Below are 57,485 nucleotides of genomic sequence, written 5' to 3' on the forward strand. Positions count from 1 at the left end.
CTGGTAGAGTAGTACACTTGTGTTAGGCTCATACTGATTCAGGAGATTGTCATGGACCGATTCCCACGATCCGATTCTATTGTGCAGGCGCATTCCGGTCTGCAAACCTATATGGCGCAGGTCTATGGCTGGATGACTTGCGGGCTGTTGCTGACGGCGTTTATCGCCTGGTATGCGGCAAATACGCCTGCGGTGATGATGTTTGTTTTCTCCAGCAAAATCACCTTCTTTGGCCTGATCATCGCCCAACTGGCGCTGGTGTTTGTCCTGTCTGGCATGGTGCAAAAGCTTAGCGCGGGTGTGGCGACCACGCTATTTATGCTCTACTCGGCGTTAACCGGTCTGACGCTATCAAGCATTTTCATTGTCTATACCTATTCGTCTATCGCCAGTACCTTTGTGGTCACCGGCGGGATGTTCGGTATCATGAGTTTGTACGGCTACACCACCAAGCGCGATCTGAGCGGCTTCGGCAATATGCTGTTTATGGCGCTGATTGGTATTGTGCTGGCCTCGCTGGTTAACTTCTGGCTGAAGAGTGAAGCGTTGATGTGGGCGGTGACGTACATAGGGGTGATTGTGTTTGTCGGCCTGACCGCCTATGACACGCAGAAGCTGAAAAATATCGGTGAGCAGATCGATCTGCGCGACAGTTCCAACTTGCGTAAATACGCTATTCTTGGGGCGTTAACGCTGTATCTGGACTTCATTAACCTGTTCCTGATGCTGCTGCGTATCTTCGGCAATCGTCGTTAATTTTCCGCTACCGGATGGCGTAAGCCGCCATCCGGTGAATTATTTCGCCATCGCCTTCTCGTTTTTTACCCGCAACTTTTTTGCCCGACTCTCCAGCAGCAAATAACACACCAGTGCCAGAAGTAGCGGAATAAAATAGTACAACACGCGATATGCCAGCAGAGCGGCAATAATCGTTCCCTGAGACGTTTTTTCTCCTGCCAGCAGCGCCATAAAGACCGCTTCCAGCACGCCGATCCCCGCCGGAATATGCACGATTACGCCGGCAATACTGCTCACCAGCAGCACGCCCAGCACGAAGAAATAATCGATATTCTGACCGAGCAACAACCAGATAATCGCCCCCATTACCATCCAGTTAGCACTGGATATCGCCATTTGCGCGAGGGCAAATTTCCAGGAGGGTAGCACCAGCTTTTGGCCCTTGATGGTGATGTGTCGATGCTTAGCGAAGGCGCAAAACCACAGATAAACGACAATAATCAGCAGCAGCGCTACGCCTAAAATACGCAGCGTACCTTCATCGATATACCAGTGTGCGGGCAGTTCAACGATGCCGAAGGTAAAAATAAAACCGCCCAGCAGAATATAGCCCAACCAGTTGGTGGTAATGCTCAGCGAAAAAATGCGGGTGATTGTGCTCCCCGGTAATCCGAGGCGAGAGTAGAGCCGATAGCGCATCACAATACCGCCTACCCAGGTGCTTAACGTCAGGTTGAAGGCGTAACAGATAAACGACACCAGCATGACCTGACGTTTTGCCAGCTTATGGCCGCAATAATAGCGTCCGAGCAGGTCATAACAGCCGTAAAGCAAATAACTGACAATCACCAGCCCCACGGCGCTGAGCAGGGCAATCCGGTTGTAATCGCGGATGACCGTCCACACCTCCTGCCAGTTGACTTTGCTGGCATAAACCACCAGCAATACGATGACCGCAATAAAAAACAGCCATGTAAGGATCTTTTTCGCTAATCGCCAGCGTCGGTGGCTTTTTGCCATCAGGATTTTCCTCCTGCATCCTCAGTTGGAATACGATCCTGCGTTTCCAGCGTGGGCTGTGCGGGCGGCTCTACCTCAGCCAGATGCGGGGTATGCGCCGGTAGCCAGCCGACCAGAGCCGGGAAGTGGCGTAAAAAGTGGAACGCCAGTACGCTTTTGGTCAGGTTCCACCAGGTGCGCTTGGGCAGCATGGATTCATCAACACGCTTGCAGTCCTGCGCAATGATAGGGTTCAGGTTGTCACGTAAAGTCTGGTTAAACGTGCGGTCATGAATAATCAGATTTGCCTCCAGATTGAGCGACAGGCTCAGGGGGTCGAGATTGCTGGAACCGACCGTTGCCCAGTGGTCATCCATCAGTGCCACTTTGCCGTGCAGAGGCCTACGCCGGTATTCATAAACATGGACGCCGCCTTTAACCAGATAGTTGTACAGCAGGCGGGCGCCAACTTTTACAATCGGCATATCCGGTTCACCCTGGACGATGAGTTTTACCCGCACGCCGCGTCTCGCTGCTTTACGCAGGGCATGCAGCAGGCGATAGCCCGGAAAGAAATAGGCATTGGCAATAATCACTTCCCGCCTTGCCTGGGTTAGCATTTTCAGATAGTGGCGTTCAATATCATCACGATGTTCTTCATTATCACGCCAGACAAACAGTGCCTGTGCTTCGCCGGGATGATGATTATCGACGGCCCGATGATGACGTCGCCACCAGCGTCGTACTGCGCTTTGCCCCGGTAAGTTCTCCAGCACGAATGTCAGGATATCAGCCACAACAGGGCCTTCAACGCGAACGGCGTAATCCTGCTTGGCCTCCGGGCCGTAATCAGACATATGTTCAGCGGAATAATTGATGCCGCCGACAAAAGCAACACGATCGTCAATGACCACTATTTTGCGATGCATTCGGCGAAAGAGATTGGTGCGCATACCGAACAGGCGCGGACGTGGATCGTAGTAGCGGAAGACAACGCCGGCTGTGGTCAGCTCTTCAACAAAACGGTCGCTAAGATCCGGCGAGCCGTAGCCATCCAGCAGCACCTCTGCTTTGATTCCTCGCCGGGCGGCTTCGAGCAACGCGGCATGCAGCTGTTTTCCTACCGCATCTTCAAACCAGATAAAGGTCTCAAGGATAATTTTTTGTTGCGCCTGTTTAATGGCGTCAAAAACGGCGGGGTAGAATTGATCGCCGTTTTCCAGCAGTTGAATTTGATTGCCTTCACGCCAGCCATATTTCATAAATGAATCTCCGCACTCAGAGGGGCATGATCGGACAAATGTCGCCAGTGACGCAGCGCTAGCGTCGTTGGGGTACTGGCATTCGCGTTTTTCACATAGATCCTGTCCAGACGCAGCAGGGGAAACTGCACCGGAAATGTGCGTGCTGGGCGACCGTGGGCGCGGGTAAAAATCTCGTCAAGTCCGGCTCTGGTTTTCAACGGGTGATTGGCCGTTTGCCGCCAGTCGTTGAAATCTCCAGCGATCACCACCGGTTCCGCGTCGGGCAGGGCATTGACCCAATCAGCCAGCATCGCAAGCTGGGCCTGGCGATGAGCTTCGCGTAAACCGAGATGCACACACATGACATGAATGGGGTGGGAGAGCATTGGTGGCGCGATACGGCAGTAAAGCACCCCGCGCTTTTCACTCGCGCCGACCGACACATCACGATTTTCATCATGTTCAATGGGATAACGCGATAGCACCGCATTACCGTGATGCCCCTGCGGGTACACAGCATTACGCCCATAGGCGAAGTCGCTCCACATTGTGTCCGCCAGAAATTCGTAGTGGGTGGTATCCGGCCAGTTCTCAATGCGCAATGAGTGAGCTTCGTGCGCACCCATCACTTCCTGCAGGCATACAATGTCCGCACCAACCGTTCTGACGGCTTCCCTTAGCTCAGGCAAAATAAAACGCCGATTGAAGGCGGTGAACCCTTTGTGAGTATTAATGGTGAGCACATTGAATGAAAATTGAACTCCCGATCCGCTCATGAGCCTCCCGTTGGCGTCACTTCCTAAATAAAATAGTGTAGTCATCGTCACAAAAAGATGCAGTGTTGCGGAATTTTCCGTAAAGTCCGGTACTCTGAACAATTAGTTGAAAATCCTTCAGGAGAAAAGCCATGAGGTGGCAACAACGTGTTCGTGTCGCAACGGGTCTAAGTTGCTGGCAGATTGTGTTGCATTTACTGGTAGTGGCGTTGCTGGTAATGGGCTGGATGAGCGGCACGCTGGTGCGCGTCGGCCTGGGATTATGCGTCGTTTACGGCGTAACAGTTTTATTAATGCTGGCCTTGCAACGTCACCATGAACAGCGCTGGCGCGACGTAGCGGATGTGCTGGAAGAACTCACCACCACGTGGTATTTCGGTGCTGCGATGATCGTGCTGTGGTTACTGTCACGCGTGCTGCAAAACAACGTTTTGCTGTCACTGGCGGGGCTGGTGATCCTGGCCGGACCCGCCGTGGTCTCGCTGCTGGCGAAAGACAAAAAGCTACATCACCTTGCGTCGAAACATCGCATACGCCGCTGAGCCGGTTGTGGCCGCTATCACCAACAGCGGCCACAAACTTCCCCAGACAATCTGCAGACTCGCATCCTTCAGGTAAATCTGTTTCGTAATGTCCGTAAAATGGCGGATTGGGTTAATCCACGTCAGATTCTGTAACCACACCGGCATATTTTCGACCGGCGAGACGTAACCTGAGAGCAAAATCGCCGGCATCATAAACACAAACACGCCGATAAACGCCTGCTGCTGTGTCGCGCACAGCGATGAAATCAGCAAACCAAAGCCGACCAACGACAGCCCGTAAATCACCATCGTGAAATAGAACAGCCCCAGTGAACCGGCAAACGGAATGTCATAAGCCCAAATGCCGATTGCCAGCACAATGGTGGCCTGAAAGGTTGCCACAATTAGCGCGGGAACCGCTTTGCCGATGAAAATCTGCCAGGTGGTAAGCGGAGAGACCAGCAGCTGATCCAGCGTGCCTTGTTCGCGCTCACGGGCAACCGACAGCGAGGTGACGATCATTACGCCGATAGTGGTGATCATCGCGATCAGCGACGGTACTACGAACCATTTGTAATCCAGATTCGGGTTATACCAGTTACGCACGACCAGCTCGCTATTGTTTGGTTTCGGCTTGCCGTCCATCAGCTCCTGCTGATACGTCTTAACGATCTGCTGCAGGTAGTTGGCGGCAATTTGCGCGCTGTTGGAGTTACGCCCATCGAGGATAATTTGCATGGGTGCCTGCTGGAAGGTGTCCAGATTGCGCGAAAAGTTGGCCGGGAAGCGCACCAGCAGCAGGGCTTTTTGCGTGTCGATAGTCGGCTTAATTTCCTGGGGACTTTTAAGCAGCAGAACATGGGTAAAGGCGCTGGCGCGGGCGAAGCGTTGGGTTAACTCCACCGAATGTTTACCGTTGTCTTCGTTATAGATAGCGATCGTGGCGTTGGTCACTTCCAGCGTCGCCGCAAACGGGAACAGGATCACCTGAATCAGTACCGGTAAAATCAGAATGGCTCGCGTCTGCGGTTCGCGTAACAGCGATTGCAGCTCTTTGCGAATTAACGTCCATAAGCGATGAAACATGCCCGTCCCCTTAATCCAGCCGACGTTTGGTTTTAAGCCACGTCAGGCCAATAAACATTACCGCCGAAGCGATTAAAAACAGCACGTTGATAATTAGCACCACAGGAATATTTCCCGCCAGAAACAGGCTTTGCAGGGTGCTGACGAAATAACGCGCCGGAATAATGTAGGTTACCGCCCGGATAATCGCGGGCATGCTGTCTATCTGGAAGATAAAACCTGACAGCATAATCGAGGGCAGGAAAGCGGCGTTCAGCGCCACCTGAGCGGCGTTAAACTGGTTGCGGGTAATAGTCGAAATCAACAGGCCCATGCCGAGCGTACTCAGCAGAAACAGGCTGGTAATGAAAAACAGGATTAGCAGCGAGCCGCGATAGGGCACGCCGAGAATAAATACCGACACCAGCATACACAGCAGCATCGCCAGCATGCCGAGAAAATAATAGGGGATCAGTTTACACAGCAGCAGCTCTACGCGGGTGACTTCGGTAGAAAGCAGCGCCTCCATGGTTCCGCGTTCCCATTCGCGCGCCACTACTAATGAGGTGAGGATCGCGCCAATGACCGTCATTATAATTGTTACCGCTCCGGGAATAATAAAATGCTGGCTGATGGCTGCCGGGTTAAACCAGTAGCGGGTCTGCACGTCGATCAAGGGCTTGAATGATTCTCCACGATCTTCCGCCCGCTGTTGTTGCCAGATCTGCCAAATACCTTCGACATAACCCTGCACAAAGTTGGCAGTATTGGGTTCGCTGCCGTCGGTGATCACCTGGATCGGCGCCACGTCGTTTGGTCGCGCCATCTGCTGGGCGAAATCCACTGGGATCACCACCAGCCCGCGAATGCGCCCGGCCTGCATTTTCTCAATCAATTCCTGACGGTTATCGCTGATAGTGGCGTCAATATACGGCGAGCCGGTCATGGTATGGGTAAAATCCAGCGCCTCTTCGCTTTGCTGTTCGAGCAAAATCCCTACCCGTAGCTTGCTGGAGTCGAGGTTGATCCCGTAGCCGAAAATAAACAGCAGCAGCAACGGGATCACCACCGCAATCAGCCAACTGCTGGGATCGCGGACGATCTGGCGGGTTTCTTTCACGCACAGTGCGCGTACGCGACGCCAGGAGAGAGCGGAATTACTCATGCGCGTGCTCCTTATCCCAGTCATTGATTAGCGTGATAAACGCCTGTTCCATCGTCGGATCCGGCGTGTCGTTGTCGGCAGCCTGAGCTTTCAGGTCGTCCGGCGTACCGCTGGCAATCAGTTTGCCGCGATACACCAGCCCGATGCGATCGCAGTACTCCGCCTCGTCCATAAAGTGGGTAGTCACCATTACCGTGACGCCTTTTTCCACCATGCTGTTGATATGCAGCCAGAACTCGCGGCGAGTGAGAGGATCGACCCCCGAAGTGGGTTCATCGAGGAACAAAATATCGGGTTCATGCATCAGCGAGCAGGCCAGCGCCAGGCGCTGCTTAAAGCCCAGCGGCAGTTCGTCGGTGGCGTGAGACGCGATGCTTTTCAGACCGAATGCCTCGCTCATACGATCGATTTTCTCCTTCTGTGCCCGACCGCGCAGGCCGTAGACGCCGGAGAAAAAGCGCAGGTTCTGCTCAACGGTCAGGTTGCCGTACAGCGAGAATTTTTGCGCCATATAACCCAGATGCTGGCGCGCTTTGCCGGAGCTGACCTTCAGGTCCATGTCCAGCACCAGCGCTTTGCCATACGTGGGAACCAGCAGGCCGCACATCATTTTAAAGGTCGTGGATTTGCCTGCGCCGTTGGGCCCTAGCAGGCCAAAAATCTCGCCGCGCTGCACGGCAAAGTCTACGTGGTCGGTCGCGGCAAAATCGCCAAATTTCTTGGTCAGCGCTTTGGCTTCGATCACCGTTTCGCCAGGCGTGCCTTCTACGGTATGCAGGATAGCGCCCAGTGGGGACTCCGATGTCCCGGCTCCGCCGAGTAAATCGATAAAAGCATCCTCGAAACGGGGGGCGGTTTCGTTGATGGTTACTTCCGGCATGCCGTCAGCGTGTTGAATCTGCTGAACTGTCACGTCCTTTTTCAGGATTAAACGGACGGATTTCCCCTGAATCATCCCGTCGCTGACCAGCGGCAGTTTTAACGCGCGTTGCAGCAGTCGGCGGTTATTTTCCTGCGGACTGCTCATCAGGAAGCTTCGACCCGCCATGGTTTGCGTCAGCTGAGTGGGATCGCCCTGGTACAACAGCTCACCTTCGTTCATCAGCAGTACATCGCGACATTGCTCTGCTTCATCCAGGTACGACGTACTCCAGAGGATCAGCATACCGTCCCCGGCCAGCTCATGAACCATTTGCCACAATTCGCGACGGGAAATTGGGTCGACACCCACACCTGGCTCATCCAGCAGCAGCACTTTGGGTTCGCCGACCAGCGTACAGGCCAGCCCGAGCTTTTGTTTCATGCCGCCGGAAAGTTTGCCGGCCAGTCGTCCGGTAAATGGCCCCAGCGAGGTAAATTCCAGTAACCGGGCAAAGGTTTTTTCTCGCGTTTCACCGGTGACGCTGCGCAAATCGGCATAGAGATTGAGGTTCTCCATGACGGTCAAATCTTCATACAGACCAAATTTCTGCGGCATATAGCCCAGCACCGCATGCAGCGCGCTGTCGTCCTTGATGGGATCAAAACCAATCACCGCAGCACTTCCGGCATCGGGTTTTAACAATCCCGCCAGCATGCGCATCAGCGTGGTTTTCCCCGCGCCGTCCGGTCCGACAAGTCCGGTCACGTAGCCCGCATGCACGGTACAGTCGAGCGGGGCGACGGCGGGTTTTTCCATTCCGGCAAAGTTTTTTGTCAGCCCTTTGAGCGTAATAACGGCATCATTCATGCCGTGCCTCGTCACTGAATTTGATCGTTACCGGCATTCCCTGGCGTAGCGCATCGTCCGCGTCGGTCACTACAATACGCAGGCGATAAACCAGATCGGTGCGCAGGTCAGGAGTCTCAACTGTTTTCGGCGTAAACTCGGCAGTAGGCGACACGAAGCCGATTTTACCGTGATACGGTTTGTCCGGACGGCCATCGGTGTAGAGCAGGATTTCGCGTCCCGGTTGGGCCTGGCTCAGATTCCGCTCATCTACGTAGGCGCGAACCCAAACCGGACGCGTAAGCGACAACGTCAGTACCGTGCCCCCTTCGTTCAGCATGCTACCAGGCTCCACCGCACGGGTGAGTAGTGTGCCGTCAGACGGGGAGATTAGCGTGGTGTCGTGTAAATTGAGCTCTGCCTGCGCAAGCTGGGCCTGAGCTTGTTCGAGCGTGGCTTTCGCCTGTTCAATGTCCTGTACACGATTACCGCTGCGATACTGGGTAAGTTTGTCCTGCGCAGATTTCAGCGAAGCCTGCGCCTGATCGCGTGATGAACGGGCATTTTCCAGATCGTTGGCGGAGATGGTGCGGCTTTTCCACAATCCTACCTGCCGATTATAAAAGTTCTGCGCATAATCATAGGCGGCCTGCGCCTGTTTGACAGCCGCTGCTGCCTGGGCAATCTCTTCTGTGCGATACCCGGCCAGCATCAGATCGTATTGCGCCTGGGCGGCGGCAACATTGGCTTTCGCCTGCATTAACGCGTTTTCATATGGGGCGTGATCCAGTTCACCCAGCACCTGACCGGCTGTAATAGCATCGCCTTCGTCAACCGCCAGTGAGGCCAGCCTGCCGCCAACGCGAAAACTCAGGTTGACGCTACGGATATCGACATTGCCGTACAACGTCAGGCCGTTATCTTGCCGACTTTGATACCACCACGTTCCACCGGCAATCACGGCAACGAGGGCCGCGATAACCAGCCCGAGCACGACAGGTTTTTTCATGACTCCAGACTCCTTTGCGTTAAACCTTGCAGAATAAGATCGATGTGACAGGTGATCGTTTGGTCAATCAGCGCGCTTTTATCTTCATCAAATTGTGACCAACCTGTACGCAACAGAATGGTTTCTTTCCCAAGACGAAAGGCCAGCACCTCGCCGAGGATGGCGTGGGTGTGCAGAATCATTTGGGTATCGTTGGCATCGCCGCCTGTATAAGCAGCAATCAGGCGTGTTAAGTGTGTATGCAGCGGATTGATAACCTGGTCGTGCACCAGTTGATAAGCCGCGGTGGGTGAAAGCTGTTCGCGCGAGATAAATTTGCTCAGATTTACGGTGTCTTCCTGGGTGAGCAGCGTGATCATATTTTTGCAGGCGCGCAGGATCAATTCGCGCATTGCGCCACGATCCGGCTTTGGCTGGGCAAACAAACGCTCAGCTTCTTCAGCGTGCGGGCGAAACTGTGAGCCGATAAAATCCGCAATCCACTGGGCACAGGCGAGATACAAATCCTCTTTTGAGCCAAAATAGTAGGTGATAGCCGCAATATTTTGCCCGGCTTGCGCGGCGATATCGCGCGTGGTGGCATGCAGACCATACTCGCCAAACTGTGCCAACGCGGCGGCAATAAGCTGATTTTTTGCCTGTTCACCTTTGGTTGTCATGGTGGGTGTATTCATGGCACGACTCTGATCTTAATCAATCGATTGATTAAGATTATGACTGATGTGCAACCTTGTCCAGTCCGGGGCGTTATTTTCCTCAGCAGGGATAATTTATGCGGCACATCACAAAAACTGCTACACTCCGCCCCTTCATGACATTGTGGTTTTTGTCATCTCTATTGTATGTATCTCCCTGAAAACGACACCGGTAACGGTCAGGGCGGTTCGGAGTTGTTATGTCTTTTGATTCCCTTGGTTTAAACCCTGATATTTTACGTGCCGTTGCCGAACAGGGTTACCGTGAACCTACCCCTATTCAGCAGCAGGCAATCCCTGCCGTGCTGGAAGGCCGCGATCTGATGGCCAGCGCCCAGACCGGTACTGGGAAAACGGCAGGTTTTACCCTGCCGCTGTTGCAGCACCTGATTACTCATCAGCCGCATGGTAAAAGTCGTCGTCCGGTGCGTGCGCTGATCCTCACGCCAACCCGCGAACTGGCGGCTCAGATTGGCGAAAACGTACGTGATTACAGTAAGTATCTGAACATCCGCTCGCTGGTGGTCTTTGGCGGCGTTAGTATCAACCCGCAGATGATGAAGCTGCGCGGCGGCGTGGATGTGCTGATTGCCACGCCTGGCCGTTTGCTCGATCTGGAACACCAGAATGCGGTGAAACTGGATCAGGTTGAGATCCTGGTACTCGATGAAGCTGACCGCATGCTGGATATGGGCTTCATTCACGACATTCGTCGTGTTCTGGCGAAGCTGCCGGCAAAACGCCAGAACCTGCTGTTCTCTGCAACGTTCTCTGACGATATTAAATCGCTGGCCGAAAAGCTGCTGCATAACCCGCTGGAAATTGAAGTAGCGCGTCGTAATACCGCGTCAGAGCAGGTGACTCAGCATGTGCATTTCGTGGATAAAAAACGCAAACGTGAACTGTTGTCGCAGATGATTGGTCAGGGCAACTGGCAGCAGGTGCTGGTGTTTACCCGTACCAAACACGGTGCGAACCATCTGGCGGAACAGCTGAATAAAGACGGTATTCGCAGCGCGGCGATCCACGGTAACAAATCTCAGGGGGCGCGTACACGTGCGCTGGCTGATTTCAAATCCGGTGATATTCGCGTGCTGGTGGCGACGGATATCGCCGCGCGTGGCCTGGACATTGAAGAGTTGCCGCACGTAGTGAACTACGAGCTGCCAAACGTCCCGGAAGATTATGTGCACCGTATTGGTCGTACCGGTCGTGCTGCCGCCACTGGCGAAGCGCTGTCTCTGGTGTGCGTCGATGAACACAAGCTGCTGCGTGACATTGAGAAGCTGCTGAAAAAAGAGATCCCGCGTATTGCGACGCCAGGCTACGAGCCGGACCCATCCATCAAAGCCGAGCCGATCCAGAACGGTCGTCAGCAGCGTGGCGGTGGCGGTCGCGGTCAGGGTGGAGCCAGGCGTGGCCAGCAGCCGCGTCGTCAGGATGGCGGTGCGCCAAAAGCGAAACCGCGTAGCGGCGAAGGCAAACCGGCGGGCGATAAGCCTCGTCCACCGCGCCGTCCGCGCAAACCGTCTTCCGCGCAGTAATTGCGAGCCCGGCCGAAAGGTCGGGCTTTTCTTTTTGCGACACGTACCAGAAAGTGCCACAATAGTGGCTGTTTATACAGTATTTCAGGTTTTCTCATGGCACTAACGGCCGCGTTAAAAGCGCAAATCGCCGCCTGGTACAAGGCGCTTCAGGAACAGATCCCCGACTTTATCCCCCGTGCGCCGCAACGGCAGATGATTGCTGACGTCGCGAAAACGCTGGCAGGTGAAGAAGGGCGGCATCTGGCGATTGAAGCGCCGACCGGAGTGGGGAAAACCCTGTCGTACCTGCTCCCCGGTATTGCCATCGCGCGTGAAGAACAAAAAACGCTGGTGGTCAGTACCGCCAATGTTGCTTTGCAGGATCAGATCTACAGCAAAGATTTACCGCTGTTGCGCAAAATTATCCCTGACCTACGTTTTACCGCCGCGTTTGGTCGCGGACGCTATGTTTGCCCGCGTAATTTAGCGGCGCTGGCCAGTACCGAACCCAATCAGCAGGATCTGCTGGCCTTTCTCGACGATGACCTGACGCCCAATAACCAGGAAGAACAAAAGCGCTGCGCCAGGCTAAAAGGCGATCTCGACAGTTACAAGTGGGACGGGCTGCGCGATCACACGGATATCGCCATCGATGACGGACTCTGGCAACGCCTGAGCACCGATAAAGCCAGCTGTCTGAATCGTAACTGTCACTACTATCGTGAGTGCCCCTTTTTTGTCGCCCGCCGCGAGATTCAGGAGGCTGAGGTGGTGGTGGCCAACCACGCGCTGGTGATGGCGGCTATGGAAAGCGAAGCTGTGTTGCCGGAGCCGAAAAATCTGCTGCTGGTCCTTGATGAAGGCCACCACCTGCCGGACGTCGCGCGTGATGCGCTGGAGATGAGCGCAGAAATCAGCGCCCCCTGGTATCGGCTCCAGCTGGATCTGTTCTGCAAATTAGTGGCGACCTGCCTGGAACAGTTTCGCCCGAAAACTACGCCGCCGCTGGCGAACGCCGAGCGTCTGAACGCTCACTGTGAAGAGTTGTATGAACTGATTTCATCGCTTAATAGCATTCTTAATCTGTATATGCCCGCTACTCAGGAGGCGGAACATCGCTTTGCGATGGGCGAACTGCCTGCAGAAGTGATGGAGATTTGTCAGCGTCTGGCGAAGCTAACGGAAATGCTGCGCGGTCTGGCGGAATTGTTTCTCAACGATCTCAGCGAAAAAACTGGCACGAACGATGTTGTGCGTCTGCATCGGGTTATTTTGCAGATGAACCGGGCGCTGGGCATGTTTGAGTCGCAAAGCAAACTGTGGCGGCTGGCATCGCTCGCGCAGTCGTCAGGCGCGCCGGTGAGTAAATGGGCGACGCGCGAGGTGCGTGACGGGCAAATCCACGTCTGGTTCCACTGCGTGGGGATCCGTGTGAGCGATCAGCTTGAACGCCTGCTGTGGCGTAGCGTCCCGCATATTATTGTCACTTCCGCAACGCTGCGCTCGCTCAACAGCTTCTCGCGTTTGCAGGAGATGAGTGGGCTGAAGGAAAAAGCAGGGGATCGGTTTGTCGCGCTGGATTCACCGTTTAATCACGTTGAACAGGGCAAAATCGTCATTCCGCAGATGCGCTACGAACCGTTAATTGATAACGAAGAGCAACATATCGCGGAAATGGCCGCCTATTTCCGCGAACAGCTGGAAAGCAAAAAGCATCAGGGGATGCTGGTGCTGTTTGCCAGCGGTCGGGCGATGCAGCGTTTTCTTGAGCACGTCACCGATCTGCGTCTGCTGTTGTTGGTGCAGGGCGATCAGCCGCGCTATCGACTGGTAGAGTTGCACCGCAAACGGGTGACCAACGGCGAGCGCAGCGTGCTGGTTGGGCTGCAATCTTTTGCTGAAGGTCTGGACTTGAAAGGCGACCTGCTGACCCAGGTGCATATTCACAAAATTGCATTTCCGCCGATCGACAGCCCGGTGGTGATCACCGAGGGCGAGTGGTTGAAAAGCCTGAATCGCTATCCTTTCGAGGTTCAAAGCCTGCCTGCGGCGTCATTCAATTTGATCCAGCAGGTTGGGCGACTCATTCGTAGCCACGGCTGCTGGGGAGAAGTGGTTATTTATGACAAACGTTTATTGACCAAAAATTATGGCAAGCGTTTACTGAACGCGTTACCCATATTTCCGATAGAGCAACCTGCTGTGCCAGACGTTATAGTAAAACCAAAAGAAAAAACGAAACCTACGCGTCGCCGTCGGCGTTAACGATGCGAGCAACAGGCAAGGAGTTATCGATGGATTACCGCAAAATCATAAAAGAGATTGGGCGAGGAAAAAATCACGCGCGTGACCTGGATAAGGATACTGCTCGCGGACTGTATACCCATATGTTGAACGGCGACGTACCGGAGCTTGAAATGGGCGGCGTACTGATTGCGCTACGTATTAAAGGCGAAGGCGAAGCGGAGATGCTGGGCTTTTACGAAGCAATGCAAAACCACACCCTTCGCCTGACCCCGCCGGTTGCCAAACCCATGCCGATTGTCATTCCCAGCTACAACGGCGCGCGCAAGCAGGCGAATTTGACGCCGCTGTTGGCGATTTTACTGCATAAGCTGGGCTTCCCGGTGGTGGTGCACGGCGTCAGCGAGGATCCTACCCGCGTGCTGACAGAAACCATTTTCGAGCTGATGGGGATTGCGCCGACGCGGCATGCCGGGCAGGCACAGGCAAAGCTGGATGGTCATCAGCCGGTGTTTATCCCGGTGAGCGCGCTGTGTCCTCCGCTGGAAAAACAGCTGGCGATGCGTTGGCGAATGGGGGTGCGCAACAGTGCGCACACGTTGGCCAAATTAGCCACACCGTTTGCTGAAGACGCCGCGCTGCGTCTTTCAAGCGTGTCACACCCGGAATACGTCTCGCGTGTGGCAAAATTCTTCAGCGATATCGGTGGACGTGGCCTGTTGATGCACGGTACCGAAGGCGAGGTGTACGCCAACCCGCAGCGCTGCCCGCAGATAAGCCTGATCGATTCGTCCGGTGTGCGAGTGCTACAGGACCGACAGAGCGAGATGCCTGACGAGCCGGTACCGCTGCCGGTGGCAAAAGATCCGGAAACCACTGCGCGCTGGATTGAGCGTTGTCTGGCCGGCAGTGAGCCGGTTCCGGCATCGTTGAAAATCCAGATGGCCTGCTGCCTGGTGGCAACCGGTGAATCCGCGACGCTGGCTGAAGGACTTGCTCGCGTCGAACAAAACTTCTGATTTTTTATTCCCCGACGGGCCATTTTCCAGGCCTGTCGGTTCTCTCTTTTCGCCAACGTGAAATTTCTGCACGTTTATTGACCTCCTGAGCGCCGTGGCGCAGCATAGTTTGTTGAAAAATAAGAAACACAATCAACACGCGACACAACAGGAGATAACAATGAACAGTGGACATCGCTTCCCTGCGCCAACGCTGCACGCATTTACCCAGGCCGTTTTTCAGCAGATGGGAAGCAATGAACAGGAGGCGCGACTGGTGGCCGATCATCTGATAGCCTCTAACCTCGCCGGTCATGACTCCCACGGCATCGGCATGATCCCCAGCTATATTCGCTCATTCTCGCAGGGACATCTGCAGATCAATCGTCATGCCAAAGTGGTTAAAGATGCGGGGGCGGTGATTACGCTTGATGGCGATTGTGCCTTTGGTCAGGTGGCGGCGCATGAAGCCATCACGCTGGGGATTGAAAAAGCGCGTCAGCACGGTATTGCCGCCGTGGCATTACATAATTCGCATCATATTGGACGTATTGGCTACTGGGCGGAGCAATGTGCGGCGGCAGGTTTTGTCTCAGTGCATTTTGTGAGTGTGGTCGGGATCCCGATGGTTGCACCGTTTCATGGCCGCGATAGTCGTTTTGGCACTAACCCCTTCTGCGTTGTTTTTCCGCGTAAAAATACCTTCCCGCTGTTGCTGGACTATGCAACCAGTGCCATCGCGTTTGGCAAAACCCGTGTGGCATGGCACAAGGGGGAGCCGGTGGCTCCGGGATGCCTGATTGATACAAACGGGGTGCCTACAACCGATCCTGCGGTAATGCAGGTTTCTCCGCTGGGATCGTTGCTCACGTTTGCCCAACACAAAGGTTATGCGCTGGCCGCGATGTGTGAAATTATGGGTGGTGCGCTTTCAGGAGGTAAAACCACACATGAAGAGAGCCTGCAGACCAGCCCGGACGCCATCATCAACTGTATGACCACTATTATTATGAATCCGGAACTGTTTAGCGCGCCGGACTGTGACAACCAGGTTGCGGCATTTGCCGAATGGGTGAAAGCGTCCCCGCATGCTGAAGATGCCCCGATCCTGTTGCCTGGGGAGTGGGAGGTGAATACTCGCGAGGAACGGCTGGAACACGGTATTCCGCTGGATGCCGGAAGCTGGCAAGCGATTTGTGAGGCGGCACTGCAAATAGGCATGCCAGACGCCGTGTTGCAGGAATTCCGTCAACGACTGGAACACTAAGCAAAAAAAAGCCCGTCCAGTGGCGGACGGGCAAACAAAGGGTAACAAACAGGGTCAATGAGGGTTGGAGCATTGGGTCGTACAGGTAATCTTTCGGTTATTTATAGATAACCGCGGTGCCGCTCATTTTGTCTTTACCGACAGCGGAAGTGATGCTGTAACCAGATGCACCAGCAGCAGCCGCTTTCTCAGCCAGTTTGGCTTCCAGGCCATCCAGTGTGGTGGCCCCATCAGCAGAGACTACACCAATTTTATTCATGCTTTGTGCCTGAGTGGAGGAAACCGGCTCGGCAGCGAAAACGCCAAATGACAGGGTAGACAGGGCGATAGCAGCAACAGCATATTTAATGTTTTTCATGATTAATCTCTCGCAGGTTTGTTCTGTTAGTTAGTGTTCTGTTAAGAAGACGTTGTTTCGTCGATGTGATAAGTATCACGTTTTTTTGGCGAGAGAAAATCGAATAGAATTGACGACATCAATCAAAAAAATTGAATGACAAATAACTTATTGAATATTAATAAATTCAGATGAGGGATTTACAGTTCTTGTCACTACGCTTTACAGAGAAACCAACAACGGCACATTTTGCCACACAGAGTGCAAAAAAGCGTGCTCGTAAAGGAAATCGTATGCGCTGAAACTTTTGGTAAAGATGAGTCAACGTAGCTGGCTATCTTTCGAACCTCTGCGATTATATCCTGAAAATGCTGAATTATGTGAATCTTTATCCTGTTGGCATGTGATGCACAAGCGTACGCCAGGTACTGCCTCACGCCTGGCCTGTGGGATAGGATTGCCGCATTCTTCGCATTCATACAGACTTTCCCCCGTCGGTAACTCACCACGGGCGCGGGCAACAGCATCTTCAATAGTATTGTTGATCTGTTCGTTAACTGCGTCGTCATTTGCCCATCCGGATGCCATATGTACCTCCTGCTGATGTCTACAGAATAAGTATAGCGAATGTGATGGGCGAAAAACGACCACGCATCAGCGGTATCAGATTTCAGACCATTCGCGCAGCAGGTTATGGTAGAGATTGAGTAACGACAGGATCTCGCTACTTTCCCCATGACGCGCCTTCAGGGACTGAATGTTTTTATCCAGTTCAAAAAGCATGGCGCGATTTTTGTCATCTCGGATCATCGACTGGATCCACATAAAGGATGCCACACGAACCCCACGGGTTACCGGCGTAACGCAGTGCAAGCTGCTGGAAGGGTAAAGCACCAGATCGCCCGCTGGAAGTTTTACCGCGTGCTGGCCGTAGGTATCATTGACCAGCAGTTCTCCTCCCGCATAATCGTCGGGATTACTGAGGAATAAGGTGGCGGAAAGGTCTGTGCGCATCCAGCCGTTTTCCGGATGACTACGTACCGCGCCGTCAACGTGAAAACCGTAGGTTTCATGGTCCTGGTAGCGATTAAACAGCGGTGTGGAGAGCGTTTTCGGTAATGCTGCGGCGAAGAAAAGCGGGCTGTTATTCACCGCAGTTTGTACCGCTTGTTGCAAAACGCCGTAACGCTCGCTTTGCGTATCCACCTGCTGGTTGTTTTTTACCTGCGCGCCCTGGGCGCCGGTGGTTGCTCGGCCATCAATCCAGTCGGCAGCGTCCAGTTGTTCGCGAAACCAGGCGACATCCTGCGCCGACAGAACGCCGGGAATGTGGTACATCATCAGTGTTTCTCCTGAAAGTGGGGCTTTCGCCCCACGAGATGGATCAGAAATGCATATTGGCGGTGAGCAGGAAGGTTCTTGGCTCGCCCGGATGGTAACGGTATCCGCTCTTGTTGATGGAGGATACATAATCGGTGTCGAACAGGTTATAGACGTTCAGCTGGAAATCGAGATTGCGATTCACGCGATAACCCAGCCTGGCGTCGGCGACCCAGTAACCTTCAGTATAAGATGGCGTACCCACTGCGCCGTCCGAACCGCGATGCATGCTGCCCACGTAGCGTGCGCCCGCGCCAACGGAAATATCATCGGTAGCCTGATACTGGCTCCACAGCGTGAAGGCATGTTCTGGCGTATAGGGCAGGGAAGAAGAACCATCCTGAGCAATGTTTTTGCCGCTGTGGATCGTGGCGCGTTGCTGGGTGTATCCTCCAATAACCTGCCAAGCGGGGGTGATGTTGCCAGCTACGGAGAGTTCGTAGCCTTCAACGCGTTTCTCCCCGTACTGGGAATATGTTCCGTCGTCGTTCTGCTCTACTTCATTCTCAATATCTGTGCGGAAAATCGCGGCGGTTAACAGCAGACGCTTATCCAGCACCTCCCATTTGGTGCCGATCTCGCTGGTTTTCGCTTTCTGTGGTTTGAAGTCGGTACGGTTTGCGCTGTTACCGGTTCCTCCCTGCGCAAGGGCAAAGTTGCTGCCGCCCGGCGGTTGCTGAGAAACGGCATAGTTAATGTAGACGTTGCCTTTATCGGTCAGGTGATACAGCGCGCCCGCTTTCCAGTTCACCAGATTGCCTGATTTGGCCGTATCCACGGTCGTAACCGGAGAACCTTTGGCGACGCCTGTCGGACATGCAATTGCACCACGGCCGGAAGCGCCGCAAGCGGTGGCGCTGTCATATTCAGTGCGGTAATTGTCGAGGCGAATACCGCCGTTTAGCTCAAACTCACGGGTAATTTGTAACGTATCAAAAGCGTATACGCCAAATGTGTCGGTTTGCCCGTTGGCGTTGGCACCGCTACGCGATAATCCGCCGATATTCACGTCGCTGTTGGGATGATAAATATTAACCGGCGGCGGGGTGAGCGGGGCTACACCATAGTTGGTTTGTGTTTCGCGCGCCAGTTCCACACCGGTACTGATATCGTGGCCGATGGATCCGGTGTAAAATTTTGAGGTCAGGTTAGTCTGGTTGGTCAGGATTTTGTTACTGACATCTTTGGTATTTGCCAGGCGTGACCATGTCCAGGTGTCGACGCTGCTGGTGGGTTGCGTAATGTTAGACGCACCGCCCATCACCGCCGTCATCAGATAATCCTGTTTAATACGCGACCAGCGGGTGGTGTTGCGAATCGTGGTGCTGTCGCTCAGGTCATGTTCAAAACGCATTGTCGCGGTATCGGTCGTCGAATCGTCGTAATCCGAGTTGGTACCGTAGAAGTTATGCGTATCGACTTTTCCTGAATGATTCAGTGCAGACGTTCCTGCGGAAGGCGCAGAGTAACCCGGCAGGCCGATAGTGGGGATGCCTCCATCCGGCGTGTTGTGCTGAGTCACGTGCAGATAGTTCAGATACAGTCGGTTCTCGGTGCCCAAGCCAAAAGCGAGAGAGGGGGCCACACCGTAACGTTCATTCTTTACGTTGTCGCGACCGGCATCATGTGTTTTTTCGCCCATCAGATTTAAACGTGCGGCTGTGGTGTCGCCGATAGCCTGGTTAATGTCCAGCGTACCACGGCGGAACCAGGCGCTGCCGACGCTGGCCGACGCATCGATCCCGGAGTCGGTGCGCGGCTGTTTACTGATCATATTGATGGAACCTGTCGGTGCGCTACGCCCATAGTCGGTGCCGGAAGGGCCTTTGATCACTTCGACCTGTTCGGTATTGAAGGTATCGCGCGTGACGCTGCCAATATCACGAATACCGTCGATATAAATACTGTTTGAGGTATCCGCACCACGCATATAAACCGCATCACCGGTAGTGGAATTGCCGTTTTCGCCAGCGAAAAACGCGCCAACGCCCGGTACGTTTTTCAGCGCATCGGTCAGATTTGTTGCGCCTTGATCCTTAATCACTTGTTCAGAAATCACCGTCATGGTGCGGGTGGTATCCGCTACCGGGCGGGAGAATTTAGGGTCGGCAGACTGTGTTGGGGCATACAGCGAAGGTTTGGTTGCTTCAACGACCAATGTATCTTCTTGTTTTTTATCCTGATCGCCTGCAGCGACAGCCTGGGCTACCGGAGACAGGCCAATGCACAGACCAGCAAAAAAAGTCAGTGAATGAAAACTACTGGACGGCAAGTTGCGATTTTTATCCATGTTAATAAGTGACTTATTATTTTTGAGTAGACGGTTTCACTCACGCGAAGGGACATCTCTGTGGATGTTGTACCCTGCAGGTCTCGCGAAAATGAATGTGTAATTGATAATGATTTTGATAATCATTTCTAATCAGTGAGGAGTTTTAGCATTCATTAATTCAAAAATAAATACATTTATTTACATTGGATTCAAAATTCCAACATGATGATTACGATTTGAGCTGTGTGTGGCGTGATGAGAGCGCAAAAAACTGCATTCGGGTCGAATGCAGTTGGGATGAGGTGGGGGCTACTTATAAATAGTTGCGGTACCGTACATCTGATTTTTACCGCCCGCAGAGTTAACAACAAAGCCTTTTGCGCCTTGTTCTTTCGCTTTTTCTGCCAGCTTGTCTTCGAGATCGCTCAGGTTAGTTGCACCGGTAGCAGATACTGTGCCGGAAGCGTGTAACTGACCGGTGGCTGGGCTGGTGTAGGGCTGTGCAGCAAATGACGCAAAGGTCATGCCGGCCAGTACGGTAGCGGCAAGTAATGTGAGGCATTTCTTCATGGTGATATCCTCTGAAAAACAACAGGTGTGCCTGATAAGTTTAGGTCGCCAGCAGATGACATTTACCGCAAAAAATCGATGATGAACCGTCTGTTTTTTGAACAAAGAAATCGGTATGAAGCAGGCATAAAAAAATCAAATTTCCACGAAGTGCGTGTTTACCCCGTGACGTTATGCGGGTATCTTACGCCGCTGTTAAAAGGAGAATGCTATGCCCCCCCAGAAACCGGGATTACACCCACGCAATCGCCACAATGGCCGTTATGATCTTGCGACTTTATGCCAGGTTACCCCAGAGCTGACGCAATTTCTCACCCTCACGCCAGGCGGTGAGCAGAGTGTTGATTTCGCCAATCCGCAAGCCGTCAAGGCGCTCAATAAGTCACTGTTGGCGCATTTTTATGCGGTGAAAAACTGGGATATTCCAGACGGTTTTTTGTGTCCTCCTGTTCCTGGACGCGCTGATTACATTCACCACCTGGCCGACCTGTTGGGGGAAACCAACGGAACCATTCCGGCAAATGCGAGCATCCTGGACATCGGCGTAGGGGCAAACTGTATTTATCCGTTGATCGGCGTGCACGAATACGGCTGGCGATTTACGGGCAGTGAGACCAGTAGCGAAGCGTTTAACAGCGCTCAGGCGATCGTAAACGGCAATCCGGGGTTAACCCGTGCTATTCGTCTGCGTCGCCAGAAAGATGCTACGGCAATTTTCAACGGTATCATTCACAAAAATGAGCAATATGAAGCCACATTGTGTAACCCGCCATTCCATGATTCTGCGGCCTCAGCCCGCGCAGGAAGCGAGCGTAAACGTCGTAATCTGGGGCAAGATAAAGATGATGCGCTGAACTTTGGCGGACAGCAGCAGGAGCTGTGGTGTGAAGGCGGTGAAGTGGCGTTCATTAAAAAAATGATCGCTGAAAGCCAGGCCTTTGGTCGTCAGGTGATGTGGTTCACCACGCTGGTTTCGCGCGGCGAGAATTTGCCTCCGCTGTATCACGCGTTGACGGACGCGGGCGCGGTGAAAGTGGTCAAGAAAGAGATGGCCCAGGGGCAAAAGCAGAGCCGCTTTATTGCCTGGACCTTTATGGATAACGATCAGCGTCGCCGTTTTATGGCGCGTAAACGTTAAAGCGTTGGCTCGGCTGGCGGCAGCGGTTCGCTTGCCGCAGGCGTTGGGCCATTCACCGGTGCAGGCAAGACCTGATATGTCTGTACCGGCGCGCGTATGTTCGCCAGATCGAAGTATTTCTTCACCTGGCTGTCGAGCGCAAAACGTACCGTCCACTGCTTCAGCGGCAAGGTGGTAAACGAAACCCGCAGCGTGAAGGCCGTATTGGTTAACCCTACAATCCCCGCAAACGACGGCTCGCCGATAATAAGCCCACGGATGTCTTCTTTTTCCATCACCGCAGCAACCGCGTCTTTCAACGCCTGATTCGCTTTATCCGCATCCTCATGGCGGTCTACATCGTAATTGGCGACGACCGATCCTATTCCACGCACAAAGTTGGCGAAGGTCGTTATCGATGACCAGGGAATGATATGGTACGCCCCGGTGTCCTGACGCACGCCCACAGAGCGGATAGACATCCGTTCTACCGTACCGGTGAGAGGACCGATGGTAACCAGGTCGCCGGTGTTCATGCCATTTTCGAACTGAATAAAGATCCCGGTAATAATATCTTTTACCAGCGTTTGCGAACCAAAAGAGATCGCCAACCCCAACGCCCCGGCCCCAGCCAGTAAGGGGGCGATATTGACGCCAATTTCTGACAGCACAATCATGATGGTGATCGTGCTGATGATCACCGCCAGCGCGTTGCGAAACAACGTCAACAGGGTGCGGGTACGCGCGCTGGGTAGCGGGCGGCCGTGAATATCGGAAGCCAGACGATTTTCAATCAGGCTGGCGAGAATCGTCCAACCGATGGCGGAGAAGAATAAAATCAGCGCGATACGGATCAGGATATCCACCGTTTTTTCTCCTGCGCCGTAATGCAGCCAGTTCCAGAAGTCGAACAGTCCCCAGGCATTCAGTAGCAGCATGACCGCGACGCACACCGTCAGGATCCTGGCGACGCTTAACGCCGTCGACAACCAACCATTCAGCCGCTTTTGGAGTTCCGGATAGCTGCGCTGGGTATGTGGTGAAAGAGTAATGGTTTTGGCTATCCAGCGGGAAAGCATACCGGAAACAAACGCGGCGATCCCGACGATCACCAGGCTGCGCAGCGTGGCGCCCATCATGAATTTCAGGCTGTTGCCTGGATCAAACAGCGAGAAGAAAAACAGCACAATGAAGTAGGCGCTGGCCAGCCAATGCCATACCAACGCAAAAGCGCGAATAAACAGACTGAAAAAAGCGAGGGATCTTTCCGCCAGATTCAACAAATGCTGCGTAATTTCTTTCTTGTTTCTGAAAATCAGGTACAGCGCCCATAGCGTGATACACAACATGATGATGACGTTTGCCATCGCGCCGACCTGCACGTTGACCTGATTCGAGATAATGGGTACGGCAACAATAAGCCCGTAGCCAGTCAGGCTGCTCAATGAACTCAATCGGCGATTCCAGTAGCGCGCGCCAGCATCCTGAATGTTAAACGGGCGCAGCTCGGCCACCGTAGGGCAAAATATCAGGCGCAAAATGGCCTTGAAGAACTCAATCAGGGCGAAAGCATTGAGAAACAAACTTTGCTGAAAAGCGATCGTGCGACTGCCGGCGTTCATTTTGTCGCTCAGTATCTGCCCGACAAACAATGTCAGCGCCAGCAGAAGTAAATCGATAACGAATGCGCCAACGATCATCGCCGGAAGCTGGAGCCAGTTGCTGCGCTCGCGGTTTTTGCGCCGTGCCCATTGTCCCATTTTGCGATACAGCGGCAGCGCGCACAGACGAACCAACCAGAAAAAACCGAACACCGACACCGCCAGCATTAAAAAATGCGTCAGGGCATTGGTGAACGTTTGCGAGTTAAAGGTTTTGTGCGGGGCATCGGTAATATTGCGATAAAGCTGGGCAAAGCGGCTGGAGAGGGCTTCACCGTAGTGGCGGGTGACATCCGTGACGTTTTCCAGTACCGTTTTTTCCTCCGTTAGCGTGGGCGGGACAATGGTCGGCACCGGCTGGGCAGGAGGGGCAGTGGCCACTTTGCGTAACTGGCCGATCAGCTCCTGACGCGAGGCGTCATTTTCCAGCACATCGGCCAGTGCGCCGTAAGCCGCTTTTTTCTGTTCAATATCCGGCTCTTTCGCCGGTGTGGTTTGCGCGTTGGTTGACGTTGGCGTGGTAACGCCAGGAATCGTCACCGCCTGGGTCGGAAGACTCAACAGACAAACAATGATGAACAGGATCCCGCGCATGACTCCTCCCATGAGAAAATAAATTCAAAAGGATAAGTATAGATGTCAGGGCGGGAGAGAATTGAAATGAGAGGATTCTGGTGAAAAACCTCCCTTCGGATGAAGGGAGGCAGAGCTATCAGGAAACGTGCTGCAAGAATTCCTGTAAGCGTTGGCTGGGCGGATTTTCAATCAGGGCCTGCGGATTACCGTCCTCGGCAATACGGCCCTTATCAATGAAAATCAGGCGTGAAGCCACTTTTTCGGCAAAACCGATTTCGTGGGTCACAATCACCATGGTCATCCCTTCTTCCGCGAGATCCTGCATTACTTTCAGAACTTCGTGGCGCAGTTCCGGATCCAGCGCTGAGGTTGGCTCATCAAACAACATCATTTTCGGCTTCACCGCCAGCGCACGGGCGATAGCCACACGCTGTTGTTGACCGCCGGACAGCTCAGAAGGGTAGTGGTGGGCGCGCTCGGCCAGTCCCACTTTCGCCAGCAGTTCTTTCGCCAGTTTCTCGGCCTGTTCTTTATTCGCCCCGCGTACGCGCTGCGGCCCGAACATGACGTTTTCCAGCGCCGTCAGATGCGGGAACAGATAGAACTGTTGAAACACCATCCCGGCTTCCTGGCGGATTAACCGCTCGTCTACCTTCGGATCGTTCACTTTCAGACCGTCGACGATCAGATCGCCAGAGGTTATCTCTTCCAGTTTGTTAATGCAGCGCAGCAGGGTAGATTTACCGGATCCGGAGGGTCCGATAATGACCACCACTTCACCCTGTTCAATGTTCAGATCAATATTGTGCAGCACCTGAGTTGGACCAAAGTGCTTAGAAACGTTTTTAAATTCAATCACAGGATTTTCATCCTTCTTTCCAGACGACGCAGAATGAAGCTCAGCACCAGCGTAATGATCAGATAGAACACCGCAACGGCGCTCCAGATTTCCAGTGCGCGGAAGTTACCGGCAATGATTTCCTGGCCCTGACGGGTCAGTTCGGCGACGCCAATGACAATAAACAGCGAGGTATCTTTAATGCTGATGATCCACTGGTTGCCCAGCGGCGGCAGCATACGACGCAGTGCGAGAGGTAAAATTACGTGGCGGATGGTCTCTGTGCGTGAAAGCCCAAGCGCCAACCCTGCCTCGCTGAAGCCTTTATGGATTGAGAGCACCGCGCCGCGGGTGATTTCCGCAATATAGGCCCCGGAGTTGATCATGATGGTGACAACGGCGGCGCTAAAGGGGTCAATGCGTAAATCGTTAAATGCCATTGGCAGGGCGAAGTAAATAAACATCACCTGCACAACGATTGGCGTACCGCGAATAACTTCGATAAACACCAGCGCTACGTGGTTGGCTATCCAACCGCCGAAGGTGCGCGCAAACCCTGCTGCAAGTCCGATTACCAGACCGCCAGCCAGACCGAGGACCGAGATCCACAGGGTCATTTTGGCGCCTTCAATCAAAAGCGGGATGGCGGGCCAGATGGCACTCCAGTCAAACTGCATATGTCGTTCCTGTTACCGTGGTGAGAAAAACAATGAGCCATAACATGATGACTCAAAATTGCAGACCCGGCGGCGCTGGCGCTACCGGGCGTTACAGAACGTTCTTGTTATTTAGGCTCAGTACCGAACCATTTTTTGTAGATTTCGTTGTACGTGCCGTTTTCTTTCAGCGTTTTCAGCGCGCCGTTCACTTTCTCGCGCAGTTCATCGCTACCTTTCGGGAAGGCGATACCGTACTGCTGAGCTTCAAGGGACTCACCTACGGCTTTGAACTGGCCGTTACCCGCGGTTTTAATGAAGTAAAGAATGTTTGGCGTGTCGTGCAGCACGGCGTCTGCGCGGTTGGTGCCCAGTTCCATATACGCGTTATCGATGTTCGGGAACTGACGCAGGTCTTTAGTTTTGATGTTAGCTTTCGCGTAATCAACGGAACCGGTGCCGCTCTTCACTGCGACAACTTTACCATCGAGATCTTTCACGCTTTTCACGTCGTTATTATTTGCTTTGACCATCACCAACAGACCGCTTTTATAGTAGCCGTCAGAGAAGTCGATCGCTTTTTTACGCTCATCAGTGATGGTGATACCCGCCAGTGCCAGGTCGATATTTTTGGTTTGCAGAGCCGGGATGATGCCACTGAAATCCATTGGTTTCAGTTCATAATCCAGCTTCAGTTCTTTGGCCACGGCAGCCCACAGATCCACATCAAAACCAACGTATTTGTCACCCTGCTTGAATTCAAACGGTACAAACGCAGTGTCGGTTGCGACAACCAGTTTCTTATCTGCGGCATGGGAGGACACCGCAAAAGCCAGGGTAAGTGCAGCCAGTGAAACTTTTAATACAGACTTCATAGGATTTCCTTTTATATCCACGGGGCGATCCCCTGCGAGAACATATGGCTTAATGAAATAATCGTGCCAATTTTGCAACTCATTGTTTTAACAAGAGGGTGTCTTGTTTTTCTGCACAATGAATAGGGCAAAGAAGGCGATCTGCACTGTTTTGGGGCACTCATTTGGTGCGTACCTGGCACGGTGCAAACGGTATCACTATTTAGCGTAAAAAATGTTGATAAAACAATCTTTCGTTAACGATTGTGTGAAGTGATTATTACAAATAATTTACTTTGAAGGGGTGAATGATCAATGCTGTGCACCATAGATGTGCAAAACCCCCGCCGGGGCGAGGGTTATATAGGTAATTCTTATGTCTGTTGTTATTCAATGTTGGCTTCGATAAACCACAGGAATTTGTCGAGGTCGCGTGAAGCGGCGGTGAAGATATCTGCGGTATCTTCGTCTTTTGCTTCGCCAATGGCTTTACGGACGCTGTTAGCGACGACGGCATAGCGGTCAGCCAGTTCTTTCAGGTGATCCTGTACGCTATGGATATCCAGTGGATAGCTTTTCAGAGGCGTTTTGCTGTTAATAACCTGAGTTGTACCCAATGCCACACCACCTAGCTGTACGGCTCGTTCAGCCATCGTGTCGAGGTGATCGGTCAGGGCAGTACGGAAACCATCCAGCATTTCATGTACGGCAATGAAGTTCGCGCCGCGCATATTCCAGTGGGCCTGTTTGGTGATCAACGACAGGTCGATGAATTGGATCACTTGCTGATTCAGCAGCTCAACAGTCGCTTTCTTTTCGCTGTCTGTCACATCGTTGCGGGTATAAAGGAGGGCAGATGCTTTTGTTTTTACCAATTTAGCGGTACTCATATTTTCATATCCTCTTGATGTTTATGTCCCAACTCTTCAACGAAAATAAGTATAGCGCTAAATTTGGATTTATCTTCCCGGTGTTACCTATTACTTTAATAGTGAAGAGACGATAAATATAAAATAGTTGATAAAATCAGTATCTTATGGTGGTTTTGGATGGGGTGATGTTATTTTTATGTTAATGTAAAAAATGAATCAAATATGCGAATGAGAAAAATCTATTTATTAGAATAATTATTACGCAAATTTACAATTGGATATTCTGCATGATTATGCAAACCATGCAGAATATTAAGGGGTTAATTTACGTCAACTTGTTTTATTTGTGGTTCTTTGCGAATAGTGAGCGTAGAACCCATCGATGCGACAATAATGGCGCCCAGTGCAAGCGTCTGAATTAGTGTCAGCGTTTCACCGAGGAAGATCATTCCGGAAACCGCCGCCAGCGCCGGTTCCATGCTCATCAACGTCCCAAAAGTACGCGTTGGCAGTCGCGTCAGCGCAATCATCTCCAGCGAATAGGGAAGCGCAGTAGAGAGGACCGCAACGGCCAGGCCTAATGGCAGAATGGACCAGTGCCACAGGGCATCGCCGGCCTGGAGCACACCGATAGGGACAAAAATCAACGCCGCAATTAATGACCCTACCGCAACGGTAGCTGGGCCGTGTTCCGCGCCGGCACGTTGCCCGGTAAGAATATAGATTGCCCAGCAGGCACCAGCCCCCAGCGCCAGCGCAGCACCGGTTAAATCGACGTGAGAAACGTCCTGACCTAATGGCAGCAGGAACCACAGTCCGAGTACAGCCAGTGCAACCCAAATGAAATCCACCGGACGTCGGGATGAAAATAGCGCTACCGCGAGCGGGCCGGTGAACTCCAGCGCCACGGCAATTCCCAGCGGTACGGTCTGAATTGACAGGTAGAAGAGGTAGTTCATCCCGCCCAGCGACAGGCCGTAAAACAATAGAGGAAGACGCTGCTCTTTGGCGAATCGTAAACGCCAGGGTTTAAAGAAGGCGATAAGGATGAGGGTGCCCAGTGCAAGGCGCAGTGCAGTCACCCCCGGTGCGCCAACGAGAGGGAACAGCGATTTTGCCAGAGATGCTCCACTTTGAATGGAGGACATAGCAATCAGCAAAACCAAAATAGGCAACCAGACTGGCGCTTTACGTAACGACCCCGGCATCCTTTCTCCTGTCTAAATATGTCAATAGAAGTAAAACAGCGAGTGTAATGGAAATACACTCATGTGGTTGAGTATTCGTTGAAAAAAAAATTGCTCAGTTCCGTACAATGGGATGAAATTGATGGATTAATAATCTGTGTGATTAGGAATAATCTGGATGAATGTGCCATATTGTGCGCGCAATAATGGCAGTTTACGTTAGAAAAGTGATGTTAATTGAAAGAGATAGTGGGTTTCTGAAATGTTCTGTTACATGAAAGACCCCGTTAGACATCGCTAATCGCAAAGAGTTTCCCATTAATTTTTGGTATATTTAAAACTTAAGATTTACTTGAAGCACATTTGAGGTGGTTATGAAAAAAATTGCATGTCTTTCAGCACTGGCCGCTGTTCTGGCTTTCTCCGCAGGTACTGCTGTAGCTGCTACTTCTACCGTTACCGGTGGTTACGCTCAGAGCGATGCTCAGGGCGCAGCGAACAAAATGAACGGTTTTAACCTGAAGTATCGTTACGAGCAGGACAACAACCCGCTGGGTGTTATCGGTTCCTTCACTTACACTGAAAAAGATCGTACCGATGCTTCTGGCGACTACAACAAAACCCAGTACTACGGCATCACTGCTGGCCCGGCTTACCGTCTGAACGACTGGGCGAGCATTTACGGCGTAGTGGGTGTTGGTTACGGTAAATTCCAGAACGCAGCATCCCCGGCTGACAACCACACCACCAGTGACTACGGTTTCTCCTACGGTGCTGGTCTGCAGTTCAACCCGATCGAAAACGTTGCTCTGGACTTCTCCTACGAGCAGAGCCGTATTCGTAGCGTTGACGTTGGCACCTGGATCGCTGGCGTGGGTTACCGCTTCTAATCACTTCGGTGATATAAAAAATCCGCCTCTCGGGGCGGATTTTTTTTGCCTGCAATTTGAGCTGTTAGCGAGATTTGGTCTCGAAGATGTCGGTACCAAGGTGGTTGTAATCCACCTTCTGCAGCTTAAAGTTGGTGATATACACCGGACCGGCCTTTTTCTCTGAGATAAAGCGGTAGCTGTTGGTAATTTCTTTTGCGCTGATCCCCGTCCACTGCGAGAAAAAGCTCAAGAAATCATTCGCTGAGCGACGGGCTTTAATCACCCGATGCGCTTTATCATCGCTCGACAGCACCATGAAAGGCACCTGGAAATTCTGCTGGAACTGATCGTCATGCGCCAGGTACTGCACCTCTTTTCCACGCTCTTTAAAGGCGAGGCCATGATCGGAGAAATAGACCATCGAGAAGCTATTGCCGCTGTTACGTAACTGTTCGTAAAGCTGGCGCAGCAGGTCATCCGTCTGCGTCATGGTGTACAGGTAACAGGAGGTCTCTTTTGACTGGACAAAAGTTTCGTATTTTCCTTGCGTACGGTCGCAGGCCTGCGGATGCGAGCCCATTAAATGCAGTACGATCAGCTGCGGCTGCGTGCGCTCGGTTGCCAGCACCTGGGCGGTCATCTTCAACAGCGCTTCGTCGCGGGTGTTTTTGTCTGCTTCGAAATCACCGTTTTTGAGGAACTGAACTTCATCTGCTCGCTTCGCAATACTGGCAATAGCCGTATCGTATTCACCAATCTGTCCCTGATTGGAAAACCACCACGTCTGGAATCCTGCGCGGTTGGCCAGAGTAACAAAGTTGTCCTGGAACTGGGGCTTATTATCAACTACCCGATTCAGGGTTAAGCCGAGTGATTTTTGCGTAGAACCACTGGCGGCAATGTAATCCGCGAAGATATAGCCGTTAACCGAGCTGGCAAACGGGGTGTTATCCCAGTGGCCGCCAAACGCGCCTAACGCATCGCGGCGGGCGCTTTCACCGATCACCACCACGTAGGTGTGATACTTCGGCTTCACGGCGGTTACCGTCCAGCTGTCTTTGACGCTCGACAGCTTCGCCATACGCTCCTGCTCGTCGAGCACTTCGTTGTTATTGACGATCACGTCCTTGGCAAATCGGAAAACCGGATAGCCGGTATCTTTCAGCTTGAACACGCCGCCCCAGGCCAGGTTTTGCACCGGGTTAACAAAGAACGCGACAATGCTGAATAACAAACAAACGCTGTCGAACTTATTCCAGCCGCGCTTTTGTTCATCTTTTTTACGACGTACGGCGATAACACCAAGGGCGAAAATAAACACGCCAACCAGATAGCTGTACCACGGGAAGATGGTCAGAATTTCGGTGGACTCTTCCATATTGGTAGAGTGTAGGGCCAGTAGCGTGTTGAAGTTCGGCGAACCGTATGCCTGGCCGAACGGAAAATACATTGCCGCAATCAGCGAGCAAATGCCAATCAGCGCTTTCTGCGCGCGCGGCGCACTGCGCCACATCAGCATTAATATACAGGTGAAAGCAACGCTATAGAGCAGGCTAAGCGGATAGCCCAGCGCAAGATTGATCAGCAGAGACTGTAAGAAATAGAGGCCAGTCCACGGACTAATCGCCCGGCTGCGAGCAATGATTGAATCTTTGAGGGTTAAATTCATATGCCACTGTTACAAAAACGCCATGTGCTTACCCTGGCGCTAAGGGTCATTGCCTGCCTGAGAGAGCGAGAAGAGGGATAGGGTCCGCATCCGCGAGCCGCAATATACGCAGGGCTGCGAAAAGATAGAGTGTGTGCAAGAGAAGGTCAACTACTACAAAGAAATTGTTTTGCGAGGGACGTGGCAAAACTGACAAAAAGAAGGGTTATTGGCACAAAAACGATCGCTGTATTCGGGTGACCGCAGGAAAAAGAAGCGGCGTACCGCAACGCCGCATTATTTTTCTGAAGGTTTATCCTGCTGCGGTTTGCTGTTAATCATGTCGCACAGCATAGAGATCAGCATTAACCGTACTTTAAAGGGAGAGTGGCTAAACACGCGTATACACCTCTTAAATTCATTCATATAAACCTCCTGACTTCACGATCCCATCAGTCCGTGAGGGATGTCTTTATTATATACAGATATAGCACAGGCTATATTATATAGCTATTGCTAAAACGTTAATTTTTTGTGCCCACGCAACTCTGGTTTACAATGAGCCTTCTCTAATCAGATGCCGTTAACGCGTCACAGTAACGAGGAAGCAGAATGAGTCGTCGCGCAGGTACGCCAACAACAAAAAAAGTGACGCAATTGGTGAATGTCGAAGAACACGTTGAAGGGTTTCGTCAGGTTCGGGAGGCGCATCGCCGCGAGCTGATTGATGACTACGTAGAGCTGATTTCCGATCTCATTATTGAGGTGGGGGAGGCGCGCCAGGTTGATATGGCCGCGCGGCTTGGGGTTTCCCAGCCGACGGTTGCCAAAATGCTTAAGCGCCTGGCTTCCGTCGGGTTGATTGAAATGATCCCCTGGCGGGGCGTGTTTTTAACCGCAGAAGGAGAACGGCTGGCTCAGGAGAGTCGGGAGCGTCATCAGATCGTAGAGAATTTCCTGTTGATTTTAGGCATCAGCCCGGAAATTGCCCGTCGTGACGCGGAAGGAATGGAGCATCACGTCAGTAAGGAAACGCTGGAGGCTTTTAGCCGGTTTACGCAACAGCAAGGAACAGGCTCTGAATGAGTTTCCCTTTACTACGCGCCTTGCAGCGCGATCGCTTTTTCCAGCTGTTAATCATCGTCGGGGTTGCACTGAGCCTGTTCACGCCATTTGCGCCCCGGCTGTGGCCAGGTGCCATTGACTGGCACACGATTATTACGCTTAGCGGCCTGATGTTACTGACCAAAGGGGTCGAGCTCAGCGGCTATTTTGATGTGTTAGGGCGAAAAATGACCCGCCGCTTCAACACAGAACGCCAGGTGGGAATATTTATGGTGCTGGCGGCGGCGCTGCTGTCGACGTTTCTGACCAATGATGTGGCGTTGTTTATTGTTGTTCCGCTGACGATCACCCTGAAAAAATTATGCGCTATTCCGGTGAATCGCCTGATTATCTTTGAGGCGCTGGCGGTTAACGCCGGATCGTTGCTCACGCCAATAGGTAACCCGCAAAACATTCTGATGTGGGGGCGCTCTGGCTTGTCATTTGCCGCATTTACCTGGCAAATGGCGCCGCTTGCGGGGGCCATGATGCTGACGCTGGTGGTGCTGTGCTGGTTCAGTTTCCCGAATAAAGCATTGCATTATCACACCGGTACGTCCGCGCCTGACTGGCAACCGCGTCTGGTGTGGAGCTGTCTGGCATTGTATATCGTCTTCCTGGCGGCGTTGGAGTTAAAACAAGAGCTGTGGGGGCTGGCAATCGTCGCTGCAGGGTTCATGGTGCTGGCTCGCCGCGTGATCCTCAGCGTTGACTGGACGTTGCTGTTAGTGTTTATGGCGATGTTTATTGATGTGCACTTGCTGACGCAACTCCCGGCCTTGCAGGGGATCACCCACCAGATTGGCACGCTTTCAGCGCCGGGGCTGTGGTTGACGGCCATTGGCCTGTCGCAGTTTATCAGTAATGTTCCCAGTACAATTTTGCTGCTGAACTACGTCCCGCCGACGCTATTGCTGGCCTGGGCGGTCAATGTGGGCGGCTTTGGGCTGTTGCCGGGATCGCTGGCGAATCTTATTGCTTTGCGCATGGCAAACGACCGCCGGATCTGGTGGCGTTTTCATTGGTATTCGATGCCGATGCTGATATGGGCGGCGCTGGTGGGGTATGGTTTGTTGCTGATGCTGTCATAGCGGCGCAGAGACAATAAAAAAGGCGGATGATTCATCCGCCTTTTTCGTATCAGGTATGTGCTTAGTTCAGACGAACCGGCATACCAGAACGGTTCTGTACCGCCTGCTCAACGACGGCCTGATCGACGTCAGGCTGACCGGTGATGCTGGTAATGCTCTTATTCAGCGTAATTGGTACGATTTCCCCGCCTTCGAACTGTGCTTCAGTGGTAGACAGTGGGTTGTGTACCTCAATGTAACGGCTGCCGTCTGGTTCGGTAGTGGCTTTTACCGGCTCATCGATAAACTGTACGCGGGTGCCGACCGGCACATTTTCAAACAGGAACTTGATGTCGTCGTTACGCAGACGCACGCAACCATGGCTGACGCGTAAGCCGACGCCGAAGTTAGCATTGGTGCCGTGGATAGCGTACAGGCGACCGATATACAGCGCGTACAGCCCCATCGGGTTATCCGGACCTGCCGGAACAACGGCTGGCAGCGGTTCGCCCGCTGCGCGGTATTCCGCATGCATTTTCGCCGTAGGCGTCCAGGTTGGACCCGCTTTTTTACGTTCTACTTTGGTGGTCCAGTTGATTGGCGTGTCTTTGCCCAACTGACCGATACCGATCGGCAGAACAATGACGGTGTTAGTGCCTTTCGGGTAGTAGTACAGACGCATTTCAGCGCTGTTAATCACAATACCTTCATGCACGGTATCCGGCAGGATCAACTGCTGAGGGATGTTCAGCACGGTACCGCCTTTCGGCAGGAAGGTATCCACGCCCGGGTTAGCTTCCAGCATGTTAGACAGCCCCATCTGATACTCTGCCGCAAAATATTCCAGCGGTTGGGTGTTGCCTTCAGGAATCGTGATGACCTGGTTTTGGCCAATCAAACGGCTGCCATCGGTAGGCAGCGGGTACGTGACGGCAGAGGCGGTGTTACAAAAACCAACTATTGCGAGTGCCGCCGCGAAAAGCGTTGTTAATTTCATATTCATGTTCATGTATGCGAGATTCAGTGCCAGGCAGGCTAGTGGGTTGAGATTTATGTAGTGTTGGGCACGCATTATATGTGCAATCTGAGCAACAAGGAATTCGGATGTGTACTAAATCACATTTTTTTCCTCACGCTTTCACTTTACCCCTTCAGCATCAAGGCGCGATCTTATCGCAGACTTATGGCATAATAAGCGGTTTGTCACATATTTCTTTCTCTTTCAGGATACGCCAGTGTTAGTTTCCAGCAACGTCACCATGCAGTTCGGCAGTAAGCCGCTGTTTGAAAATATTTCCGTCAAATTTGGCGGCGGCAACCGTTACGGCCTGATTGGCGCGAACGGTAGCGGTAAATCCACTTTTATGAAAATTCTCGGCGGCGACCTCGAACCGACGCTGGGCAACGTTTCCCTCGATCCGAACGAGCGCATCGGTAAGCTGCGTCAGGATCAGTTCGCCTTTGAAGAATTCACCGTGCTTGACACTGTCATCATGGGTCACGGTGAACTGTGGGAAGTGAAGCAGGAGCGCGATCGCATTTATGCGCTGGCCGAGATGAGCGAAGAAGACGGCTATAAAGTTGCTGACCTCGAAGTTCAGTATGGCGAAATGGACGGCTATTCTGCGGAAGCGCGTGCGGGTGAACTGCTGCTGGGCGTCGGTATTCCGGTAGAGCAGCATTATGGTCCGATGAGCGAAGTCGCGCCCGGCTGGAAACTGCGTGTGCTTCTGGCACAGGCGCTGTTCTCTAACCCGGACATTCTGCTGCTCGACGAACCAACGAACAACCTGGATATCGACACCATTCGCTGGCTGGAGCAGACACTCAACGAGCGTGACAGCACCATGATCATCATTTCGCACGACCGTCACTTCCTGAACATGGTCTGTACGCACATGGCGGATCTGGACTACGGCGAACTGCGTGTTTATCCGGGTAACTACGACGAATACATGACAGCGGCAACTCAGGCGCGTGAACGTCTGCTGGCCGATAACGCCAAGAAGAAAGCACAGATTGCCGATCTGCAATCCTTCGTCAGCCGCTTTAGCGCCAACGCGTCTAAATCTCGTCAGGCAACCTCTCGTGCGCGCCAGATTGATAAGATTAAGCTTGACGAAGTGAAAGCGTCCAGCCGTCAGAACCCGTTCATCCGCTTCGAACAGGATAAGAAACTGTTCCGTAACGCGCTGGAAGTGGAAGCGCTGGCGAAAGGTTTTGATGAAGGCCCGCTGTTTAAAAACTTTAACCTGCTGCTGGAAGTGGGAGAGAAGGTTGCCATCATTGGTGCCAACGGCGTGGGTAAATCCACCATGCTGAAAACGTTGGTTGGCGATTTGCAGCCAGACAACGGTACCGTGAAGTGGTCTGAGAACGCCCAGGTTGGTTACTACGCGCAGGATCATGAATACGAGTTTGAAAACGATCTGACCGTTTTCGAATGGATGAGCCAGTGGAAACAAGAAGGCGATGATGAGCAGGTTGTGCGCAGCTTCCTTGGTCGTCTGCTGTTCAGCCAGGACGATATCAAGAAACCTGCAAAAGTGCTCTCCGGTGGTGAAAAAGGACGCATGCTGTTCGGTAAGCTGATGATGCAGAAACCGAATATCCTGGTGATGGATGAACCGACCAACCACCTGGATATGGAATCTATCGAGTCGCTGAACATGGCGCTGGAAATGTATCAGGGCACGTTGATCTTCGTTTCTCACGACCGTGAGTTCGTCAGTTCCCTGGCGACCCGCGTGATTGAGATTACGCCGGAACGCGTGATCGACTTCACCGGCAACTACGAAGATTACCTGCGTAGTAAAGGTATTGACGGTTAATTTACCCGTCGTCTTTCGTGTTACAGGTGTGTTGGCTGCACCTGTTCACCCCGGTCACTTACTTATGTAAGCTCCCGGGGATTTACAGGCTGACCGCCTTCCTGTAACGCGAAATACTTAGGGAAAATTGTGTAAGCTACATATTAAATAATCCCCAGCGCGCGTTTACCGTGGATATTCAAATCCTCCAGTGTGAAGCGTCCTTCCCAGTGAGTTTCATAATCCTCTCGAGGGAAATCACCCGGCGATGCGCCTTTTTCCAGCGCGGCTTTTACTTTGTGAGCGTAGGCCAGATTCTTTTCGCACATCGGTGCGGCAGGGATGTACATCACGTTGCCCCAACCTTGTTGATTTTCTACCGGCGCGACGGAGTGAATAACATCACAATGCCACCAGACGGAATCTCCGGCTTCCAGTTGTGGAATGCTGGTTAGCGCTTCAATCAGCAGCGGATGCCATTGCGCGGAAATCGGCAGGACTCTGCTGGGCGCTACGCCGCAAAGTTCATCTTCCGGCACATCGTCAAGCAATGGGCGTAACAGCACATACGCCATCGCTTCAGGAATAGGGACCACATGCAACAATCCCTGACCGGGCAGCATATCGGATAATGCAGTCCAGCCCTGGAAGGTACGGAATACTGAACATTTGGTGGTGTTATCCACGGTGTACTCTTCTACTTCGGTGCGATGCGCAGCCTGCCACGGATCGTACTCTTCCAGTTTACCATTGAAAACATTCGCAAAAACCTGCTGATATGCCGGCAGAAGCCAACGTTCCAGCGCGCCGGAATCCGTATGCGCGCCCAACCCTTTGGACGTTGTTCCCGGTGGACGACGACGTATGCGGTCAGGGTAGATAACGCTGACATCCGGGTTAAACCATTGTTTCCCTTCGCTTGTAAACGTCCACAGGCGATTAAGGAATGACTGTGCGTTGGCCATTTCTTCGCTCTGGCGGGCCTGCATCTGTGCCTGGGACCAGTAGATGGGGTAGATCTCCGGGCGGGATGCGCTGAGGGTGCCAAAAAAGTTATCACCGGGGCCTTTGTAGACCTCATCAAAATGGTTGCGATCCAAGTAATCGAGCATCGACTGATCCCATGCCAGCGCCTGTTCGCGGGGGAAATGCCCCTTAATAACCGCGCATCCGCGACGCTTAATTTCTTCACGCTGCTCTGCACTCACGTGACCCGCTTTGATATCCGCATAGGACAACACAGGCCATACCGGGGAGCCTTGCGCTTTGAGGGCGTTGATTTCCGCCACGCGGGTGGCAATGGCATCGCTCAGCTGGTTGAAGATCAACTGAACATCCCCAAGCTGTGCCCGCAGTTGCTGTTTCATCTGACGGATTGCCGCTTTGTGATCGGCAGGCAACGTGTCGCTGGTAAAAGTAAAAGCCATAACCACCTCGCATTAACTTTCATTCGAAACTAAATTTGATTGCAAGTGATAATATAAGTTAAAAATTAGTTAATGCAAGTTTAAAAATATGCTGGTGTGCGCAAAGTGAGAATAGAGTGAAAGCCGGGGCGAGCGCCCCGGTTATGGGATCAGCTGTTAAAAGGGGAGGTGTTGTCCAGCACCGCCTGAATCACGTTCAGCGCGCCTTGATGGTTATTGTCATCGGTCTGATAGCGGGCAATCGATTTGATGCTCTCTGCCGCATTGGCCATGGCGAAAGAGTAGTGCGCCATCTTCAACATTTCCGCGTCGTTACCGCTATCGCCAATGGCGACTACGTTTTGCGGTGACAGGTTCCAGCGTTTTAACAAACGGCTGATTCCGTTAGCTTTATGTAAGCCGGGAATGATCAGGTCGATAAACCCAAAGCCGCTGGTGACAGGCTTCATGATGCCATCAAGAGCAGTATGCAGGTGATCGATAACCAACGGGATTTGTTGGTCGGGTAAATTCAGCGAGAACTTGAACAGCACATCGTTGATGTCCTGATAATCCTTTACGGGTTTCAGGCGATGGTAGTGTTTTGCCATCAACGCGACAAAGGACTCTGGGGCATTTTCGCTCACGTAGGCGCTTTGCAGTCCACAGGCCACAAAGTTGAGCTGCTTATCTTTGAGCAGTTCGCCAATGACAATGCGTGATTCGTGGCGGGTAAGCTCACCGTGAAACAGCTGTTTGCCGTGTTCAAACACCAGTGCCCCGTTCTCGGCGACAAAAGAGATCTCATCTTTGAGCTCCGGGAAGAAGGATATTAGCTGGTAATACTGGTTGCCGCTGGCCACGACAAATTCAATATCTCGTTTTTTCAGTTCCTGATACTGCGCCATAAAGCGTACGCGATCGTAATGCTTGGCGTCGTCGAGAAAAGTTCCGTCCATGTCTGTGACGATAACTTTGATGGTCATACTTGCTCCTGGCTCATAACTGCGACCTGAAACATTTTAATAACAATGTGAGCTAAAGCACAAATTTAATTTCGAATGAAAGAGGGAGAGGGGCGATTGAGTGGGCCGGATAAGCAACTGCGCCATCCGGCAGTGGTGAGGGATGAGAACCGGATGTCGGTACGAGTACCTAATCCGGCTCACTGACCTTGCTTATAACATATGTTCAGTACGGGCGATGATATCGTCCTGCGCATCCGGAGACAGCGCGGTGAAGAAGGCGGAATAACCCGCTACACGCACCACCAGATCACGGTACTGATCCGGGTGTTTTTTGGCTTCAAGCAGCGTTTCACGAGAAACGATGTTGTACTGAATATGCCAACCTTTGTGCTCTTCAAAGAAGGTACGCAGCAAAATCATCAGCTTCTGTTTATCAGACTCATTTTCCAGCGTGGCCGGGTTCAGCTTCTGATTTAACAGCACGCCACCGAGGATTGAACCAGTAGGCAGTTTACCCACCGAGCCAATTACCGCCGTTGGACCGAGATGGTCCGTACCGGATGCCGGGCTTGCGCCTTCTGCCAGCGGGGTGTGCGCTTTACGGCCATCCGGCGTTGCCATGGTTGCCGCGCCGAACGGTACGTTTGCAGAGATAGACGAGGTCCCGGCGTAGTAGTTGCCGCCAACCGGACCACGGCCGTAACGCGGGTTGTGATACAGCTTCAGTTCGTCAATGTAAGTCTGATAAGCGCGGGCCAGCAGCGCATCAACGCTATCGTCATCGTTGCCGTACTTTGGCGCACCGTTTATCAGGCGTTGGCGCAACTGCTCGTGGGTCAGACCATCAAAATCATCGGCCAGCGCGGCGGCCAGCTGTTGTTGGCCGATAGCCCCCTGCTCGAAGACCAGTTTTTTCACTGCAGCCAGGCTGTTGCCGAGGTTGGCGATACCCACCTGCAGGCCGGATACCCAGTCATACTTCGCGCCACCTTGCTTAATACTTTTCGCACGTTCAATACAGTCATCTACCAGCGCGGAGCACAGAATATCGTGTACGTTTTCTTCCAGCATGGTGTCGACGACATACTCGATTTCGATGGATTTGCGCGTGTAATAGCGGATCTGCGTATCCCAGGCGTCCATCACTTCATCGAAATTATTAAAGTTGCCAGCTGAGAGCGCTTTCTCTTGCGGCAGGAATACTTTGCCGCTGGTGGCATCGCGTCCGCCTTCCAGCGCCGCCAGCATTACGCGGGCAAAGTTTATAAAACTCATGCCGGTGCAGCGGTAGCCCCATTTGCCGCCAACGGCGGTTTCGATGCAACCAATAGCCGCGTAGTCATAGGCGTCCTGCGGTTCAATGCCCAGCTTAATGAATTCCGGAATGACGATTTCGTCGTTGTTAAAGGCTGGCATCCCGAAGCCGCAACGGATCACCTGTACGCAGGCATCCAGGAAGTCGTTACTCATCCCCGCATGATAACGCACGCTGAGATTCGGCTGAGTGGAACGCAGTCTGCCACAGGACTCCAGAATGGCGTAGGAGAGCGGGTTGACGGCATCCATCGCCTGACCGTTGACCAGGTTCTGGCCACCAATGGTCACGTTCTGATACAGCGGGCTGCCCGCCGAGGCTTTCGAGTGGGAGCCGGAGCGGATTTTGTTCACTTCCAGCAGCTTCAGCCAGCAGCTGTGCAACAGCTCAATGGCGTGCTCACGATCGAGACTCTGGTTCAGTTCTACGTCACGACGATAGAACGGATAGAGGTACTGATCCATACGACCAAATGATACCGAGTGACCGTTCGATTCAATTTGCAGGATTAGCTGGATGAAGTAGCACAACTGTAGCGCCTGCCAGAACGTTTTTGGCGGTTCATGGGCGATGACATCGCAGTTTTCCGCCATGGTCAGCAATTCATCACGGCGGCTGGTGCGCGTTTCTGTGGACGCCATTTTACGTGCCAGTGCGGCAAAGCGCTCAATGTGCAGACTGACGGCTTCCAGCACAATATCAATCGCTTTCAGGAACTGATCGCCATGGAGGTCTTGCAGACAAGTCAGATTGATGCGGGAACGACGTTCATCGACTTTATGGCGCAGGCCGTCGAGACCTTTTTCCAGCAATAGCGGGAAGTTCACCGCCAGGTGCGCGTCACCGGAGGTCATATTACCTTCAGCTTTGATAATGCCTGTTTCCAGCAGCCCTTTTTGTTCGTCAGTAAACATGCCGTAGCAGCGATCCTGTACGGTCTGACCGCGCCACCACGGACACACTTCGTGCAATACGCGCTTGTTCTCTTCACTTACCGCGAAACCTGCGCCAGGCCTGTCGGCAAGATCGTCGATCTCTTTTTCAATCCAGGAGACGGTGTATTCCGGGAAGATTGGCGCGGCGCGGACTTCGCTTGCCTGGTTACCGATGATTAGCTCGTCATGCTTGATCCAGATAGTGCGTTCCGCCAGGTGATGAGCCAGTGCCAGCGCGCGGCGAACCGGGATGGGTTTATCCAGATGCTGCTGATACATCTCGGTATAGTGCTGGGCGCGCTCGGTACAAACCGGTGGTTTCACAATGTGGATCAAGGCCGTTTTATGCGCTTTGATACGGTCGCTAAGTGTGTCCAGTTTCAGAGTGGTCATGGCGATTATCCTCGTAGGGTCGCGGTTAAACCTTTAAGGCTGGCGTACTGCTGGGCAAATTCGAGCAGCGCAGGCGCATCAAGCGGTTTATCCGGGGCATTGTAGGGTTGATTGAGTAAGTGGTATTTGTTGATGCCCAGCGTGTGGTAGGGCAAAAAATGGATCTCTCCGACGTGGAGTTCGTCGGCGGCAAAATCGGTAATGGCCTGAATAGCCGCTTCGTCAGCATTGAATCCCTGAATCAGCGGGACGCGGATAATTATTTTTTTACCGGCGGCGGCCAGTTTTTTCAGGTTTTCCAGCACGCGAGAGGCGCTGCCATCAGTCCACTGTTTAAACGGCGCATCGGCGACATGTTTTAAATCGGCCAGGAACAGATCAACGTAAGGTAACGAAGGTTCGATATACTTCCATGGAACATGCAGACAAGTCTCTACCGCAGTATGAATGCCCGCCTCGTGGCTGGCCTGGAATAATTTAGCCGCCAGCTCTGGCTGCATAAACGGTTCGCCACCGGAAAGAGTGAGCCCCCCACCGCTGCGATCGTAAAACGGTTTATCACGTAATACGGTCGCCATGATGTCATCCACGCTTTTTACCTCTCCACAGACGGTCAGCGCCTGGGTAGGGCAGCAGTGGGTCAGCGCCGTCAGAGCATTATCGGTCAGTTTTTCGCGATGAATCAGCAACCCGCTCAGCGCCCGCTCAATCACTGCCGGTGCTGCCTTAGCACAAAGATCGCAACCATCGAGGCACAGACGTGCGTCATAAAGCAGATCCTGCGTCCGGGCGCGACTTTCCGGATTCTGACACCACCGACAGCCCAGGGAACATCCCTTAAAAAACACCACGGTGCGGATACCGGGACCATCATGAGTGGAATAGCGCTGGATATTAAAAATCATAAGCGGCCTCTTTTCTTTCATATAAAGATTAAATTACTTTCGAATGAAAGTTATATTGACGTGCGTCAACTAACCGTGAGGTTTCGCCGTGCTACCTTTTATTCATGCTAATTATTCGTTTGAGGAAAGGTTATGGAACTCTATTTAGATACGTCTGACGTTGCCGCAGTTAAAACGCTGGCGCGTGTTTTTCCGCTGGCAGGGGTGACCACTAACCCAAGCATTGTGGCGGCAGGTAAGCAAACGCTGGATGTGTTACTGCCGCAACTGCAGGACGCAATGGGCGGGCAAGGACGTCTGTTTGCTCAGGTAATGGCGACCACCGCCGAAGGGATGGTCAGCGATGCGCGTAAACTGCGGGCAATCATCGCGGATATCGTCGTGAAAGTGCCGGTTACGGCAGAAGGTCTGACGGCGATTAAGTTGCTGAAAGAAGAAGGTATCCCGACGCTGGGTACTGCGGTTTACGGTGCTGCTCAGGGGCTTTTAGCTGCGCTTGCGGGGGCGGAATATGTCGCGCCATACGTTAACCGCGTGGATGCTCAGGGGGGAGATGGCATTCAAACGGTGACCGATCTGCAGGCCTTATTGAAAATGCATGCCCCACACGCCAAAGTGCTGGCCGCCAGTTTCAAAACGCCGCGTCAGGCGCTGGATTGCCTGCTGGTGGGCTGCGAGTCCATCACGCTGCCGTTGGATGTCGCTCAACAGATGATAAGCTCTCCGGCTGTTGATGCTGCCGTAGCCAAGTTCGAGCATGACTGGCAGAGCGCATTTGGCCGTACTTCTATTTAAGCCAGAGTGCCGGGACTCCTCCCGGCATTATTGCCCGCAGACCTCACACCCTGGATTACGCATCAGTTTCATTTCACGAAACTGGCAGGTCATGGCGTCGTACATGACGATTTTTCCAGATGCCGGTTTACCGTAGTTTGCCAGCAGCTTAATGGCTTCCATCGCCTGTAACGATCCGATTACCCCGATCAGGGGAGCCATTACGCCGGCCTCTACGCAGGTCAGGGCGTTTTCACCGAACAGGCGGCTCAGACAACGGTAGCAGGGCTCGCCTTCCTGATACGTAAAGACGGTAATTTGTCCTTCCATGCGGATTGCCGCACCAGAAACCAGCGGAATCTTCGCGACATAGCATCCGGCATTCAGCTGATTACGAATGCTGACGTTATCCGTACAGTCCAGCACCAAATCGTGTTCGGCGATAAGTCTGTGAATCTCACTATCGTCCAGTAGCGCATTCACTGGCGTAGTGGCGACATAGGGGTTAATCCGCGCCAGGGCGTCGCGGGCGGATAGCACTTTCGGCTGTCCAACGGTTGCATCGCTGTGCAGCGTCTGACGTTGGAGATTTGACACGGAGACCGTGTCAAAGTCGAGCAGGGTTAAATTTCCGACGCCTGCGCCCGCAAGATACTGAGTTGCCGCGCATCCCAGTCCGCCCAGACCAACGACCAGTACCCGCGCCTCCTTGAGCGCTTCCTGACCTTCGAAATCGAAGCCGCGCAGAATGATTTGCCGGTTATAGCGCATCATCTCCTGGTCGCTGAGTTCTGCCATTACAGGCCTCCAAACAGTGCGTTAAACGGCTCGACCTCAACCCATTCTCCGGCTTCGACGTTACCACGATCGCGTTCCAGCACGATAAAACAGTTGCCCATGCTAAAGGAGCTAAAAATATGTGAGCCCTGATGTCCGGTGGTGGTGACTTCCAGTTCACCTTCTGCATTGCGCTGCAATACACCGCGCTGAAAATCCAGACGGCCAGGCGTTTTCTTCAGGCGTGATGCGGTGCGCACGCGCTGGCGTGGAGGCAGTCCACAGGCGGTGTTACCGCTGAGTTTTGCCAGTAGCGGTTGGACCAGTTGATAAAAGGTGAGGGCCGCAGACACCGGGTTACCCGGCAGGCCGCAAAACCAGCTATTGCTCAGTTTGCCAAAGGCGAACGGTTTGCCCGGTTTGATGGCCAGCTTCCAGAAGGCGATTTCTCCCAGCTCTTCCAGAATAGTTTTGGTGTAATCCGCTTCGCCAACTGAAACACCACCGGAGCTGATAACGACGTCAGCCTGGCTGTCGGCTTCGATAAAAGCGGCGCGCAACGCGTTGGGATCGTCGCGAATAATTCCTAAGTTGATCACCTCGCAGCCTAACTGCTGCAGCATAAGGTGAACGGTCAGACGGTTAGTGTCATAAATCTGTCCGTCCTCCAGCGGCTGACCAGGCAATTGCAGTTCATCGCCGGTGGAAAACAGCGCCACGCGGACTTTGCGCACAACGGGGGCATCGGCAATACCGAGCGAAGCCAGCACAGGAAGCTCGGCAGTTGTCAGGCGAGTCCCGGCGGGAAACACCACCGCGCCGTTTGCAATATCTTCACCGCGCAGACGTATATTTTGCCCACTGCGGACTTTGGCGGTAAAGCGCACACCGTCGTCCGTTTGTTCCGTTTGTTCCTGCATCACTACTGCTTCGCAACCGGCAGGAACCGGGGCACCGGTCATAATGCGGATGCAGGTTCCCGCAGACCATTCGCCATGGAAAGGCTGACCAGCAAAGGCATTACCCGCTACCGCAAGAGGCTGCTCAGTGTGTAAATCGGCTAATCGCACCGCATAGCCATCCATTGCCGAGTTATCGAATCCCGGGACATCAATCGGGGAGACGATGTCGGTGGCCAGAATGCGGCCAAAGCATTCAACCAGTGGTAGCGTTTCGACGGCGGTGAGCGGGGTGATACGCGAAAGCATCTGAGAGAGAGCCGTTTCAAGCGGCATCAGTCCGGCGGTAAATTCCATGAGAAGACTCCTGCGAGGCAAAATCGAATCCGCTTATTATGTCAGAAAATGGACGCGGACAGTATGCCACCTCAGACTTAGGATCAGATATGCTCCAGGTTTTATGCCAGAAGTAGCGTGACAGAAAAAATGCAGTATAGACTCACTATTTCCGCTCTTTTTCCCCTGGGGGCTAGATGACTAATATTATCCCGAACGCAATTCGACGACAGGTGGATGCCGCCAGTACGCTCATCCGCCAGATTTTCGAAGGCAATCTTGTCGCCATTCATTTGTATGGTTCTGCTGTTGAAGGCGGCTTAAAACCCCAAAGCGATATAGATTTGTTGGTCACCTTACGTAAACCAATGGATGCCTGGCAAAGAAAAAAAGTGATGCAGGATTTGTTGAACATCTCTGCACCTCCCGGCACCTCAGAGCAATATCGCGCGCTGGAAGTCACCATCATTCTCTACTCGCAGGTTGTACCCTGGCGATTCCCACCTGCGAGGGAGATGCAGTTTGGCGAATGGTTGCGTGATGATATCTGCGCTGGCGTGTTTGAACCGGCGCAGGAAGATCCCGATCTTTCTATTCTGCTGGCCCAGGCCCGGCGCGCCAGCATACCGTTATTCGGCGAACCCGCTGAGACGTTATTCAACGTAATTCCTTTTACCGATGTCGTGCAAACATTCCGACATATTCTTGAGATGTGGCAGACACCGGACGATTTAATAGGGGACGAGCGTAATATCATCCTTGCTCTGGCACGCATCTGGTATAGCGTGGTTACGGGCAATATTGTCGCTAAAGATGAGGCTGCGTCCTGGCTCATACCGCAATTACCCGTTGAGCACGCTGGTACGCTGCAAGCTGCGCGTGCGGAATACCTGGGGTTAACCAAACAGAACTGGGCTGCGTGTATGCCGTCTGTTGAACGCTTTGTGTTTTATGCAAAAAAACAGATTACCGATCGCTTGAATTAATTTATTCAATAACGTCGAGGAATCTTCTTTCTGTTGAACACCGCTGCATGACCTGATGCGATGGGGTGTGCGGGGCGGGCCTTTACCTTTACATGACGTCTGCATCTTTCTATATTCAAAAATCGAATCAATATGCTACAGAAATTCTGATATTTATAACCCCGGAACGAGCCACCTTATGGACGAATAAAATGGGTAAAGCAGTCATTGCAATTCACGGCGGCGCAGGGGCTATCACCCGCGCGCAGCTGAGCCAGGAGCAAGAGTTGCGTTATATACAGGCGCTGTCGGATATCGTTGAAACCGGCCAGCGGATGCTTGAAGACGGTCGTAGCGCACTGGATGTGGTTACCGAAGCCGTACGTTTGCTGGAAGAGTGTCCGTTGTTTAACGCCGGAATTGGCGCGGTGTATACCCGTGATGAAACCCATGAGCTGGACGCCTGCGTGATGGACGGTAATACGCTGAACGCTGGTGCCGTCGCCGGGGTAAGCCATTTGCGAAACCCGATTCTCGCAGCGCGCCTGGTGATGGAACGCAGCCCCCACGTCATGATGATTGGTGAAGGGGCAGAAAATTTTGCCATTGCGCAGGGTATGGCGCGTGTTTCGGCGGATATTTTCTCGACGCCAGAACGCTACGCACAGCTGCTGGCAGCGCAAGCGGTGGGGGATACGGTGCTGGATCACAGCGCGACTCCGCTGGATGAAAACAACAAAATGGGTACCGTGGGTGCGGTTGCGCTGGATATGTTTGGCAATCTGGCGGCGGCAACTTCGACCGGCGGGATGACCAACAAATTACCGGGGCGGGTGGGTGATAGTCCGCTGGTCGGCGCAGGCTGTTATGCCAATAACGCAAGTGTGGCTGTCTCCTGCACCGGAACCGGTGAAGTTTTTATTCGTGCGCTGGCGGCCTATGACATTGCGGCGTTGATGGATTATGGCGGTTTGAGTTTATCAGAGGCGTGTGAGCGCGTAGTGATGGAAAAATTACCGGCACTCGGTGGTAGCGGCGGTTTAATTGCCATCGATCATGAGGGCAATGTTGCTTTGCCGTTTAACAGCGAAGGCATGTACCGCGCCTGGGGATACGCAGGCGATACGCCCACCACCGGTATTTATCGGGAAAAAGGAGATACCGTTGCCACACAGTGATGAGCTTGATGCCAGTGATGTGCTGTCCGTCAGCAACCTGAATATTGCCTTTGAACAGGAGCAGCAGCGCATTAGCGCGGTGCGCAATCTGTCGTTTCGCCTGAAGCGTGGCGAAACGCTGGCGATAGTGGGCGAGTCTGGTTCAGGAAAGTCGGTCACGGCCTTGTCGCTGATGCGTCTGATTGAACAGTCAGGCGGTGAGGTGAGCTGCGATGAAATGCTTCTTCGACGCCGTAATCGACAGGTTATTGAGCTGGGTGAACAGAGCGCATCGCAGATGCGTCACGTACGGGGCGCGGATATTGCCATGATCTTCCAGGAGCCCATGACATCGCTCAATCCGGTATTTACCGTGGGTGAGCAAATTGCCGAGTCAATCCGCTTGCATCAGGGAGCCAGCCACGAAGAGGCGATGGTGGAAGCTAAACGGATGCTCGACCAGGTGCGTATCCCTGAGGCGAAGGCGATTTTGTCGCGCTATCCGCACCAGCTTTCCGGCGGCATGCGTCAGCGGGTGATGATCGCCATGGCGCTGTCGTGCCGCCCTGCGGTTTTGATTGCCGATGAACCTACCACCGCGCTGGACGTGACGATTCAGGCGCAGATCCTGCAACTGATAAAAGTGTTGCAGCAGGATATGTCGATGGGGGTGATTTTTATTACCCATGACATGGGCGTGGTGGCGGATATTGCCGACCGTGTGCTGGTGATGTATCAGGGCGAGGCGGTAGAAACCGGCAGCGTAGAGCAGATTTTTCATGCTCCCCAACATCCTTACACCAAAGCACTGCTGGCAGCCGTGCCGCAGCTTGGGGCGATGAGCGGACAAGCCTATCCGCGCCGGTTTCCGCTCATTTCGTTACACGATCCCAGTCATATAGAGCCCCAGACTGAACAGGATACCGTGGTTGAAGGCGAGCCAATTCTACAGGTACGTAACCTGGTGACGCGATTTCCTCTGCGTAGCGGCATTTTTAATCGGGTCACTCGCGAGGTGCATGCGGTAGAAAACGTCAGCTTTGACCTGTGGCCCGGAGAAACGCTCTCGTTGGTGGGCGAGTCGGGATGTGGGAAATCCACCACCGGGCGCGCGCTGCTGCGCCTTGTCGAGTCTCAGCGCGGAGAAATCATTTTTAATGGACAGCGTATTGATACTCTGGCCGCCAGTAAATTACAGCCGTTGCGTCGGGATATTCAGTTTATTTTTCAGGACCCGTATGCTTCACTCGATCCACGTCAGACGGTGGGATATTCCATTTTAGAGCCGCTACGGGTCCATGGATTACTGCAAGGTGATGCGGCGGCAAAACGGGTTGCATGGCTGCTGGAACGCGTAGGATTGCTCCCTGAGCATGCCTGGCGCTATCCGCACGAGTTTTCCGGTGGTCAGCGTCAGCGTATCTGCATTGCCCGGGCGCTGGCGCTCAATCCCAAAGTGATTATTGCCGATGAGTCCGTCTCGGCGCTGGATGTCTCAATTCGTGGGCAAATTATCAACCTGTTGCTCGACCTGCAGCGGGAAATGGGGATCGCGTACCTGTTTATTTCCCACGACATGGCGGTGGTGGAGCGCATTAGTCATCGTGTGGCGGTGATGTATCTTGGACAAATCGTTGAGATTGGCCCCCGACGCGCGGTGTTTGAAAATCCGCAGCACCCGTACACCCGCAAACTGATGGCGGCAGTCCCGGTCGCCGATCCATCGCATCACCGACCGCAGCGTGTGCTGTTGTCGGATGATATCCCCAGCAATATTCGCAAACGCGGTGAAGATATTTCCCCCGTTTCACTCCAGTTAGTGGGCCCGGGGCATTATGTTGCGCGCGGGCAGCCAGACAATGCGCTTTCGCGTTTATAACAGGCAGGCAGGGTTTAAGGAGAATAACATGACAAAAATTGTTGCTCGGAAATGGCTGGTTGCTGTGGGAGTGGCCTCTGCGCTGGCCGCATCGCCTGGCTGGGCCGCCAAAGACGTAGTGGTGGCGGTAGGATCCAATTTCACCACGCTCGACCCCTATGACGCGAACGACACGTTGTCGCAGGCAGTAGCGAAGTCGTTTTATCAGGGACTGTTTGGCCTTGATAAAGAGATGAAGCTGAAAAATGTGCTGGCGGAGAGCTATACGGTTTCTGATGATGGCCTGACTTACACTCTTAAGCTGCGTCAGGGCGTGAAATTTCAGGATGGCACCGACTTCAACGCCGAGGCAGTTAAAGCTAACCTCGACCGGGCCAGCAATCCGGAGAATCGTCTGAAACGCTACAACCTGTATAAGAATATCGATAAAACCGAGGTTGTCGATCCGTCAACGGTGAAGATTACGCTGAAGCAGCCGTTCTCTGCATTTATCAATATCCTGGCGCACCCGGCAACGGCGATGATTTCTCCCGCCGCGTTGGAGAAATATGGCAAGGAGATTGGTTTCCACCCTGTCGGCACCGGGCCATATCAACTTGATACCTGGAATCAGACGGATTTTGTGAGGGTTAAGAAGTTCGCGGGTTACTGGCAGCAAGGGCTGCCAAAGCTGGACACGATTACCTGGCGTCCGGTGACCGACAACAACACGCGCGCGGCCATGCTACAGACCGGGGAAGCCCAGTTTGCCTTCCCGATCCCTTACGAGCAGGCGGCGTTACTGGCGAAGAACAAAAACCTGGAACTGGTGGCGAGTCCGTCTATCATGCAGCGTTATATCAGCATGAACGTCACGCAAAAACCGTTCGATAACCCGAAGGTGCGTGAGGCGCTGAATTATGCCATCAATCGTCAGGCGCTGGTGAAAGTGGCGTTTGCCGGTCACGCGACGCCGGCAACGGGCGTTCTTCCGCCATCGATAGCTTACGCGCAAAGTTATACGCCATGGCCATACGATCCGGCGAAAGCGCGCGAGCTGCTGAAAGAAGCGGGTTATCCGAACGGTTTTACTACCACGCTGTGGTCTTCGCATAACCACAGTACCGCGCAGAAAGTGCTGCAATTTACCCAGCAGCAGCTGGCGCAGGTGGGTATTAAGGCACAGGTGACGGCGATGGATGCTGGTCAGCGCGCCGCGGAAGTCGAGGGTAAAGCGCAGAAAGAGAGCGGGGTGCGGATGTTCTACACCGGCTGGTCTGCCTCTACCGGGGAAGCGGACTGGGCGCTGTCACCGCTGTTTGCATCACAAAACTGGCCGCCAACGCTGTTTAATACGGCGTTCTACAGCAATAAACAGGTGGACAGTGATTTAGCGGCGGCATTGAAAACCAACGATCCGGCGCAGAAAGCGAAGCTGTACAAGGATGCGCAGGATATCATCTGGAAAGAGTCGCCGTGGATCCCGCTGGTTGTAGAAAAACTGATTTCGGCGCACAGCACCAGACTGACCGGGTTCTGGATCATGCCGGATACCGGATTTAGCTTTGATGATGCGGATTTAAAATAAGCGATTCATTCGGCCCCGCAAACCAGGGGCCGGCAAAGGGAGCGTGATGCTTAACTATGTTTTCAAGCGCCTGCTGGGGTTGATTCCAACGCTGTTGATTGTTGCGGTGCTGGTGTTTTTATTTGTTCACCTGCTACCCGGCGATCCGGCCCGGTTGATTGCCGGACCGGAAGCCGACGCCGAGGTGATCGAACTGGTGCGTACGCAGTTGGGTCTGGACCAGCCGCTGCATATTCAGTTCTGGCATTACATGACCAACGTGTTGCAAGGTGACTTCGGGATCTCGATGGTTTCTCGTCGCCCGGTTGCAGAAGAGATAGCCAGTCGTTTTATGCCGTCGCTATGGCTGACCATTGCCAGTATGGCGTGGGCGGTGTTATTTGGCATGACGGCAGGGATTATCGCTGCGGTATGGCGCAATCGCTGGCCGGACAGATTGAGTATGACGCTGGCGGTCACCGGGATCTCTTTTCCGGCTTTTGCGCTCGGTATGCTGCTCATGCAGATATTCTCCGTTGAGCTTGGGTGGTTGCCAACCGTTGGCGCTGACACCTGGCTGCACTATATCCTTCCGTCAATTACGCTGGGTGCGGCGGTGGCCGCGGTGTTAGCCCGGTTTACTCGCGCATCGTTCGTCGATGTGCTCGGTGAAGACTATATGCGTACCGCGCGGGCCAAAGGGGTGAGTGAAACATGGGTAGTATTAAAACATGGTTTGCGTAATGCGATGATCCCAGTGGTCACCATGATGGGGCTACAGTTTGGCTTTTTGCTTGGCGGTTCTATTGTGGTTGAGAAGGTGTTCAACTGGCCTGGTCTTGGGCGACTGTTGGTGGACTCAGTCGAAATGCGTGACTACCCGGTGATTCAGGCCGAGGTGTTGTTGTTTTCTCTGGAGTTTATTCTTATTAACTTAGTGGTGGATGTGCTTTACGCCGCCATTAATCCGGCTATCAGGTACAAGTAAGGATGCGATTTTTTAACTGGCGCCGACAGGCGATTTTAAATGCAATGCCTCTTGTTAAGCCAGAGCAGATACGCACGCCGTGGCATGAGTTCTGGCGTCGTTTTCGCCGTCAGCGCATGGCGATGATTGCGGGTGTATTTGTCCTGGTCCTGATCGCGGTGGCGGTTTTTGCTCGCTGGTTGACGCCATTCGATGCCGAGAACTACTTCGATTATGACCGATTAAATGATGGCCCCTCAATGCTGCATTGGTTTGGCGTTGACTCGCTGGGGCGGGATATTTTTAGCCGCGTGCTGGTTGGCGCGCAAATCTCGCTGGCGGCGGGGGTCTTTGCCGTATTTATTGGCGCGGCGATTGGCACGGTGCTGGGTCTGCTGGCGGGATACTACGAGGGCTGGTGGGATCGGCTGATTATGCGTATCTGCGATGTGCTGTTCGCCTTTCCCGGCATTCTGCTGGCGATAGCCGTGGTCGCCGTGCTGGGCAGCGGCATTGCGAACGTGATTATTGCCGTGGCCATTTTCTCCATTCCTGCCTTCGCGCGCCTGGTGCGCGGAAATACGCTGGTGCTGAAGCAGCAGACGTTTATTGAATCTGCGCGCAGTATTGGTGCCAGCGATGCGACCATCATTTTTAACCATATCTTGCCGGGGACGGTTTCATCGATCGTGGTCTTTTTTACCATGCGAATCGGCACGTCGATTATTTCTGCCGCAAGCCTGTCATTTCTGGGATTGGGCGCACAGCCGCCGACCCCGGAGTGGGGGGCTATGCTCAATGAAGCACGGGCGGATATGGTGATCGCGCCGCACGTGGCGATTTTTCCGGCGGTGGCGATATTTCTGACGGTGCTGGCGTTTAATTTGTTGGGCGATGGCCTTCGCGACGCGCTGGACCCGAAGATAAAAGGATAAATTCAGGCCTGATAAGACGCGCTAGCGTCGTCATCAGGCGTTGCCGGATGCGGCGTAACGCCTTATCCGGCCTACGGTTGAGTTACGCTTATTAAACGCGTGAACCCCACAGATCGTATTCATCTGCGTTTTCGACTTTCACGCGAACGATATCGCCAGGCTTCACCCTTGTTTCGCCATTCAGGTATACCGCGCCGTCGATTTCCGGGGCATCAGCCATGCTGCGACCAATCGCGCCTTCTTCGTCAACTTCGTCCACGATGACCAGAATTTCGCGGCCCACTTTCTCCTGCAAACGCTCAGCAGAGATCTGCTGTTGCAACTGCATAAAGCGGTTCCAGCGTTCTTCTTTCACCTCTTCCGGGACTTGATCCGGCAGCTCATTGGCTCCTGCACCCTCTACCGGACTGTATTTAAAGCAGCCCACGCGGTCCAGACGCGCTTCCTTCAGGAAGTCGAGCAGCATCTGGAAGTCCTCTTCCGTTTCGCCCGGGAAGCCGACAATAAAGGTTGAACGCAACGTCAGCTCAGGACAGATTTCACGCCACTGTTTGATGCGCGCCAGCTGTCTGTCCACGGAGCCTGGGCGTTTCATCAGCTTGAGAATACGCGGGCTGGCATGCTGCAGCGGGATGTCCAGATACGGCAGGATTTTCCCTTGCGCCATCAGTGGGATCACATCATCAACGTGTGGGTACGGGTAAACATAATGCAGACGCGTCCAGATCCCCAGTTTTGATAACTGCTCGCAAAGATCAACCATGCTGGTTTTGACCGGCTCGCCGTTATGGAAACCGGTACGATGCTTCACATCCACACCGTAAGCGGAGGTATCCTGAGAAATCACTAAAATTTCTTTAACGCCCGCATCGACCAGACGTTTAGCTTCGCTGAGAACATCGCCAATCGGACGACTCACCAGATCGCCACGCATCGACGGAATAATGCAGAAGGTGCAGCGGTGGTTACAGCCTTCAGATATCTTCAGATAGGCATAATGGCGCGGTGTTAGCTTGACGCCCTGTTCAGGAACCAGGCTCAGGAACGGATTATGCTTTGGTTTGGGCACGTAATGGTGTACGTGCTCCAGAACCTGCTCGTAGCTATGCGGCCCGGTGATTTCCAGCACCTTCGGGTGGACTTCACGGATCTGATCGACTTTTGCGCCCAGACAGCCGGTGACGATCACCTTGCCGTTTTCGTTCAGCGCTTCGCCAATCGCTTCCAGAGACTCCTGGACTGCGCTGTCGATAAAGCCGCAGGTGTTAACGATGACCATATCCGCGTCGTCGTAGCTTGGCACGACATCATAGCCTTCGGTACGAAGTTCGGTCAGGATGCGCTCAGAATCGACAAGGTTTTTCGGGCAGCCGAGGGAGACAAAGCCGATTTTCGGCTGGTGGGTTACATTGCTCATAGCGTAAAAAGTGTTCAGTTATTGGAATATTCAGGGCAGGGATTCTACAGAGTTCTGAACAAAAATTGTATCGCAATCTCATTCCATCAGCGGCCTGCCCGGCCTGGAATTAAAGATTATTTGTAAATTATGTTAATTTTAAGTGATGGATTGATCCTGGACACGACTTTGTTCAAAAATTAACCATACTATTAAGTTGCACCATAGTTGGAAAGAGGAGGAACAAAGTATGGTTGTTGACAGACTGAGAACCGATCTTCTCAACAAATTGATAAATGCCCGTATCGAACTTGCCGCTTATCTGCTGTTGAGAAAAGCGAAAGGCTACATGTCAGTCAGCGAGAGCGATCGTCTGCGTGATAATTTTTTTGCACTGAATCGCGAATTGCACGAGCAATCACAGCTTCACGGTATGCATCTTGATCAGGAAGAGTGGAATGCCCTTCATCGTGCTGAAGGGGCGTTAGCCGCCGCTGCTGTTTGTCTGATGAGTGGACATCACGATTGTCCAACGTTTATCGCCGTTAACGCAGAGAAACTGGAAAACTGCCTGACAACGCTGACGCTGAGTATCCAGAGTTTAGAATCTTACCCAACGCTGGAACTCGTCTGAATCAGGGGGAGGGCGCTCCCCCTTTTCGTTAAGATTATGTAAATATGACGGGATAATTCCCCTTGCTGGCTACGCTTTATGCAGAGCCATTAAGGAGGTGTTATGCGTCGATTCTTGCTCTGTGCTATTCCACTTGCGCTGTTTTCCTCTTATGCCGCCGCGGTAAAAGTGGAAGTGCTGCAAACCAAACTCGATCACCCGTGGTCGCTGGCTTTTTTACCCGATAATCGCGGTATGCTCATTACGCTTAAAGGCGGTCAGCTTCGACTCTGGCAGTCTGGGAAGGGGCTTTCCGACCCGCTGACTGGTGTCCCCAAAGTCTGGGCGGAGGGGCAGGGGGGACTGCTTGATGTGGCGTTGGCCCCGGATTTTACCCAATCCCGCCGGGTGTGGCTAAGCTTCGCGGAAGCCGATAGTGAAGGTAAAGCCGGCACGGCGGTAGGTTTCGCAAGACTGAGCGACGATCTCAAACATCTGCAAGGGTTTCAGACCGTTTTTCGCCAACAGCCAAAGCTCTCTACCGGAAACCATTTTGGTGGACGTATGGTGTTTGATGGCAACGGCTATCTGTTTATTGGCCTCGGTGAGAATAACCAACGTTCAACTGCTCAGGATTTGGATAAGCTGCAGGGCAAGGTCGTACGGCTGACCGATGAGGGCAAAATTCCACCGGATAATCCGTTTGTGAATATGGCGGGAGCGCGGGCAGAGATTTGGTCGTATGGCATCCGCAACCCGCAGGGGATGGCGATGAATCCGTGGAGTGATGTGTTGTGGCTCAATGAGCATGGTCCACGCGGAGGCGATGAAATCAATATCCCGGAGAAAGGGAAAAACTACGGCTGGCCGCTCGCGACCTGGGGCGTTAACTACAGTGGGCTTAAAATTCCTGAAGCAAAAGGCCAAATTGTTGCGGGTACGGAGCAACCTATCTTTTACTGGGAAAAGTCACCTGCGGTCAGCGGAATGGCTTTTTATAATAGCGATACTTTCCCGCAATGGCGGCAGAAGTTGTTCGTCGGTGCGTTGAAAGAGAAAGCGGTGATCGTACTGAGCGTTAAAGGGAATACCGTCGCCGAAGAGGAGCGTCTGTTGCAGGAAAGGGGGCAAAGGATCCGTGATGTGCGCGTCGGACCAGACGGTTATTTGTACGTGTTAACCGACGAGTCCGACGGGGAATTACTAAAAGTGAGTCCCTGATTGAGTTAGCTGACCGGGATCATCACGATTTTTTGAAACGCCGGGCGCTCGGTCAGTTGTTGATACCAGCGTTCCAGATGCGGGCGCGGGGTCCAGCTCAGGCCAACGTTGTACAGATTATAGATGAACGGCGCAACGGCGATATCGGCAGTGCCAAATTCAGCTCCGGAGAACCATGGCTGGTCCGCCAGCGCGTTGTCCAGTATGGCAAACAGGTTATCGCATACCTTCGCTCCGGCCTCAATGGCCGCCATGTCGCGTTTCTCCGCCGGCGTTCTGACCAGACCAAATAAGATAACCCGATGCGCAGGACTCAGCGTCTGGTTCGCCCAGTCCATCCATTTTTCACCGACGGCGCGCGTGGCCGGGGCGTCAATCCACAAACGATTTTGTCCATACTGAGCCGCCAGATAGCGAACAATGGTATTGGATTCCCACAATACAACATCGGTTTCATCATCGCGTAGCAGCGGGACTAGTCCGTTTGGGTTCAGAGCCAGATAGTCGGCATCGTGGTTACCACCATGCTGTCCACCCGCCAGAATTTGGTTATACGGCAGTTCCAGTTCTTCGAGCGTCCACAATACTTTTTTTACGTTGGTCGAGTTATTGCGACCCCACAATGTAATCATAGTAACCCCGCAAATAAATTGAGCAGCTTTATGGCTGCAAATGTCGTCTGGCTCGCTCACATGGTGGGGTAAACCTAATATTTACGCAACAAAGTCTAAAAAAATCGTGCCAGAGGCAGCGCAGCGCGGCGATATTGCATAAACTTTAAAAACTTTACCAACTTACGGTTTCTTTAAGCTCGTTAGTGCGTTATTACTCACCGCACTTATTGTTACACGTCATCCATCAGTCCTTTTCTGCATGGGTTGGCCGAGGTCGCTTGGTCGGTTTTGTGTAAACACGGTGTGTATGACGTGGTTTTTTTGGAATGGATACTCGGGTGGCATTTATGACGCAATACTTCTCTTCACTTCGCAGCCTGGCTGCAGGTTCTGCACTCTTAATCCTTTTGGCACCGACCGTACAGGCGGCGGAGCAACCAACGGCCCCACCGAGCGTGGATGCGCGAGCCTGGATCCTGATGGATTACGCCAGCGGTAAGGTACTGGCGGAAGGTAATGCTGATGAGAAACTGGATCCTGCCAGTCTGACCAAAATCATGACCAGCTATGTAGTCGGTCAGGCGCTGAAGGCTGGGAAAATTAACCTCAACGATATGGTCACTGTGGGTAAAGACGCCTGGGCGACCGGTAATCCGGCGCTGCGCGGTTCTTCGGTCATGTTCCTCAAACCCGGCGATCAGGTTGCGGTGTCCGATCTAAACAAAGGCGTTATCATTCAGTCTGGTAACGATGCCTGTATCGCACTGGCTGATTATGTTGCCGGCAGTCAGGAATCGTTCATCGGTCTGATGAACGGCTACGCGAAAAAACTGGGGCTGACCAACACCACTTTCCAGACGGTGCATGGCCTGGATGCGGCAGGACAATTCAGTACCGCACGTGATATGGCGCTGCTCGGGAAGGCGTTAATCCACGATGTACCGGAAGAATATGCTATCCACAAAGAGAAAGAATTCACCTTTAATAAAATCCGCCAGCCGAACCGTAACCGTCTGTTGTGGAGCACCAACCTGAATGTGGACGGTATGAAAACGGGTACTACGGCCGGGGCGGGGTACAACCTGGTCGCTTCCGCGACTCAAGGCGATATGCGCCTGATCTCCGTGGTGTTGGGGGCGAAAACTGACCGCATCCGATTTAATGAGTCAGAAAAGCTGCTGACCTGGGGTTTCCGCTTCTTTGAAACCGTCACGCCGATTAAGCCGGATGCCACTTTCGTGACTCAGCGCGTCTGGTTTGGTGACAAGAGCGAAGTGAATTTGGGCGCAGGGGAAGGTGGTTCAGTGACCATCCCGCGTGGTCAGCTCAAAAACCTGAAGGCCAGCTTTACCCTGACCGAACCCCAGTTAACTGCGCCGCTGAAGAAAGGCCAGGTTGTGGGGACTATCGACTTCCAGTTGAACGGGAAATCTATCGAGCAGCGCCCGTTGATGGTGATGGAAGATGTGCAAGAGGGCGGTTTCTTTAGCCGTATGTGGGATTTTGTGATGATGAAATTCCACCAGTGGTTTGGCGGCTGGTTCTCTTAATCACACCGATTGCCGGATGACGCTATCGCCATCCGGCATTATCTTTTAATACATCAGCTTTATACGTTGCGCTTTAGCGTACTCAACAAAGTCATCATCAGGGCGGCTGTCGCTGATGATGGTATCGAAACGTTTTACCTCACCCATCCTCG

Annotated in this window: 53 protein-coding genes (2 of these 53 cut by a window edge); 22 read left to right on the top strand and 31 right to left on the bottom strand. The window is 53.0% G+C overall.

Features of this window, described 5'->3' with window-relative positions; all coding sequences use genetic code 11:
* Positions 1-7, top strand: the 3' end of a protein-coding gene (gene moaE / locus On2M_RS11710) for a molybdopterin synthase catalytic subunit MoaE (RefSeq protein ID WP_210904857.1). Its footprint begins 446 nt before the window's first position; the window shows 7 of its 453 coding nt (coding positions 447-453); its start codon lies off the left edge, out of view; its stop codon occupies positions 5-7.
* Between the two features lie 44 nt (positions 8-51).
* Positions 52-756 carry a Bax inhibitor-1/YccA family protein gene (locus On2M_RS11715; protein WP_210904858.1) on the top strand — a complete coding sequence of 235 codons (705 nt, stop codon included), beginning with the start codon at positions 52-54 and terminating at the stop codon, positions 754-756.
* A 39-nt stretch (positions 757-795) separates the two neighbouring features.
* On the opposite strand, the gene On2M_RS11720 is transcribed toward On2M_RS11715, so the two are convergent.
* Genes On2M_RS11720 through On2M_RS11730 form a run of 3 tightly spaced genes read right to left on the bottom strand, consistent with a single transcriptional unit; the run spans position 796 to position 3,757 of the window.
* Complete coding sequence (locus tag On2M_RS11720) at positions 796-1,758, bottom strand: lysylphosphatidylglycerol synthase domain-containing protein (RefSeq protein ID WP_210904859.1); 963 nt, start codon at positions 1,756-1,758, stop codon at positions 796-798.
* On the bottom strand, positions 1,758-2,999 hold the full coding sequence (clsB, locus tag On2M_RS11725) for a cardiolipin synthase ClsB (protein ID WP_151219600.1): 1,242 nt from the start codon (positions 2,997-2,999) through the stop codon (positions 1,758-1,760). The genes On2M_RS11720 and clsB overlap by 1 nt, the downstream gene beginning before the upstream one ends.
* Positions 2,996-3,757 carry an endonuclease/exonuclease/phosphatase family protein gene (locus On2M_RS11730; RefSeq protein ID WP_210904860.1) on the bottom strand — a complete coding sequence of 254 codons (762 nt, stop codon included), beginning with the start codon at positions 3,755-3,757 and terminating at the stop codon, positions 2,996-2,998. Before On2M_RS11730 ends, clsB begins: the two co-directional genes overlap by 4 nt.
* A 131-nt stretch (positions 3,758-3,888) precedes the next feature.
* Between On2M_RS11730 and On2M_RS11735 the strand changes: the two genes are divergently transcribed.
* Positions 3,889-4,299: a YbhQ family protein gene (locus On2M_RS11735; RefSeq protein ID WP_210904861.1), complete on the top strand. Its 411-nt coding sequence runs from the start codon at positions 3,889-3,891 to the stop codon at positions 4,297-4,299.
* Here On2M_RS11735 and On2M_RS11740 read toward each other — a convergent pair.
* Genes On2M_RS11740 through cecR form a run of 5 tightly spaced genes read right to left on the bottom strand, consistent with a single transcriptional unit; the run spans position 4,261 to position 9,902 of the window.
* Positions 4,261-5,367, bottom strand: coding sequence for an ABC transporter permease (locus On2M_RS11740; protein ID WP_003837035.1), 1,107 nt, complete (start codon positions 5,365-5,367; stop codon positions 4,261-4,263). The two genes, On2M_RS11735 and On2M_RS11740, sit on opposite strands and share 39 nt — an antisense overlap.
* Positions 5,368-5,377: 10 nt before the next feature.
* Positions 5,378-6,511 (bottom strand): ABC transporter permease, encoded by a 1,134-nt coding sequence (locus On2M_RS11745; protein ID WP_003831545.1) that lies wholly within the window; start codon positions 6,509-6,511, stop codon positions 5,378-5,380.
* The gene (locus On2M_RS11750) at positions 6,504-8,240 is read right to left on the bottom strand and encodes an ATP-binding cassette domain-containing protein (RefSeq protein WP_151219601.1); all 1,737 of its coding nucleotides are present in this window, start codon (positions 8,238-8,240) and stop codon (positions 6,504-6,506) included. Before On2M_RS11750 ends, On2M_RS11745 begins: the two co-directional genes overlap by 8 nt.
* Complete coding sequence (hlyD, locus tag On2M_RS11755; protein ID WP_151224986.1) at positions 8,233-9,228, bottom strand: secretion protein HlyD; 996 nt, start codon at positions 9,226-9,228, stop codon at positions 8,233-8,235. Before hlyD ends, On2M_RS11750 begins: the two co-directional genes overlap by 8 nt.
* The gene (gene cecR, locus On2M_RS11760) at positions 9,225-9,902 is read right to left on the bottom strand and encodes a transcriptional regulator CecR (RefSeq protein ID WP_151219603.1); all 678 of its coding nucleotides are present in this window, start codon (positions 9,900-9,902) and stop codon (positions 9,225-9,227) included. The genes hlyD and cecR overlap by 4 nt, the downstream gene beginning before the upstream one ends.
* Positions 9,903-10,123: 221 nt before the next feature.
* Between cecR and rhlE the strand changes: the two genes are divergently transcribed.
* The 4 genes from rhlE to On2M_RS11780 all read left to right on the top strand — a co-directional run bounded on the left by rhlE (position 10,124) and on the right by On2M_RS11780 (position 15,958).
* Positions 10,124-11,467, top strand: a complete 1,344-nt coding sequence (gene rhlE / locus On2M_RS11765) for an ATP-dependent RNA helicase RhlE (protein ID WP_210904862.1) — start codon at positions 10,124-10,126, stop codon at positions 11,465-11,467.
* Positions 11,468-11,563: 96 nt separating this feature from the next.
* Positions 11,564-13,714, top strand: a complete 2,151-nt coding sequence (gene dinG, locus On2M_RS11770) for an ATP-dependent DNA helicase DinG (RefSeq protein ID WP_210904863.1) — start codon at positions 11,564-11,566, stop codon at positions 13,712-13,714.
* 29 nt (positions 13,715-13,743) lie between these two features.
* On the top strand, positions 13,744-14,712 hold the full coding sequence (gene ybiB / locus On2M_RS11775; RefSeq protein ID WP_151224987.1) for a DNA-binding protein YbiB: 969 nt from the start codon (positions 13,744-13,746) through the stop codon (positions 14,710-14,712).
* A gap of 160 nt (positions 14,713-14,872) precedes the next feature.
* The gene (locus tag On2M_RS11780) at positions 14,873-15,958 is read left to right on the top strand and encodes a malate/lactate/ureidoglycolate dehydrogenase (protein WP_187252752.1); all 1,086 of its coding nucleotides are present in this window, start codon (positions 14,873-14,875) and stop codon (positions 15,956-15,958) included.
* Between the two features lie 97 nt (positions 15,959-16,055).
* Here the strand turns inward: On2M_RS11780 and ybiJ are convergent, their stop codons facing one another.
* The 5 genes from ybiJ to mcbA form a co-directional block, all read right to left on the bottom strand.
* Positions 16,056-16,316 carry a DUF1471 family protein YbiJ gene (gene ybiJ, locus On2M_RS11785; RefSeq protein WP_079936844.1) on the bottom strand — a complete coding sequence of 87 codons (261 nt, stop codon included), beginning with the start codon at positions 16,314-16,316 and terminating at the stop codon, positions 16,056-16,058.
* A gap of 300 nt (positions 16,317-16,616) precedes the next feature.
* Positions 16,617-16,883 (bottom strand): DksA/TraR family C4-type zinc finger protein, encoded by a 267-nt coding sequence (locus On2M_RS11790; RefSeq protein WP_032942775.1) that lies wholly within the window; start codon positions 16,881-16,883, stop codon positions 16,617-16,619.
* A 75-nt stretch (positions 16,884-16,958) separates the two neighbouring features.
* Positions 16,959-17,636, bottom strand: a complete 678-nt coding sequence (gene ybiX / locus On2M_RS11795) for a PKHD-type hydroxylase YbiX (protein ID WP_151219607.1) — start codon at positions 17,634-17,636, stop codon at positions 16,959-16,961.
* Positions 17,637-17,679: 43 nt separating this feature from the next.
* Positions 17,680-19,965, bottom strand: a complete 2,286-nt coding sequence (locus On2M_RS11800) for a catecholate siderophore receptor Fiu (protein ID WP_187252751.1) — start codon at positions 19,963-19,965, stop codon at positions 17,680-17,682.
* 291 nt (positions 19,966-20,256) lie between these two features.
* On the bottom strand, positions 20,257-20,517 hold the full coding sequence (gene mcbA / locus On2M_RS11805; protein ID WP_151219609.1) for a DUF1471 family periplasmic protein McbA: 261 nt from the start codon (positions 20,515-20,517) through the stop codon (positions 20,257-20,259).
* Between the two features lie 211 nt (positions 20,518-20,728).
* Here mcbA and rlmF point away from each other — a divergent pair, with 211 nt between their 5' ends.
* The gene (gene rlmF / locus On2M_RS11810; protein WP_151224991.1) at positions 20,729-21,655 is read left to right on the top strand and encodes a 23S rRNA (adenine(1618)-N(6))-methyltransferase RlmF; all 927 of its coding nucleotides are present in this window, start codon (positions 20,729-20,731) and stop codon (positions 21,653-21,655) included.
* Here the strand turns inward: rlmF and ybiO are convergent.
* From ybiO to rhtA, 6 genes are all read right to left on the bottom strand, one after another.
* Positions 21,652-23,889, bottom strand: a complete 2,238-nt coding sequence (ybiO, locus tag On2M_RS11815) for a mechanosensitive channel protein (RefSeq protein WP_210904864.1) — start codon at positions 23,887-23,889, stop codon at positions 21,652-21,654. The genes rlmF and ybiO overlap by 4 nt on opposite strands.
* Before the next feature lie 118 nt (positions 23,890-24,007).
* A complete protein-coding gene (gene glnQ, locus On2M_RS11820) occupies positions 24,008-24,730 on the bottom strand; it encodes a glutamine ABC transporter ATP-binding protein GlnQ (protein WP_048226011.1) in 723 nt (240 codons plus the stop codon).
* A complete protein-coding gene (glnP, locus tag On2M_RS11825) occupies positions 24,727-25,386 on the bottom strand; it encodes a glutamine ABC transporter permease GlnP (RefSeq protein ID WP_043015695.1) in 660 nt (219 codons plus the stop codon). The genes glnQ and glnP overlap by 4 nt, the downstream gene beginning before the upstream one ends.
* Before the next feature lie 107 nt (positions 25,387-25,493).
* Positions 25,494-26,240, bottom strand: a complete 747-nt coding sequence (gene glnH / locus On2M_RS11830) for a glutamine ABC transporter substrate-binding protein GlnH (RefSeq protein ID WP_016152370.1) — start codon at positions 26,238-26,240, stop codon at positions 25,494-25,496.
* Between the two features lie 365 nt (positions 26,241-26,605).
* The gene (dps, locus tag On2M_RS11835; protein ID WP_151219612.1) at positions 26,606-27,109 is read right to left on the bottom strand and encodes a DNA starvation/stationary phase protection protein Dps; all 504 of its coding nucleotides are present in this window, start codon (positions 27,107-27,109) and stop codon (positions 26,606-26,608) included.
* Between the two features lie 302 nt (positions 27,110-27,411).
* Positions 27,412-28,299 carry a threonine/homoserine exporter RhtA gene (gene rhtA, locus On2M_RS11840; protein WP_151219613.1) on the bottom strand — a complete coding sequence of 296 codons (888 nt, stop codon included), beginning with the start codon at positions 28,297-28,299 and terminating at the stop codon, positions 27,412-27,414.
* A 353-nt stretch (positions 28,300-28,652) separates the two neighbouring features.
* Between rhtA and ompX the strand changes: the two genes are divergently transcribed.
* Positions 28,653-29,168, top strand: coding sequence for an outer membrane protein OmpX (gene ompX / locus On2M_RS11845; protein ID WP_003035257.1), 516 nt, complete (start codon positions 28,653-28,655; stop codon positions 29,166-29,168).
* 64 nt (positions 29,169-29,232) lie between these two features.
* Here ompX and On2M_RS11850 read toward each other — a convergent pair whose 3' ends face one another.
* Complete coding sequence (locus On2M_RS11850; RefSeq protein ID WP_187252748.1) at positions 29,233-30,819, bottom strand: phosphoethanolamine transferase; 1,587 nt, start codon at positions 30,817-30,819, stop codon at positions 29,233-29,235.
* A 276-nt stretch (positions 30,820-31,095) separates the two neighbouring features.
* On the bottom strand, positions 31,096-31,224 hold the full coding sequence (gene mntS, locus On2M_RS11855; protein ID WP_151224994.1) for a manganase accumulation protein MntS: 129 nt from the start codon (positions 31,222-31,224) through the stop codon (positions 31,096-31,098).
* 186 nt (positions 31,225-31,410) lie between these two features.
* Here mntS and mntR point away from each other — a divergent pair, with 186 nt between their 5' ends.
* A complete protein-coding gene (gene mntR, locus On2M_RS11860) occupies positions 31,411-31,884 on the top strand; it encodes a manganese-binding transcriptional regulator MntR (RefSeq protein ID WP_187252747.1) in 474 nt (157 codons plus the stop codon).
* Positions 31,881-32,993: an anion transporter gene (locus On2M_RS11865; protein WP_151219616.1), complete on the top strand. Its 1,113-nt coding sequence runs from the start codon at positions 31,881-31,883 to the stop codon at positions 32,991-32,993. Before mntR ends, On2M_RS11865 begins: the two co-directional genes overlap by 4 nt.
* Before the next feature lie 61 nt (positions 32,994-33,054).
* Here On2M_RS11865 and ldtB read toward each other — a convergent pair whose 3' ends face one another.
* Positions 33,055-33,975, bottom strand: a complete 921-nt coding sequence (gene ldtB, locus On2M_RS11870) for a L,D-transpeptidase (RefSeq protein WP_048233825.1) — start codon at positions 33,973-33,975, stop codon at positions 33,055-33,057.
* Between the two features lie 232 nt (positions 33,976-34,207).
* On the opposite strand from ldtB, the gene On2M_RS11875 reads away from it, so the two are divergent.
* Complete coding sequence (locus On2M_RS11875; RefSeq protein ID WP_103768890.1) at positions 34,208-35,803, top strand: ABC-F family ATPase; 1,596 nt, start codon at positions 34,208-34,210, stop codon at positions 35,801-35,803.
* A 143-nt stretch (positions 35,804-35,946) separates the two neighbouring features.
* On the opposite strand, the gene On2M_RS11880 is transcribed toward On2M_RS11875, so the two are convergent.
* From On2M_RS11880 to On2M_RS11895, 4 genes are all read right to left on the bottom strand, one after another.
* On the bottom strand, positions 35,947-37,209 hold the full coding sequence (locus On2M_RS11880) for a DUF1479 domain-containing protein (RefSeq protein ID WP_210904865.1): 1,263 nt from the start codon (positions 37,207-37,209) through the stop codon (positions 35,947-35,949).
* A gap of 149 nt (positions 37,210-37,358) precedes the next feature.
* Positions 37,359-38,174, bottom strand: coding sequence for a Cof-type HAD-IIB family hydrolase (locus On2M_RS11885; RefSeq protein ID WP_151224996.1), 816 nt, complete (start codon positions 38,172-38,174; stop codon positions 37,359-37,361).
* A gap of 192 nt (positions 38,175-38,366) precedes the next feature.
* Positions 38,367-40,799: a glycyl radical protein gene (locus On2M_RS11890; protein ID WP_187252744.1), complete on the bottom strand. Its 2,433-nt coding sequence runs from the start codon at positions 40,797-40,799 to the stop codon at positions 38,367-38,369.
* A gap of 5 nt (positions 40,800-40,804) precedes the next feature.
* Positions 40,805-41,704, bottom strand: coding sequence for a glycyl-radical enzyme activating protein (locus tag On2M_RS11895; protein WP_151219618.1), 900 nt, complete (start codon positions 41,702-41,704; stop codon positions 40,805-40,807).
* A gap of 132 nt (positions 41,705-41,836) precedes the next feature.
* Between On2M_RS11895 and fsa the strand changes: the two genes are divergently transcribed.
* Positions 41,837-42,499, top strand: coding sequence for a fructose-6-phosphate aldolase (gene fsa / locus On2M_RS11900; RefSeq protein WP_151219619.1), 663 nt, complete (start codon positions 41,837-41,839; stop codon positions 42,497-42,499).
* A gap of 27 nt (positions 42,500-42,526) precedes the next feature.
* On the opposite strand, the gene moeB is transcribed toward fsa, so the two are convergent.
* Complete coding sequence (gene moeB / locus On2M_RS11905) at positions 42,527-43,276, bottom strand: molybdopterin-synthase adenylyltransferase MoeB (protein ID WP_210904866.1); 750 nt, start codon at positions 43,274-43,276, stop codon at positions 42,527-42,529.
* A complete protein-coding gene (gene moeA / locus On2M_RS11910) occupies positions 43,276-44,511 on the bottom strand; it encodes a molybdopterin molybdotransferase MoeA (protein ID WP_210904867.1) in 1,236 nt (411 codons plus the stop codon). Before moeA ends, moeB begins: the two co-directional genes overlap by 1 nt.
* Positions 44,512-44,687: 176 nt before the next feature.
* On the opposite strand from moeA, the gene On2M_RS11915 reads away from it, so the two are divergent.
* From On2M_RS11915 to gsiD, 6 genes are all read left to right on the top strand, one after another.
* Positions 44,688-45,476 carry an aminoglycoside adenylyltransferase family protein gene (locus On2M_RS11915; protein ID WP_151219622.1) on the top strand — a complete coding sequence of 263 codons (789 nt, stop codon included), beginning with the start codon at positions 44,688-44,690 and terminating at the stop codon, positions 45,474-45,476.
* 191 nt (positions 45,477-45,667) lie between these two features.
* Positions 45,668-46,633: a beta-aspartyl-peptidase gene (gene iaaA / locus On2M_RS11920; RefSeq protein WP_151224999.1), complete on the top strand. Its 966-nt coding sequence runs from the start codon at positions 45,668-45,670 to the stop codon at positions 46,631-46,633.
* Complete coding sequence (gene gsiA, locus On2M_RS11925; RefSeq protein ID WP_210904868.1) at positions 46,620-48,491, top strand: glutathione ABC transporter ATP-binding protein GsiA; 1,872 nt, start codon at positions 46,620-46,622, stop codon at positions 48,489-48,491. The genes iaaA and gsiA overlap by 14 nt, the downstream gene beginning before the upstream one ends.
* Positions 48,492-48,519: 28 nt before the next feature.
* A complete protein-coding gene (gsiB, locus tag On2M_RS11930; protein ID WP_210904869.1) occupies positions 48,520-50,058 on the top strand; it encodes a glutathione ABC transporter substrate-binding protein GsiB in 1,539 nt (512 codons plus the stop codon).
* Between the two features lie 46 nt (positions 50,059-50,104).
* Complete coding sequence (gsiC, locus tag On2M_RS11935) at positions 50,105-51,025, top strand: glutathione ABC transporter permease GsiC (RefSeq protein WP_151219626.1); 921 nt, start codon at positions 50,105-50,107, stop codon at positions 51,023-51,025.
* A 2-nt stretch (positions 51,026-51,027) separates the two neighbouring features.
* Entirely contained in the window at positions 51,028-51,939 is a 912-nt protein-coding gene (gene gsiD / locus On2M_RS11940; RefSeq protein ID WP_151219627.1) for a glutathione ABC transporter permease GsiD, read from the top strand.
* A 91-nt stretch (positions 51,940-52,030) separates the two neighbouring features.
* Here gsiD and rimO read toward each other — a convergent pair whose 3' ends face one another.
* Complete coding sequence (gene rimO / locus On2M_RS11945) at positions 52,031-53,356, bottom strand: 30S ribosomal protein S12 methylthiotransferase RimO (RefSeq protein WP_151219628.1); 1,326 nt, start codon at positions 53,354-53,356, stop codon at positions 52,031-52,033.
* Positions 53,357-53,585: 229 nt separating this feature from the next.
* Between rimO and bssR the strand changes: the two genes are divergently transcribed.
* Entirely contained in the window at positions 53,586-53,969 is a 384-nt protein-coding gene (bssR, locus tag On2M_RS11950; RefSeq protein WP_151219629.1) for a biofilm formation regulator BssR, read from the top strand.
* 102 nt (positions 53,970-54,071) lie between these two features.
* Positions 54,072-55,169 (top strand): PQQ-dependent sugar dehydrogenase, encoded by a 1,098-nt coding sequence (locus tag On2M_RS11955; RefSeq protein WP_210904870.1) that lies wholly within the window; start codon positions 54,072-54,074, stop codon positions 55,167-55,169.
* Positions 55,170-55,174: 5 nt separating this feature from the next.
* Here the strand turns inward: On2M_RS11955 and On2M_RS11960 are convergent, their stop codons facing one another.
* Entirely contained in the window at positions 55,175-55,801 is a 627-nt protein-coding gene (locus tag On2M_RS11960) for a glutathione S-transferase family protein (protein WP_151219631.1), read from the bottom strand.
* 329 nt (positions 55,802-56,130) lie between these two features.
* Between On2M_RS11960 and dacC the strand changes: the two genes are divergently transcribed.
* Positions 56,131-57,333: a serine-type D-Ala-D-Ala carboxypeptidase gene (dacC, locus tag On2M_RS11965; RefSeq protein ID WP_151219632.1), complete on the top strand. Its 1,203-nt coding sequence runs from the start codon at positions 56,131-56,133 to the stop codon at positions 57,331-57,333.
* Positions 57,334-57,378: 45 nt separating this feature from the next.
* Here the strand turns inward: dacC and deoR are convergent, their stop codons facing one another.
* Positions 57,379-57,485: the 3' end of a DNA-binding transcriptional repressor DeoR gene (deoR, locus tag On2M_RS11970; protein WP_151225005.1), read on the bottom strand. 652 nt of this gene lie beyond the right edge of the window; only the last 107 of its 759 coding nucleotides appear in the window; the start codon falls outside the window, past its right edge; its stop codon occupies positions 57,379-57,381.

The organism is Citrobacter sp. On2M (assembly GCF_018035235.1).
GTDB classification, from domain to species: Bacteria; Pseudomonadota; Gammaproteobacteria; order Enterobacterales; family Enterobacteriaceae; genus Citrobacter; species Citrobacter meridianamericanus.

What these genes read in the sequence shown, in the direction of transcription:
- rhlE (WP_210904862.1), top strand. Translation starts at nt 10,124, where the DNA reads ATGTCTTTTGATTCCCTTGGTTTAAACCCTGATATTTTACGTGCCGTT.
- hlyD (WP_151224986.1), bottom strand. Translation starts at nt 9,228, where the DNA reads ATGAAAAAACCTGTCGTGCTCGGGCTGGTTATCGCGGCCCTCGTTGCC.
- On2M_RS11750 (WP_151219601.1), bottom strand. Translation starts at nt 8,240, where the DNA reads ATGAATGATGCCGTTATTACGCTCAAAGGGCTGACAAAAAACTTTGCC.
- ybiB (WP_151224987.1), top strand. Translation starts at nt 13,744, where the DNA reads ATGGATTACCGCAAAATCATAAAAGAGATTGGGCGAGGAAAAAATCAC.
- mcbA (WP_151219609.1), bottom strand. Translation starts at nt 20,517, where the DNA reads ATGAAGAAATGCCTCACATTACTTGCCGCTACCGTACTGGCCGGCATG.
- mntR (WP_187252747.1), top strand. Translation starts at nt 31,411, where the DNA reads ATGAGTCGTCGCGCAGGTACGCCAACAACAAAAAAAGTGACGCAATTG.
- moeB (WP_210904866.1), bottom strand. Translation starts at nt 43,276, where the DNA reads ATGGCAGAACTCAGCGACCAGGAGATGATGCGCTATAACCGGCAAATC.
- On2M_RS11730 (WP_210904860.1), bottom strand. Translation starts at nt 3,757, where the DNA reads ATGAGCGGATCGGGAGTTCAATTTTCATTCAATGTGCTCACCATTAAT.
- gsiC (WP_151219626.1), top strand. Translation starts at nt 50,105, where the DNA reads ATGCTTAACTATGTTTTCAAGCGCCTGCTGGGGTTGATTCCAACGCTG.
- On2M_RS11800 (WP_187252751.1), bottom strand. Translation starts at nt 19,965, where the DNA reads ATGGATAAAAATCGCAACTTGCCGTCCAGTAGTTTTCATTCACTGACT.
- On2M_RS11890 (WP_187252744.1), bottom strand. Translation starts at nt 40,799, where the DNA reads ATGACCACTCTGAAACTGGACACACTTAGCGACCGTATCAAAGCGCAT.
- cecR (WP_151219603.1), bottom strand. Translation starts at nt 9,902, where the DNA reads ATGAATACACCCACCATGACAACCAAAGGTGAACAGGCAAAAAATCAG.
- moeA (WP_210904867.1), bottom strand. Translation starts at nt 44,511, where the DNA reads ATGGAATTTACCGCCGGACTGATGCCGCTTGAAACGGCTCTCTCTCAG.
- mntS (WP_151224994.1), bottom strand. Translation starts at nt 31,224, where the DNA reads ATGAATGAATTTAAGAGGTGTATACGCGTGTTTAGCCACTCTCCCTTT.
- glnP (WP_043015695.1), bottom strand. Translation starts at nt 25,386, where the DNA reads ATGCAGTTTGACTGGAGTGCCATCTGGCCCGCCATCCCGCTTTTGATT.
- rhtA (WP_151219613.1), bottom strand. Translation starts at nt 28,299, where the DNA reads ATGCCGGGGTCGTTACGTAAAGCGCCAGTCTGGTTGCCTATTTTGGTT.
- ybiO (WP_210904864.1), bottom strand. Translation starts at nt 23,889, where the DNA reads ATGCGCGGGATCCTGTTCATCATTGTTTGTCTGTTGAGTCTTCCGACC.
- fsa (WP_151219619.1), top strand. Translation starts at nt 41,837, where the DNA reads ATGGAACTCTATTTAGATACGTCTGACGTTGCCGCAGTTAAAACGCTG.
- ybiJ (WP_079936844.1), bottom strand. Translation starts at nt 16,316, where the DNA reads ATGAAAAACATTAAATATGCTGTTGCTGCTATCGCCCTGTCTACCCTG.
- gsiD (WP_151219627.1), top strand. Translation starts at nt 51,028, where the DNA reads ATGCGATTTTTTAACTGGCGCCGACAGGCGATTTTAAATGCAATGCCT.
- On2M_RS11880 (WP_210904865.1), bottom strand. Translation starts at nt 37,209, where the DNA reads ATGGCTTTTACTTTTACCAGCGACACGTTGCCTGCCGATCACAAAGCG.
- rlmF (WP_151224991.1), top strand. Translation starts at nt 20,729, where the DNA reads ATGCCCCCCCAGAAACCGGGATTACACCCACGCAATCGCCACAATGGC.
- On2M_RS11955 (WP_210904870.1), top strand. Translation starts at nt 54,072, where the DNA reads ATGCGTCGATTCTTGCTCTGTGCTATTCCACTTGCGCTGTTTTCCTCT.
- clsB (WP_151219600.1), bottom strand. Translation starts at nt 2,999, where the DNA reads ATGAAATATGGCTGGCGTGAAGGCAATCAAATTCAACTGCTGGAAAAC.
- dinG (WP_210904863.1), top strand. Translation starts at nt 11,564, where the DNA reads ATGGCACTAACGGCCGCGTTAAAAGCGCAAATCGCCGCCTGGTACAAG.
- On2M_RS11780 (WP_187252752.1), top strand. Translation starts at nt 14,873, where the DNA reads ATGAACAGTGGACATCGCTTCCCTGCGCCAACGCTGCACGCATTTACC.
- On2M_RS11960 (WP_151219631.1), bottom strand. Translation starts at nt 55,801, where the DNA reads ATGATTACATTGTGGGGTCGCAATAACTCGACCAACGTAAAAAAAGTA.
- On2M_RS11790 (WP_032942775.1), bottom strand. Translation starts at nt 16,883, where the DNA reads ATGGCATCCGGATGGGCAAATGACGACGCAGTTAACGAACAGATCAAC.
- dps (WP_151219612.1), bottom strand. Translation starts at nt 27,109, where the DNA reads ATGAGTACCGCTAAATTGGTAAAAACAAAAGCATCTGCCCTCCTTTAT.
- On2M_RS11895 (WP_151219618.1), bottom strand. Translation starts at nt 41,704, where the DNA reads ATGATTTTTAATATCCAGCGCTATTCCACTCATGATGGTCCCGGTATC.
- ybiX (WP_151219607.1), bottom strand. Translation starts at nt 17,636, where the DNA reads ATGATGTACCACATTCCCGGCGTTCTGTCGGCGCAGGATGTCGCCTGG.
- ldtB (WP_048233825.1), bottom strand. Translation starts at nt 33,975, where the DNA reads ATGAATATGAAATTAACAACGCTTTTCGCGGCGGCACTCGCAATAGTT.
- On2M_RS11720 (WP_210904859.1), bottom strand. Translation starts at nt 1,758, where the DNA reads ATGGCAAAAAGCCACCGACGCTGGCGATTAGCGAAAAAGATCCTTACA.
- bssR (WP_151219629.1), top strand. Translation starts at nt 53,586, where the DNA reads ATGGTTGTTGACAGACTGAGAACCGATCTTCTCAACAAATTGATAAAT.
- On2M_RS11745 (WP_003831545.1), bottom strand. Translation starts at nt 6,511, where the DNA reads ATGAGTAATTCCGCTCTCTCCTGGCGTCGCGTACGCGCACTGTGCGTG.
- On2M_RS11735 (WP_210904861.1), top strand. Translation starts at nt 3,889, where the DNA reads ATGAGGTGGCAACAACGTGTTCGTGTCGCAACGGGTCTAAGTTGCTGG.
- iaaA (WP_151224999.1), top strand. Translation starts at nt 45,668, where the DNA reads ATGGGTAAAGCAGTCATTGCAATTCACGGCGGCGCAGGGGCTATCACC.
- gsiB (WP_210904869.1), top strand. Translation starts at nt 48,520, where the DNA reads ATGACAAAAATTGTTGCTCGGAAATGGCTGGTTGCTGTGGGAGTGGCC.
- On2M_RS11885 (WP_151224996.1), bottom strand. Translation starts at nt 38,174, where the DNA reads ATGACCATCAAAGTTATCGTCACAGACATGGACGGAACTTTTCTCGAC.
- ompX (WP_003035257.1), top strand. Translation starts at nt 28,653, where the DNA reads ATGAAAAAAATTGCATGTCTTTCAGCACTGGCCGCTGTTCTGGCTTTC.
- On2M_RS11915 (WP_151219622.1), top strand. Translation starts at nt 44,688, where the DNA reads ATGACTAATATTATCCCGAACGCAATTCGACGACAGGTGGATGCCGCC.
- On2M_RS11715 (WP_210904858.1), top strand. Translation starts at nt 52, where the DNA reads ATGGACCGATTCCCACGATCCGATTCTATTGTGCAGGCGCATTCCGGT.
- rimO (WP_151219628.1), bottom strand. Translation starts at nt 53,356, where the DNA reads ATGAGCAATGTAACCCACCAGCCGAAAATCGGCTTTGTCTCCCTCGGC.
- On2M_RS11740 (WP_003837035.1), bottom strand. Translation starts at nt 5,367, where the DNA reads ATGTTTCATCGCTTATGGACGTTAATTCGCAAAGAGCTGCAATCGCTG.
- On2M_RS11865 (WP_151219616.1), top strand. Translation starts at nt 31,881, where the DNA reads ATGAGTTTCCCTTTACTACGCGCCTTGCAGCGCGATCGCTTTTTCCAG.
- dacC (WP_151219632.1), top strand. Translation starts at nt 56,131, where the DNA reads ATGACGCAATACTTCTCTTCACTTCGCAGCCTGGCTGCAGGTTCTGCA.
- glnH (WP_016152370.1), bottom strand. Translation starts at nt 26,240, where the DNA reads ATGAAGTCTGTATTAAAAGTTTCACTGGCTGCACTTACCCTGGCTTTT.
- On2M_RS11850 (WP_187252748.1), bottom strand. Translation starts at nt 30,819, where the DNA reads ATGAATTTAACCCTCAAAGATTCAATCATTGCTCGCAGCCGGGCGATT.